The sequence below is a fragment of the Halopelagius fulvigenes genome (assembly GCF_055398025.1).
The window spans coordinates 2,314,159-2,368,765 of record NZ_AP043846.1 but is presented as its reverse complement, the minus strand read 5'-3'; the positions used below and the strand labels follow the sequence as shown (position 1 = coordinate 2,368,765).

At 67.7% G+C, this 54,607-nt stretch carries 58 protein-coding genes and 1 pseudogene (2 of these 59 running past the window's edge); 30 read left to right on the top strand and 29 right to left on the bottom strand.

Translation table 11 applies throughout. The annotated features are described in order from the left end of the window. A protein-coding gene (locus tag ACZ522_RS17025; RefSeq protein ID WP_379696915.1) for a protein sorting system archaetidylserine synthase crosses the window boundary here: on the top strand, nt 1-147 show its 3' end. The gene continues 531 nt to the left of window position 1, outside the view; only the last 147 of its 678 coding nucleotides appear in the window; its start codon lies off the left edge, out of view; it ends in the stop codon at nt 145-147. Between the two features lies 1 nt (nt 148). Here ACZ522_RS17025 and ACZ522_RS17020 read toward each other — a convergent pair whose 3' ends face one another. Beyond that, complete coding sequence (locus ACZ522_RS17020) at nt 149-424, bottom strand: DUF7111 family protein (RefSeq protein ID WP_379696917.1); 276 nt, start codon at nt 422-424, stop codon at nt 149-151. Between the two features lie 187 nt (nt 425-611). On the opposite strand from ACZ522_RS17020, the gene ACZ522_RS17015 reads away from it, so the two are divergent. Beyond that, nucleotides 612-908, top strand: coding sequence for a DNA-binding protein (locus tag ACZ522_RS17015; protein ID WP_379696919.1), 297 nt, complete (start codon nt 612-614; stop codon nt 906-908). Here the strand turns inward: ACZ522_RS17015 and ACZ522_RS17010 are convergent, their stop codons facing one another. Beyond that, on the bottom strand, nt 909-2,057 hold the full coding sequence (locus tag ACZ522_RS17010; protein ID WP_379696922.1) for an acyl-CoA dehydrogenase family protein: 1,149 nt from the start codon (nt 2,055-2,057) through the stop codon (nt 909-911). Between the two features lie 106 nt (nt 2,058-2,163). On the opposite strand from ACZ522_RS17010, the gene ACZ522_RS17005 reads away from it, so the two are divergent. The 3 genes from ACZ522_RS17005 (at nt 2,164) to ACZ522_RS16995 (ending at nt 4,930) form a co-directional block, all read left to right on the top strand. Next, complete coding sequence (locus ACZ522_RS17005; RefSeq protein ID WP_379696924.1) at nt 2,164-3,243, top strand: phytoene/squalene synthase family protein; 1,080 nt, start codon at nt 2,164-2,166, stop codon at nt 3,241-3,243. Between the two features lie 174 nt (nt 3,244-3,417). Continuing rightward, complete coding sequence (locus ACZ522_RS17000) at nt 3,418-4,272, top strand: cytochrome c oxidase subunit 3 (RefSeq protein WP_379696927.1); 855 nt, start codon at nt 3,418-3,420, stop codon at nt 4,270-4,272. A 64-nt stretch (nt 4,273-4,336) separates the two neighbouring features. Beyond that, nucleotides 4,337-4,930 carry a DUF998 domain-containing protein gene (locus ACZ522_RS16995; RefSeq protein WP_379696930.1) on the top strand — a complete coding sequence of 198 codons (594 nt, stop codon included), beginning with the start codon at nt 4,337-4,339 and terminating at the stop codon, nt 4,928-4,930. On the opposite strand, the gene ACZ522_RS16990 is transcribed toward ACZ522_RS16995, so the two are convergent. Then, nucleotides 4,921-6,573: a potassium channel family protein gene (locus tag ACZ522_RS16990; protein WP_379696932.1), complete on the bottom strand. Its 1,653-nt coding sequence runs from the start codon at nt 6,571-6,573 to the stop codon at nt 4,921-4,923. The two genes, ACZ522_RS16995 and ACZ522_RS16990, sit on opposite strands and share 10 nt — an antisense overlap. Before the next feature lie 51 nt (nt 6,574-6,624). Here ACZ522_RS16990 and ACZ522_RS16985 point away from each other — a divergent pair, with 51 nt between their 5' ends. Next, nucleotides 6,625-6,966: a hypothetical protein gene (locus ACZ522_RS16985; RefSeq protein ID WP_379696934.1), complete on the top strand. Its 342-nt coding sequence runs from the start codon at nt 6,625-6,627 to the stop codon at nt 6,964-6,966. A 5-nt stretch (nt 6,967-6,971) separates the two neighbouring features. Here ACZ522_RS16985 and ACZ522_RS16980 read toward each other — a convergent pair whose 3' ends face one another. Beyond that, a complete protein-coding gene (locus tag ACZ522_RS16980) occupies nt 6,972-7,865 on the bottom strand; it encodes a hypothetical protein (RefSeq protein WP_379696936.1) in 894 nt (297 codons plus the stop codon). A gap of 373 nt (nt 7,866-8,238) precedes the next feature. Between ACZ522_RS16980 and ACZ522_RS16975 the strand changes: the two genes are divergently transcribed. Then, complete coding sequence (locus ACZ522_RS16975) at nt 8,239-10,422, top strand: DUF7527 domain-containing protein (protein ID WP_379696938.1); 2,184 nt, start codon at nt 8,239-8,241, stop codon at nt 10,420-10,422. A 242-nt stretch (nt 10,423-10,664) separates the two neighbouring features. Here the strand turns inward: ACZ522_RS16975 and ACZ522_RS16970 are convergent, their stop codons facing one another. After that, nucleotides 10,665-10,970, bottom strand: coding sequence for a hypothetical protein (locus ACZ522_RS16970; RefSeq protein WP_092536257.1), 306 nt, complete (start codon nt 10,968-10,970; stop codon nt 10,665-10,667). 241 nt (nt 10,971-11,211) lie between these two features. Here ACZ522_RS16970 and ACZ522_RS16965 point away from each other — a divergent pair, with 241 nt between their 5' ends. Then, nucleotides 11,212-12,543 carry an adenylosuccinate synthase gene (locus tag ACZ522_RS16965; RefSeq protein ID WP_379696940.1) on the top strand — a complete coding sequence of 444 codons (1,332 nt, stop codon included), beginning with the start codon at nt 11,212-11,214 and terminating at the stop codon, nt 12,541-12,543. Nucleotides 12,544-12,561: 18 nt separating this feature from the next. On the opposite strand, the gene ACZ522_RS16960 is transcribed toward ACZ522_RS16965, so the two are convergent. Continuing rightward, a complete protein-coding gene (locus ACZ522_RS16960) occupies nt 12,562-13,755 on the bottom strand; it encodes a hypothetical protein (protein WP_379696942.1) in 1,194 nt (397 codons plus the stop codon). A 148-nt stretch (nt 13,756-13,903) separates the two neighbouring features. Here ACZ522_RS16960 and ACZ522_RS16955 point away from each other — a divergent pair, with 148 nt between their 5' ends. From ACZ522_RS16955 to ACZ522_RS16945, 3 genes are all read left to right on the top strand, one after another. Beyond that, the gene (locus tag ACZ522_RS16955) at nt 13,904-14,089 is read left to right on the top strand and encodes a methytransferase partner Trm112 (RefSeq protein WP_092536263.1); all 186 of its coding nucleotides are present in this window, start codon (nt 13,904-13,906) and stop codon (nt 14,087-14,089) included. 43 nt (nt 14,090-14,132) lie between these two features. Continuing rightward, the gene (locus ACZ522_RS16950; protein WP_379696945.1) at nt 14,133-14,711 is read left to right on the top strand and encodes a DUF7524 family protein; all 579 of its coding nucleotides are present in this window, start codon (nt 14,133-14,135) and stop codon (nt 14,709-14,711) included. 94 nt (nt 14,712-14,805) lie between these two features. Next, nucleotides 14,806-15,501, top strand: coding sequence for a helix-turn-helix domain-containing protein (locus tag ACZ522_RS16945; RefSeq protein WP_379696947.1), 696 nt, complete (start codon nt 14,806-14,808; stop codon nt 15,499-15,501). 28 nt (nt 15,502-15,529) lie between these two features. Here the strand turns inward: ACZ522_RS16945 and ACZ522_RS16940 are convergent, their stop codons facing one another. Further along, nucleotides 15,530-16,648, bottom strand: coding sequence for a DR2241 family protein (locus ACZ522_RS16940; protein ID WP_379696949.1), 1,119 nt, complete (start codon nt 16,646-16,648; stop codon nt 15,530-15,532). Then, nucleotides 16,645-17,520, bottom strand: a complete 876-nt coding sequence (locus ACZ522_RS16935; protein ID WP_379696951.1) for a CbiX/SirB N-terminal domain-containing protein — start codon at nt 17,518-17,520, stop codon at nt 16,645-16,647. Before ACZ522_RS16935 ends, ACZ522_RS16940 begins: the two co-directional genes overlap by 4 nt. 167 nt (nt 17,521-17,687) lie before the next feature. On the opposite strand from ACZ522_RS16935, the gene ACZ522_RS16930 reads away from it, so the two are divergent. Together ACZ522_RS16930 and cysS are read left to right on the top strand one after the other, a co-directional pair. Next, nucleotides 17,688-18,191 carry a DUF7523 family protein gene (locus tag ACZ522_RS16930; protein ID WP_379696954.1) on the top strand — a complete coding sequence of 168 codons (504 nt, stop codon included), beginning with the start codon at nt 17,688-17,690 and terminating at the stop codon, nt 18,189-18,191. A 152-nt stretch (nt 18,192-18,343) separates the two neighbouring features. Continuing rightward, a complete protein-coding gene (gene cysS, locus ACZ522_RS16925; RefSeq protein ID WP_379696956.1) occupies nt 18,344-19,831 on the top strand; it encodes a cysteine--tRNA ligase in 1,488 nt (495 codons plus the stop codon). Between the two features lie 4 nt (nt 19,832-19,835). On the opposite strand, the gene ACZ522_RS16920 is transcribed toward cysS, so the two are convergent. From ACZ522_RS16920 to ACZ522_RS16910, 3 genes are all read right to left on the bottom strand, one after another. After that, nucleotides 19,836-20,546 (bottom strand): SOUL family heme-binding protein, encoded by a 711-nt coding sequence (locus ACZ522_RS16920; RefSeq protein WP_379696958.1) that lies wholly within the window; start codon nt 20,544-20,546, stop codon nt 19,836-19,838. A gap of 55 nt (nt 20,547-20,601) precedes the next feature. Next, on the bottom strand, nt 20,602-21,336 hold the full coding sequence (locus tag ACZ522_RS16915) for an SOUL family heme-binding protein (protein ID WP_379696960.1): 735 nt from the start codon (nt 21,334-21,336) through the stop codon (nt 20,602-20,604). 142 nt (nt 21,337-21,478) lie between these two features. Next, nucleotides 21,479-21,763 carry a DUF357 domain-containing protein gene (locus ACZ522_RS16910; RefSeq protein ID WP_379696962.1) on the bottom strand — a complete coding sequence of 95 codons (285 nt, stop codon included), beginning with the start codon at nt 21,761-21,763 and terminating at the stop codon, nt 21,479-21,481. Nucleotides 21,764-21,861: 98 nt separating this feature from the next. Here ACZ522_RS16910 and ACZ522_RS16905 point away from each other — a divergent pair, with 98 nt between their 5' ends. The 10 genes and pseudogenes from ACZ522_RS16905 to ACZ522_RS16860 all read left to right on the top strand — a co-directional run bounded on the left by ACZ522_RS16905 (nt 21,862) and on the right by ACZ522_RS16860 (nt 30,349). Further along, nucleotides 21,862-22,287, top strand: a complete 426-nt coding sequence (locus ACZ522_RS16905; RefSeq protein WP_379696964.1) for a hypothetical protein — start codon at nt 21,862-21,864, stop codon at nt 22,285-22,287. Nucleotides 22,288-22,405: 118 nt separating this feature from the next. After that, on the top strand, nt 22,406-23,473 hold the full coding sequence (locus ACZ522_RS16900; protein WP_379696966.1) for an NAD(P)/FAD-dependent oxidoreductase: 1,068 nt from the start codon (nt 22,406-22,408) through the stop codon (nt 23,471-23,473). A 142-nt stretch (nt 23,474-23,615) separates the two neighbouring features. After that, nucleotides 23,616-23,954, top strand: coding sequence for a DsrE family protein (locus tag ACZ522_RS16895; RefSeq protein ID WP_379696968.1), 339 nt, complete (start codon nt 23,616-23,618; stop codon nt 23,952-23,954). A gap of 67 nt (nt 23,955-24,021) precedes the next feature. Further along, nucleotides 24,022-24,306, top strand: a complete 285-nt coding sequence (locus ACZ522_RS16890) for a DUF7545 family protein (protein ID WP_379696970.1) — start codon at nt 24,022-24,024, stop codon at nt 24,304-24,306. A 108-nt stretch (nt 24,307-24,414) separates the two neighbouring features. Continuing rightward, nucleotides 24,415-24,932, top strand: a pseudogene (locus ACZ522_RS16885) (YbaK/EbsC family protein). Between the two features lie 193 nt (nt 24,933-25,125). Beyond that, nucleotides 25,126-26,340 (top strand): putative manganese transporter, encoded by a 1,215-nt coding sequence (locus ACZ522_RS16880; RefSeq protein ID WP_379696973.1) that lies wholly within the window; start codon nt 25,126-25,128, stop codon nt 26,338-26,340. Between the two features lie 69 nt (nt 26,341-26,409). Next, nucleotides 26,410-26,700 carry a DUF7967 family protein gene (locus ACZ522_RS16875; RefSeq protein WP_379696975.1) on the top strand — a complete coding sequence of 97 codons (291 nt, stop codon included), beginning with the start codon at nt 26,410-26,412 and terminating at the stop codon, nt 26,698-26,700. A 158-nt stretch (nt 26,701-26,858) separates the two neighbouring features. Continuing rightward, nucleotides 26,859-28,952, top strand: coding sequence for an acetate--CoA ligase family protein (locus tag ACZ522_RS16870; protein WP_379696978.1), 2,094 nt, complete (start codon nt 26,859-26,861; stop codon nt 28,950-28,952). A gap of 4 nt (nt 28,953-28,956) precedes the next feature. Next, entirely contained in the window at nt 28,957-30,054 is a 1,098-nt protein-coding gene (locus ACZ522_RS16865) for a phosphotransacetylase family protein (RefSeq protein WP_379696980.1), read from the top strand. Nucleotides 30,055-30,172: 118 nt separating this feature from the next. Then, nucleotides 30,173-30,349 carry a zinc ribbon domain-containing protein gene (locus ACZ522_RS16860; protein WP_379696983.1) on the top strand — a complete coding sequence of 59 codons (177 nt, stop codon included), beginning with the start codon at nt 30,173-30,175 and terminating at the stop codon, nt 30,347-30,349. A gap of 25 nt (nt 30,350-30,374) precedes the next feature. Here ACZ522_RS16860 and ACZ522_RS16855 read toward each other — a convergent pair whose 3' ends face one another. Then, on the bottom strand, nt 30,375-31,538 hold the full coding sequence (locus ACZ522_RS16855; RefSeq protein WP_379696986.1) for an aminopeptidase P family protein: 1,164 nt from the start codon (nt 31,536-31,538) through the stop codon (nt 30,375-30,377). 108 nt (nt 31,539-31,646) lie between these two features. On the opposite strand from ACZ522_RS16855, the gene ACZ522_RS16850 reads away from it, so the two are divergent. The 3 genes from ACZ522_RS16850 to ACZ522_RS16840 all read left to right on the top strand — a co-directional run bounded on the left by ACZ522_RS16850 (nt 31,647) and on the right by ACZ522_RS16840 (nt 33,290). Beyond that, a complete protein-coding gene (locus tag ACZ522_RS16850) occupies nt 31,647-32,723 on the top strand; it encodes a DUF7544 domain-containing protein (RefSeq protein WP_379696989.1) in 1,077 nt (358 codons plus the stop codon). 107 nt (nt 32,724-32,830) lie between these two features. Continuing rightward, on the top strand, nt 32,831-33,004 hold the full coding sequence (locus ACZ522_RS16845) for a hypothetical protein (protein ID WP_379696991.1): 174 nt from the start codon (nt 32,831-32,833) through the stop codon (nt 33,002-33,004). 55 nt (nt 33,005-33,059) lie between these two features. Then, nucleotides 33,060-33,290, top strand: a complete 231-nt coding sequence (locus ACZ522_RS16840) for a DUF7543 family protein (RefSeq protein WP_379696994.1) — start codon at nt 33,060-33,062, stop codon at nt 33,288-33,290. Here the strand turns inward: ACZ522_RS16840 and ACZ522_RS16835 are convergent, their stop codons facing one another. Both ACZ522_RS16835 and ACZ522_RS16830 read right to left on the bottom strand, forming a co-directional pair. Then, the gene (locus ACZ522_RS16835) at nt 33,291-34,079 is read right to left on the bottom strand and encodes a CBS pair associated ParBc domain-containing protein (protein ID WP_379696998.1); all 789 of its coding nucleotides are present in this window, start codon (nt 34,077-34,079) and stop codon (nt 33,291-33,293) included. 69 nt (nt 34,080-34,148) lie between these two features. Continuing rightward, entirely contained in the window at nt 34,149-35,618 is a 1,470-nt protein-coding gene (locus ACZ522_RS16830) for a DHH family phosphoesterase (RefSeq protein WP_379697001.1), read from the bottom strand. 130 nt (nt 35,619-35,748) lie between these two features. Between ACZ522_RS16830 and ACZ522_RS16825 the strand changes: the two genes are divergently transcribed. Continuing rightward, entirely contained in the window at nt 35,749-36,150 is a 402-nt protein-coding gene (locus ACZ522_RS16825) for a DUF7522 family protein (protein ID WP_379697004.1), read from the top strand. A gap of 112 nt (nt 36,151-36,262) precedes the next feature. On the opposite strand, the gene ACZ522_RS16820 is transcribed toward ACZ522_RS16825, so the two are convergent. From ACZ522_RS16820 to ACZ522_RS16755, 14 genes are all read right to left on the bottom strand, one after another. Then, nucleotides 36,263-37,783 carry an NADH-quinone oxidoreductase subunit N gene (locus ACZ522_RS16820; protein WP_379697007.1) on the bottom strand — a complete coding sequence of 507 codons (1,521 nt, stop codon included), beginning with the start codon at nt 37,781-37,783 and terminating at the stop codon, nt 36,263-36,265. Next, nucleotides 37,783-39,312 carry a complex I subunit 4 family protein gene (locus tag ACZ522_RS16815; protein WP_379697010.1) on the bottom strand — a complete coding sequence of 510 codons (1,530 nt, stop codon included), beginning with the start codon at nt 39,310-39,312 and terminating at the stop codon, nt 37,783-37,785. Before ACZ522_RS16815 ends, ACZ522_RS16820 begins: the two co-directional genes overlap by 1 nt. Beyond that, the gene (gene nuoL / locus ACZ522_RS16810) at nt 39,309-41,348 is read right to left on the bottom strand and encodes an NADH-quinone oxidoreductase subunit L (protein WP_379697013.1); all 2,040 of its coding nucleotides are present in this window, start codon (nt 41,346-41,348) and stop codon (nt 39,309-39,311) included. Before nuoL ends, ACZ522_RS16815 begins: the two co-directional genes overlap by 4 nt. Nucleotide 41,349: 1 nt before the next feature. Continuing rightward, nucleotides 41,350-41,652, bottom strand: a complete 303-nt coding sequence (gene nuoK / locus ACZ522_RS16805; protein WP_092536361.1) for an NADH-quinone oxidoreductase subunit NuoK — start codon at nt 41,650-41,652, stop codon at nt 41,350-41,352. After that, on the bottom strand, nt 41,652-42,020 hold the full coding sequence (locus ACZ522_RS16800; RefSeq protein ID WP_379697016.1) for a proton-conducting membrane transporter: 369 nt from the start codon (nt 42,018-42,020) through the stop codon (nt 41,652-41,654). Before ACZ522_RS16800 ends, nuoK begins: the two co-directional genes overlap by 1 nt. Further along, nucleotides 42,017-42,277: an NADH-quinone oxidoreductase subunit J gene (locus ACZ522_RS16795; protein WP_092536367.1), complete on the bottom strand. Its 261-nt coding sequence runs from the start codon at nt 42,275-42,277 to the stop codon at nt 42,017-42,019. Before ACZ522_RS16795 ends, ACZ522_RS16800 begins: the two co-directional genes overlap by 4 nt. 112 nt (nt 42,278-42,389) lie before the next feature. Next, on the bottom strand, nt 42,390-42,851 hold the full coding sequence (locus tag ACZ522_RS16790) for a NuoI/complex I 23 kDa subunit family protein (RefSeq protein ID WP_092536370.1): 462 nt from the start codon (nt 42,849-42,851) through the stop codon (nt 42,390-42,392). Beyond that, nucleotides 42,848-43,942 carry a complex I subunit 1/NuoH family protein gene (locus tag ACZ522_RS16785; protein WP_379697021.1) on the bottom strand — a complete coding sequence of 365 codons (1,095 nt, stop codon included), beginning with the start codon at nt 43,940-43,942 and terminating at the stop codon, nt 42,848-42,850. Before ACZ522_RS16785 ends, ACZ522_RS16790 begins: the two co-directional genes overlap by 4 nt. Further along, nucleotides 43,942-45,609 (bottom strand): NADH-quinone oxidoreductase subunit D, encoded by a 1,668-nt coding sequence (locus tag ACZ522_RS16780; protein ID WP_464391785.1) that lies wholly within the window; start codon nt 45,607-45,609, stop codon nt 43,942-43,944. The genes ACZ522_RS16785 and ACZ522_RS16780 overlap by 1 nt, the downstream gene beginning before the upstream one ends. Further along, complete coding sequence (locus ACZ522_RS16775) at nt 45,606-46,310, bottom strand: NADH-quinone oxidoreductase subunit B (protein ID WP_379697026.1); 705 nt, start codon at nt 46,308-46,310, stop codon at nt 45,606-45,608. The genes ACZ522_RS16780 and ACZ522_RS16775 overlap by 4 nt, the downstream gene beginning before the upstream one ends. Continuing rightward, nucleotides 46,307-46,720 (bottom strand): NADH-quinone oxidoreductase subunit A, encoded by a 414-nt coding sequence (locus ACZ522_RS16770; protein ID WP_379697029.1) that lies wholly within the window; start codon nt 46,718-46,720, stop codon nt 46,307-46,309. The genes ACZ522_RS16775 and ACZ522_RS16770 overlap by 4 nt, the downstream gene beginning before the upstream one ends. Nucleotides 46,721-46,861: 141 nt before the next feature. Beyond that, nucleotides 46,862-47,497, bottom strand: coding sequence for a 5-(carboxyamino)imidazole ribonucleotide mutase (purE, locus tag ACZ522_RS16765; RefSeq protein WP_379697032.1), 636 nt, complete (start codon nt 47,495-47,497; stop codon nt 46,862-46,864). Nucleotides 47,498-47,501: 4 nt separating this feature from the next. Continuing rightward, the gene (locus ACZ522_RS16760) at nt 47,502-48,653 is read right to left on the bottom strand and encodes a 5-(carboxyamino)imidazole ribonucleotide synthase (RefSeq protein ID WP_379697035.1); all 1,152 of its coding nucleotides are present in this window, start codon (nt 48,651-48,653) and stop codon (nt 47,502-47,504) included. A gap of 91 nt (nt 48,654-48,744) precedes the next feature. Then, on the bottom strand, nt 48,745-50,664 hold the full coding sequence (locus ACZ522_RS16755; protein WP_379697038.1) for a flippase activity-associated protein Agl23: 1,920 nt from the start codon (nt 50,662-50,664) through the stop codon (nt 48,745-48,747). 173 nt (nt 50,665-50,837) lie between these two features. Here ACZ522_RS16755 and ribH point away from each other — a divergent pair, with 173 nt between their 5' ends. From ribH to ACZ522_RS16740, 3 genes are all read left to right on the top strand, one after another. Next, nucleotides 50,838-51,242 (top strand): 6,7-dimethyl-8-ribityllumazine synthase, encoded by a 405-nt coding sequence (gene ribH / locus ACZ522_RS16750; protein ID WP_379697041.1) that lies wholly within the window; start codon nt 50,838-50,840, stop codon nt 51,240-51,242. After that, entirely contained in the window at nt 51,239-52,390 is a 1,152-nt protein-coding gene (locus ACZ522_RS16745; protein ID WP_379697044.1) for a pyridoxal phosphate-dependent aminotransferase, read from the top strand. Before ribH ends, ACZ522_RS16745 begins: the two co-directional genes overlap by 4 nt. A gap of 132 nt (nt 52,391-52,522) precedes the next feature. Further along, nucleotides 52,523-53,581, top strand: a complete 1,059-nt coding sequence (locus ACZ522_RS16740) for a zinc-dependent alcohol dehydrogenase family protein (RefSeq protein ID WP_379699869.1) — start codon at nt 52,523-52,525, stop codon at nt 53,579-53,581. A gap of 47 nt (nt 53,582-53,628) precedes the next feature. Here ACZ522_RS16740 and ACZ522_RS16735 read toward each other — a convergent pair whose 3' ends face one another. Then, a protein-coding gene (locus tag ACZ522_RS16735; RefSeq protein ID WP_379697046.1) for an ABC transporter permease crosses the window boundary here: on the bottom strand, nt 53,629-54,607 show its 3' portion. It continues 170 nt past the right edge of the window; only the last 979 of its 1,149 coding nucleotides appear in the window; its start codon lies off the right edge, out of view; its stop codon occupies nt 53,629-53,631.

Sequence of the window (54,607 nt, the reverse complement as noted above, 5' to 3'; positions counted from 1 at the left end):
GCCCAAGACGCGATTATCATGGGCGTCGTGCAGGCGTTGGCGGTCCTCCTGACCGGCCAACCCGGCGAGGTGTTCGCGTTCGGACTGCTGTTCTTGGCGCTGGCGTACCTGTTCTTCGGGCCGGTGTTCTACTGGCGGCGGGACTGACCTACATCCCCATGTCCGCCGCCGGGTCGGGGACGGGCAGGTCCGACGGCGACACGCCGAGGAGTTCGGCGGCGTGGTCGAGTGCCATGTCGAACCCGTAGTAGCGTTCGAGTTCGTCGCCGTCGGGCGTCGGGCGGACCTTCAGCATGGCGTAGCCCTCGATGTTCTGCGCCACCGCCGCCGTCCCGCGTTCGCCGGTGAACTCCAAGACGCGTTCGGCGTCCGTCTCGTAGTAGCGGGCGGTGATACCGTTCGCCGTCGCCTCGCGTTCGCTCATGGGCGGGCGTAGGGTGGGCCGGTAATCGAAACTACCGGTTCTCGGCGAGTCCGCTCGCTTCCGTCCGTCACTTCGCACCGTCAGTCGTTCGTTTCCTCGCCGCTGTCCCACTCGCTCGGTTCACTCGCTCGCGGGACCGTCGGCCGGGAACGAAACTGACGTGTTCTCGGTGGCCGACCGTCCGCCCATGTGGTTCCAGAGCGGTCGCCGCCGCGACCTCTGCGCCGTCCTCTACGACGCGGGCGAACTCCGCGGACAGCAGTTGAAGCGACGGTTGGAGGCGCACTACGGGACGCGCATCGACCCCCAATCGTTCTACGGGACGCTCGACGCCCTCGTCTCCAAGGGCCACCTCGCGCGACGGACGGAGGACATCCACGAGGTGTACGATCTCACCGAACGCGGCGAGGACGGCGTCGAGTCGTACTACGAGTGGTTGACGGACCGGGTCGAGGCAGGCGAGGAGGCGCGTCCGGCGGAGTAGTTACCGTTCGCTCCGCACCCTGTCGCCGATGGTGTTGCGGAGCACCTCGCTCGTCCCCTCGTAGATTTCGTTCAGCTTCGCGTCGCGGTAGTAGCGTTCGACGGGGAAGTCCGTCGTGTAGCCGTACCCGCCGTGGATCTGAATCGCCTCGTCGGCCACCTCCCTGCTCGCCTCGCTGGCGTACAGTTTCGCCTGCGCGGCCTCCTTGACGTACGACTCGCCGCGCATCTTCAGGTCCGCGGCCCTGTGCATCAGCAGTTTCGCCGCCTGCACCTTCGTGTCCATGTCGGCGAGTTTGTGCTTCACCGCCTGTATCTCGCCGATGGGTTCGCCGAACTGCTCTCTGTCCTCGGCGTAGGCGACGGCGTCGTCGAGTGCGGCGCGGGCGATGCCGACGCCCCGCGCGGCGATGGTGATTCGGCCGCCGTTGAGCGTCTTCAACGCCTGCAGGAACCCCTCGCCCTCCTCGCCGAGTCGGCGGTCCGCGGGGATGCGCATCCCGTCGAACCGCAGTTCGGCGGTCGGACACCCCTTGTCGCCGAGTTTGTGTTCCGTCCCCTCGACGACGAACCCCTCGTCCTCCTCGGGGCGGACGACGAACGAGGAGATGCCCTTCCGCCCGGCGTCGGGGTCGGTCTTCGCGAAGACGACGACCGTATCGGCCTCCGACCCGTTCGAGGTCCAGAGTTTCCCGCCGTCAAGCACGTACTCGTCTCCCTCCTGCGTCGCCGTCGTCCCCATCGCCGGAACGTCGCTCCCCGCCTGCGGTTCCGAGAGGGCGAACGCGCCCAACTCCTCGCCCGCGTTCAACGGCGTCAGAAACCGCTCCCGTTGGTCGTCGTCGCCGAACTCGTACAGCATGTTCCCGGCGAGGGAGGTGTGGGCGGCGACGATGGTGCCGAGTCCGCCGCTTCCGCGGCTTATCTCTTCGAGGCCGATGGCGTAGGAGTGGTAGTCGAGTCCCGCGCCGCCGTACTCCTCGGGGAACGGCATCCCCATCAGGTCGAGGTCGGCCATCTCCGAAATCAGGTCGGCGGGGTACTCGTCCGTCTCGTCTATCTCGGCGGCCCGCGGCCGAACCTCCCTGTCTACGAACTCCGAGACCACGTCTCGTATCTGTCGCTGTTCGGGGGAGAGCGCGAAGTCCATGCGCGTATCTCTCATGGTCGATACTTCAGGTTTCGCCTCGCTCTCGCTCGCTCCGACCGCGCCCACGAACTTTTTATGTCTCACGTCATAGATTGACCTACTTCGAATGTCTCAGCAGGATGACCGCCCCCACGTCGATCGGGCCGACCTCGAGTGGTGCCACGAGTCGGTCCAAGGGGTCTCTCGCACCTTCGCGCTGACGGTGGACGTTCTCGACGAGCCGATGGCTTCGCACATCTGTATCGGGTACCTCCTCTGCCGCGTCGCGGACACCGTAGAGGACGCATCGGACATACCACCGGACGCGCAGGCGGATATCCTGCGGGCGTACGACGCGGCGTTGGACCCCGACGACGGGACGGAGATCGAGGCGTTCACGGACGCCGTCGAACCGTACCTCCCGCCCGACGGGGAGATGAACGAGGACTGGCGCGTCGTCGAAGAGGCCCCCCGCGTCGTCCGCACGTTCGAGGCGCTTCCGGACGACGTCCGCGAGGCGGTTCGGCCGCCGGTCCGGGAACTCGTTCAGGGGATGGCGATGTTCGTCGAACGCTACGCCGACGAGGGCGGTCTGCGAATCCAGTCGCCCGAGGAGTTAGAGGAGTACTGCTACTACGCCGCCGGCACCGTCGGCAACCTCATCACCAACCTCGTCACGCGCGACGACCTGACCGCCGAGCGCCGGTCGCGCCTGTACGACACCGCCGAGGAGTTCGGCCTCCTCCTCCAACTGGTGAACATCTCCAAGGACGTGCACGACGATTACACCGCCGAGAACAACGTCTACCTCCCCGAGGAGTGGTTGGCCGAGGAGGGCGTCTCCCAAGAGGAGATACTCGCCGAAGAGAACGAGAGCGCCGTCTCGTCGGTCGTCCGCCGGACCGCCGAACACGCCGCGTCGTTCCTCGACGACGCCGAGACGTACCTGGAGACGGTTCCGCTCCGGAACGGGAACACGCTGGCCGCGTGGGCGATCCCATTCTTACTCTCGGTCGGGACGCTCCGCGAACTGCTCTCGAACCCGGAGGACGCCATCTCCGCGAAGGGCGTGAAGGTGTCCCGAAAGGAGGTGTTCGCCGTCGTCGCCGCGATGACCGGCGGCCCCGTCGAACGCGACGCCCTCGCCGACCTGCGGACGGAGATCTTCGCCCGCCCGTACCACCAGGCGGCGTCCACCGCCGACTGACGCCGGTCGAAGACGGTCGACGCCGACCGACAACCGACGAACGGCCGACGGACGGCGCGGCCGCCTCGCATCCGAGGCGGCGACGCTCCGCGTTCGGAACGAGGCGTCCACTCGCCGCCTCGTTGCGGGGGAAACTTGGGAGGATTTTTAGTAGTCGAAAAGCAACCTCCGTCCATGGGTACCGAAGAAACACACGACGACCACGGCCACCACTTACCGGCCGTCGAGGACTGGCCTCGCGGCTTCGGAGAGGCCAGTTGGTGGCCCTTCGTCACCGCGGTGGGCGGCGCAGGCATCTACGTGGCCGCCGCACTCTACATCCTCGGGCGCGGCGAGAACGCGATCGTCGGCCCCATAGTGGGTCCGGCGGTGTTCGTCGGCAGCGTCGCGCTGTTCCTCGTGGGGATATACGGGTGGCTCTACCACGCGTTCGTGAGCCACTTCTGGTCGCGGAGTGCGAGCGAGAAAGGCGAGAGTAAACTGAGGTGGGGCATGCTTGCCTTCCTCGGGTCCGAACTCGGCACGTTCGGCGCGCTGTTCGGATACTACTTCTACATCCGTGCAGGCACGTGGCCGCCGCAGGAGCTACCGCACCTCCTCGGGTCGCTTGTGCTCATCAACACGGCGCTCCTTATCGCCTCGTCGATTACGCTCCACTGGGCGCACGTCGGCATCCGCAAGAACAACCGCACGCAGTTCGTGGGCGGACTCGCCGTCACCCTGCTCTTGGGTATCATCTTCATCGGCGGGCAGGTGTACGAGTACTACGAGTTCATCGTCCACTCGAACTTCACCCTCGAAACCGGCATCTTCGGGTCGGCGTTCTACGGGCTGACGGGGCTCCACGGACTCCACGTGAGTCTCGGAGCGGTCCTCCTCGGCATCGTCTTCGTCCGCGCCCTGATGGGACAGTACTCCGCGGAACGGCACGTCTCCGTCAGCACGGCGTCGATGTACTGGCACTTCGTGGACGTCGTCTGGATCTTCCTCGTCGTCGTCCTGTACGCCGGCGCGGAAATCGGCGTCTGACGCGCCGACGCTCGCCGACCCCGCCCCCGGCGGGGTTCCGAACCGTTCTCCTCGAACCGTCCCCGTGATACGACTCTCTCCCCGTTCTCGCCGCGTCGCCCGCGCGCTCGGAGCGCTCGGTTCGCTCGTCGCCCTCGTGGGCGTGACGCTCGCGACGGTCGTCTCGCCGACGTTCTCGTGGGCCGGGAGCGCGCTCTCGGACTTGGGCGTTCGGCCGCCGACGGCGCTCCTGTTCAACGCCAGCCTCGCCCTCGGCGGTGCAGTCGCACTCGGATACGCCCTCGTCCTCCGGCGACACTCCGGCGTCGTCGCCGCCTGCTACGCCGTCGCCGTCGCGTCGATGGGACTCGTCGGCGTCTTCCCCGCCGGCGCGGCGCTTCACTTCCCCGTCGCCGTCTCCTTCTTCCTCTCGCTGACGGCGGCGATGGCCGCGGACGGGCTTCTCCGACTGGACACCGCGTCGGGGAGACTCGCGCTGACGCTCTCGGCGGCGCACGTCGCCTCGTGGGGGCTCTGGCTCCGCGGCGTGCGACTCGGCCCGGGGCTGGCCGTCCCCGAGTTCGCGGGCGCAGTCGCGTTCGCGGCGTGGGTGGTCGGCCTCTCGCCGCCCGCACCGCTTCGCTCGCTCTGGAACTCGGACACCTCGCCTCAGGTGTAACGCTCGTAGAACGAGTTGATGTCCGAGTCGGTGCCGGCCACGACCAGCGTGTCCTCCGACCGGACGATGAGGTCCGGTCCCACCTCGGTGATGAGTTCGCCGTCCCGTTCGACGGCGACGACCGTGCAGTTCGTCCGGGCGCGCACGTCCGCCTCGGCGAGCGATTTCCCGGCGATTTCCGGCGCTCTCGTCCGGACGAGCTCCACCTGCGACTCGGGCGCGATGACCGTCTCCTCGGTGAGGTTCGACGCGAGGATGCGACCGCTCACCGTCGAGAGGGCGAGGACGTACTCCGCGCCCGCGCGGTAGAGCTTCGCCACGTTCTCGGTCTCGTTCGCGCGGGCGATGACCTCCGTCTCCGGCGAGAGGTGCTTTATGACGAGCGTCGCGAAGATGGCCTTCGTGTCGGTGTCGAGTGAGAGGACGACGCTCTGGGCCTCCTCGATGTTCGCCGCCCGGAGGCTCTGTTTGTCCCGCACGTCGCCGACGACGTCCACGCCGGGCAGTTCCTCCACGTCGAGGACGACGCTCGGCACGCCCGCGCCGCCGAGAGCGTCGGCCACCGTCGTCCCCACCTCGCCGTACCCGGCGACGATGACCTTCCCGTTTCGGTGTCTGCGCGTCTGCGACCGGGTGAGTCGTTTCACCTGCTCCAGTTGGGACTCGCGGCCGGTCACGAGGAGGATGGTGTGCTCGTCGATGACGTCCGTCGGCGCGGGCGGACTGACGAACTCGCCTCTGAACCACGCGCCGATGATGTTCACGCCGGTGCGCCGGCCGATGGCGCTCTCGGCGATGGTCTCGCCTTCGAGTTCGCTCCCCCGCTTGACCAACACCTCGGCTATCTCGAAGTCGTCGCCGATTTCGATGGCGTCGCTCATCGAGGCGGAGATGGGCGTCGCCGCCTTCCGAGCAAGGCTCTCGCCGACGAGGCGGCGCGGCGAGACGACGCTGTCCGCGCCGGCGTACTCGTGGTAGTCGGCGGCGGCGCTCTCTTCGATGATGCTGACCACGCGGAGGTCGGGCGCGGCCTGCTTCGCCGAGAGGATGATGCTCGCGTTCGTCTCGTCGTCGTCGTCGGCGACGAGTGCGACGGCCTCCTCGGCGTTGGCGTCCTCCAACGCCTCGACCGTCTCGGGGTCGCCGTGAATCACGTCGTACCCCTCGGAGTGCAACTCCTCGGCCCGTTCGCGGTCCTCCTCGACGACGACGTACGGGACGTCCATCGAGTCGAGTTCGTCCACGAGAACGTCGCCGCGGGGGGTGAACGTGCAGACGACGACGTGCTCCGAGTGGTCCACGGAGGACGGCGGCGACGTTCGAAGCGCCTCCTCGACGAGGGGGACCAAAAAGAGCGGGAGGGTGAGGAAGATGACCGCCACGCCGGTCATCTGCATGAGGATCATCAGACCCAGCATCGGCGTCGTGGACCACAGTCCCGCTTGCTCGCCGTATCCGGTGGTGGAGAACGTCTCGACGACGACCTGAAGCGCCTGCACGTAGGAGACGGAGGCTCCCTCGAAGGTACCGAGCGCCCACTGGTACACCGCCGCGTAGGCCAGCATCAACACCGCGGACCCGATAGCGAACAGCACGAACCGGCGGCGGGCGTCGGGAACCCTCGACTCCAACCCGTTTGGCATACTCCGCCGTGAACCCTCCGCGGCTAAAAGTCCCCCGAGAGTAGGCTACCCATGGGCCGTCGCCGCGACGCACTCCTGGCCGTCCTCGTCTCGATTCCCCTCGTCGGCGCGGGCGTCCTCCTCGACGCCCCCGCGGACCCTCTCGCCGCGACCCTCGGCGCGGCGGGAGCGCTCGTACTCGAGGGCCTCCTGTCGTTCGACGCCCCGCGCGTCCGCCGCGCGTGGGACCGGCCGGCCGTCCAGATCGGTGCCGTCCTCGCGGCGTTCGTCGCCGCCGCCGTCGGCGTCGCCCGGGTCGGCCCGGTCGCCGTGACGGTCGTAGTCGCCGGCCTCGCGACGTACCTGCTCGTCCTCGGGGGCGTCTCGCTCCGAGACGCGCTTCGAGACGCGTGACCTCCTCAGGCGACGCGGAAGAGCACGTCCACGTTCTGTGCGAGGTAGGTCAGTTCCTCCTCCGCGATCGCCCTATGCTTCCCGCCGACCCACCGCCGCACCGCGTCGTCGTTCACGTCGTCGCCCACCGCCCGTTCGACGCGGCGGAGGAGGTAGTGGAGGAAGTACGCCTGTTCGCCCTCGTACGGCGGGGAGACGACCCGGTCGGACCCGCCGGCGGAGAGCAGTTCCGCGTCCGCCTCGACGACGGCGTCGAGGAGGGCCCCGCCGAACTGAGCCGACCCGCCGTCGAGGCTCATCGACGCGTGGTACGCGTCGAGTATCGCCCGCGTCGCGTCGTCGTCGCCGGACGGCCGGAAGGCGGTCTGGCCGTCGAACGTCATCGGGAAGTAGCAGACGCCGCCGGACTCGACGCCGTCGAGAAGCGCCGAGAGGCCGTCCGGGAGGTCGATGGTGCCGGCGAAGGCGTGGCCGACCAGAACGTCGTACGTCCGCGCGTCGAGGTGGCGGAAGGCGTCGTCGGCGACGAACCGCACCGTCGTCGAAGACGCCGGCAGGTAGAGTCGGTCCTCGGACTCCCACGTCGCCTCTCGGTCGCTCTCTCCGACCCACCGGCGCACCGTCTCGCAGCCGATGCGGACGGTTTCGGGGTCGGCGTCGAGGACGACGTACGTCACGTTCTCCGGGAGGACGCCCCACTGGAGGAGGCGGCGGCACATCGACCCGATGCCGCCGCCGGCGTCGACGATTCGGAGCGGGTTCGCCGACTGCTCGGCGAGTCGGTCAAGTTCGGCGCGGAACCGGTCGAGCGTCGGCCGGTGAAGCGCGGCGTCGTCGATGGACTCCTGCGCGCGGAGATACCGCGTGTACGAGTACGTCTGGGGTAGCGTGGGAGGCACGGACGAAAATAATTTGGGCTTGACAAAAATCCTCGTGTCTCGGGTCGCGTCGTCGCTCCGACACGTCCTCCCCAGATGCAACCCGAGGACGCCGTACCCCTCGCCGCGCACTCCGGCGCGCGGCGGTCTGTCGCGCGCGGTTCGGCGGTCGTTCGCGGCGGGGGAACACCTCTCAGATCTTCGTCACGTATTCCTCCGAAATGCGTCCGACGGCGGAGGAGTCGTGCGGTTTTCCGGACGAGCGACCAGCTGCGGCTGTGCGCCCCCGACGCATCACCATCGCCCGATATGACGCTCGTCCGACGTGAATCGCGGGTTCGGAGGCGAAATCCTCCGGAAAGTATTTGATTCACATTCTGTGATATACCGACAAATGGATAGCCAAATCATCGACTCGGTGACCGAGTGGGACGCGGTCTCCGTAGACGGCGGGTACGAGGGACTTCACCGCCTCGCCGACGGCGATTTCACCGGGGCCGTTTCGACGGGGATGACGTGGGCGTTCGTGCTGAACGGACGCGTCATCGGCGTCTTCGACGGGAGTATCGAGGACTTCGAGGACGCCGACCTGACGGCGTACCGCGCGCCGGACACGTCGCTTCCGCTCCTCTTCCCCATGATGGAGACAGGCGGCGAGACGCGAGCGAAGTACTACACGAACGAGACGCCCCTCAAGGACGCCGACTCGACGCTCTCGGCGGGCGGGTTCACGGGGTACATCGAACTGAGCGAGAACGTCCTCTCGGGGGACTACTACGTCGTCTACCACGGCGGCAAGTCGATGAGCGCGGCGTTCGTCGGCAGCAGTCGCCGCCTCGTCACCGGCGACGAGGCGTTCGAGAAGGCGAACGACGAGGTGGGCATCTACGAGGTGAAGGAGGCCGACGTCGATATCGTCGAACTCCCGGAGATCGAGGCGGACGTCTCCGCCGACGACGAACCGGAGAGCGACGACGCCGCGACGCCCGCGCCCGACGTGTCCGACGTCGCGGACGAGGAGTCGCCCGACGAACCGACGCCCGGCGACGTTACCGACGCCGACGCGGCGGCGGACGACTCGCCCGCGGAGGCCGACCCGACGCCGGCGGAGTCGCCGACGGCCGCCGACCCCGCGTCGCCGACGGAGACTGTGGACGCGGCGGATGCGGCGGACACGGCGGCCGATGCGGACGCGGGAACGACCGCCGACGCGGACGCTCGGACGCCCCCGAGTTCGGGGAGCGAGTCCGGCGGAGCCCCCGGTTCGGCCGACGAGAGCGGCGACCGACGGCGGCGCGCCGCCGAACGGACGCAACGACGGCGTTCGTCGTCCGACGAGAGCGCCGACGGTTCGTCGGGGTCGGACAGAGACCCCTTCTCCGCGGAGGAGAAGTGGCGCGAAGCGCGCTCTATCCCCTCGCTCGACCCCTCCGAGTCGAGCACGCAGAACGGGTCCGAGGCGGCGACGAAGTCGCGCGCGCGGTCGAAGGGCGGCGGCCAACAGGCGGCGCAGAAGCGCCGGCGTCAGAACAAGCAGTCGGTGTCGCGCTCCCGCAGTTCGTCGTCTTCGGCGCCCGCGTCGAAGCGCGAGGGGCCGTCCGAGAGCGTCTCAAAGTCGTCGTCGGCTGAGAGCGGGGGCGAGTCGTCGGACTCCTCGTCCGCCGAAGCGCTGACGCAGAAACTCGAAGCGGCGCAGGCGCGGCGCGAGGTGCTCGAAGCAGAGCGGGACAGCCTGAAGGAGGAACGCGACGAACAGCGACGCCGGGCCGAAGAACTGGAGGCGCGGGTCGAAGAGCTCGAAGCCGAAGTCGAGCGTCTGACGGAGCGACTCGAAGCCCAATCCGGCGGCTTCGTCGCCGAGGAGTCGATGTCGCCGAAGCAGGCGCTCTCGGGGACGAACCTGTTCGTCCGCTACAACCGGAAGGGCGAGGCGACGCTGGAACGCGCCCACCGGGGCGAGGTGACGCGCGAGGAGGTCAACGACAACCTCCGCCTCGAACACCACACGACGTTCGACACCGAGGGACTCGGCGTCGAGGGCGAACCGTACGCGGAGTTCCTCCACGAGAGCACCGAGTACGGCTTCGCGAAGTGGGTCGTCACCGACCTCCTGTACGAAATCGGCGAGACGGGCAACCGAAACCCGCTGCGCGAACTGTTCGACGCCATCCCGAGGATAGACCGCGTCGAACTCCGCGGCACCGTCGGCGTCGAAACCGAGGAGGGCGTCGAGGAACGGGACTTCGACGTCATCTTCCGCGACCAGATGGGCGACCCCCTGTTCGTCGCAGACATGAACACGTCGCGGAACGCGACGACGCAGGCGATGGTCGGCTCTCTCGTCAAGAACGCCCGCACCGTCGCCGAGGGCGACGACGCCTTCTCGACGGCGTTCTACGTCACCGAGTCGTTCTTCGACCCCGAAGCGCTCGAAGCCGTCTCCGAGGAGACGGGCGGCGGGTTCCTCTCGCGGTCGAAGCGCAAGTCGTTCGTGAAGCTCTCGCGCAAGCAGGGCTTTCACCTCTGTCTCGTCGAGGCGCGGAACAACGAGTTCCACGTGAACGTCCCCGACCTCTGAGTCGGCGAGACGGCCCTTTTTCGCGGTCTGTCGGGTCGCGTAGCGCGGCCGCTACTCTCGGTGAAGTGTTGTCGCGTAGAGCCACGGAGCGGTCGCTCTCGTCCGCGGCTTCGGTCGTCGGCGGTTAGTCCTACGCGGCGTGCGAGGTGCCGGCGTCGCCGAAAAGAGAGAGGAGCGGCGACGGCGGCGCAGTCGCTGTACGGAGGCGTCGCACGGCGCACTCCGTTCGGCAGAAGTTCGCGTTAGCCCTCTATCTCGGCCGCTTCCTCGATTTTCATCGAGTCCAGCTTGTCGACTATCTCGTCGAGCTTCTCGTCGAGTTCGTCGACGAACTCGGCCGTACGCTCCGTCGTGATGGCGCCTTGGCTCGACGGTTCGATAAGGTTCTCCTCTTCGAGGACGCGGAGGGAGTAGCGAACCTTGTGGTGCGGGTAGCCCGTCTCGTTGGACATCTTCACGATACCGATCGGTTCGCTTTCGATGACCATCTTCAGAACCTGCAGGTGCCGCTCCAACATGTCCACTTCCTTCTCAAGTCGGTCTATCATGGCATTTGTTAACTTGTCTTTGCAGGTTTTAAAAGTTGCCCTCTCCAGTTACTCGATACGACCGCAGGCGATGACTCTCGTTTCGGGTGAGATGTAGATAACGGTTTGGGTACGTCTCTCGCGGGGATAATGCACAAGAGTGCGTAGCGTCGCCGTTCGGTTCCGATTGCGTTACGTGTTCGTGCATATCTCTCGGTGGAGGACCGTAATCGGTTTAATCGGGGGGGATGAACCGCCGACTATGACCGTCACAATCGTCGGCTCCCAACTCGGCGACGAGGGCAAGGGCGCGCTCGTCGACCTCTGGGGTGGAGACGCCGACGTCGTCGTCCGCTATCAGGGCGGGGACAACGCCGGCCACACCGTCGTCGAAGACGGAAACGAGTACAAACTGTCGCTCGTCCCGAGCGGTGCGGTTCGGGGGAAGGTCGGCGTCCTCGGCAACGGGTGCGTCATCAACCCGCGGACGCTCTTCTCGGAGATAGATTCGCTTCGCGACCGCGGACTCGACCCCGACGTCCGCCTCGCGCGCCGCGCGCACGTCATCATGCCGTACCACCGCCGCCTCGACGGTATCGAAGAGGAGGCGAAGGCCGACTCGGACATGACCGTCGGGACGACCGGTCGAGGCATCGGTCCGACGTACGAAGACAAGGTGGGACGCCGCGGCATCCGCGTCGGCGACCTCCTCGACCCCGACGTGCTCCGGCAGCGATTGGAGTACGTCGTCCCGCAGAAACGCGCTCTCATCGAGGACGTGTACGGCCTCGAAGCGGGCGAGGAGTGCGACGTCGAGGCCCTCTTCGAGGAGTTCGTCGAAGTCGGCGAACGCCTCGAAGACGAGAACATGACCGTCAACTGCGGCGACTTCCTCGCCGAACGCCGCGAGGCCGGCGAGCGGGTGATGTTCGAGGGCGCACAGGGGACGCTCATCGACATCGACCACGGAAGCTACCCGTACGTGACGTCCTCGAACCCGACCGCCGGCGGCGCGTCCACGGGCACCGGCGTCGGTCCGACCGTCGTCGGGCGGGGCGAAGTCGTCGGCATCGTCAAGGCGTACCTCTCGCGGGTCGGCGAAGGGCCCATGCCCACCGAACTGAAAGACGACGAACGCGAGGAGGAACTCGCCGACGACATCCGCGAGAAGGGCGGCGAGTTCGGCACCGTCACCGGCCGCCCGCGCCGCATCGGGTGGCTCGACATGCCGATGCTCCGCCACGCCGCGCGCGTCAGCGGGTTCACCGGCATCGCCGTCAACCACCTCGACGTCCTCGCGGGACTGGACGAGGTGAAGGTGGGCCACTCCTACGAGCTAGACGGCGAGGAACTGCTGACGATGCCCGCGACGACCGAACGGTGGGCGGAGTGCGAACCGACCCTCCGCGAGTTCGAACCGTGGCCGGAAGTCGACTGGACCGCCGTCGCGGAGGAGGGCTACGACGCCATCCCCGAGAACGCTCGGACGTACCTCAACTACCTCACCGAGGAGATGGGAGTGCCCGTCTACGCCGTCGGCGTCGGCCCGGACCGCGCCGAAACCGTCGAACTCGTCAACCCCTTCGAGCGGTAAGCCGGTCCGTTCGACCGCTCACTCCGCTTCGATTTTCACGAGAACCGCGTCGGTGAGACCGTAGTCTCCGAGCGATCCGACGTTCTTCGTTCCGAGGAGTGCCGCGCCGCCGTCGGCGGTGAGTGCGGCGTCTCTGAGGAGGTCGAACTCGACCGAAACCCGCCGACGCCGCCGTTCCTCGCCGCGTTCGTCCCGTTCGACGAGGACGACGCCGCCGTCTTCGCTCGTCGCGGTGACGGAACCGCCCTCGTCGTCGGCCATCACCCGCGTACGGTACCGGTCCGCGTCGGTCGCCTTCCACACGGTGTCCCCGGACGAATCCAGTTTCCGCGCCCACGCTCTCGACGTCCGCCGGGCGAAGAACACCGTCCCCCCGGAGACGAGGACGCCGCCGTCGGCCGCGGATTCGACCGCGTGCACGCTCTGGTTCCCGTCGTCGGTTCGGAACGATCTCGTCCACCCCACGTCCCCGTCGGCGTCGAGTTTCTTCGCCCACGCGTAGGCCGTCTCCGACGACGTCCGGGTCGTCCCGACCAGCACGTAGCCGCCGTCGGCCGTCTGCACCGCCGAGGCGACGTCGCTCCCCGAGTACTTGTAGCGTCTGTGCCACTCCGCGGTTCCCGAATCGTCCGTTTTGACCACCCACGCACCGTCCGGGTCGGTTCCCGTGCGTCCCCCGAGGAGGAACCCGCCGTCGTCCGTTCGGAGGAGCGCGCTCGGGTAGTCGTACCGTTCGCCGCCGTAGGTGTTCGACCGCCGTTCGTCGCCGTTCGAATCGACCGAGACGAGCCAGAAGTCGCTCTCTCCGGCGCCGAAACTGCTCGTCCACCCGAGGAGGGCGAAGCCGTCCCCGTCGGCGACGATGTCGATGCCCTCCTCGATACCGTCGCCCCCGAGAGCACGGTTCGCCCGTTCCTCCCCCGCGGGCGACGTCGCGACGAACCACGCGTCGCTCTGTTCGGCCGTCTCCTCCGTCTCGAACGTCGTCGTCTCGCCGTAGAAGGCGAACCCCGACGGCGTTTCGACGAGCGAACGGCCGATGTCGGAGTGGGCGTTCTCGTACGTCCGCGTCCACTCGACGGGCGTGGCCCCGAATCCGTTCGCGGGTGATTCGAACGCCGAGGATGCGGTGCCTCCGACGCACCCCGCGAGTGCGCCGGCGAACGACGTCCCCGCGAGTTGGAGGGCGGTTCGGCGCGGGAGACCGGTCATGTTTCCGACTCCGAACGCGAGTGTAAATGCTTTCTCCGTCGGTTCGTCGCGTCCGGCCGGGGGTCCGCCGCCGGGAGGGAGTTCCCCTGCCTCCCGCCGAATCGAAGAATCCGTACCCTTTTGTTTCACCCCGTCCATCCGTCGCACGATGAAGGAATCCCTGATGGACATCCTCTGTGACCCCCTCGACAAGAGCGACCTCGAACTGGAGGTCGACGAACGCGACGGCGACGAGATACTCGAAGGGCGTCTCGTCGGGACGGTCACCGGAGAGGTCTACCCCATCGAGGACGGCATCCCGAATCTGCTGCCGCCGGATATGCGAGACGACTAGTCGGACCTGAACGTTTTTCACTACACGCCGAGAGGGACACACCGTGTCGGAGTCGCTGAGAGTCGAACTGAACGGAGAGGGCATCCACACCATCACCGCGCCGGCCGCGTTCGAGGCCGACGGCCCGTTCGTGGTCGTCCTCGACAACGCGGGCGCGGCGGTCCACGTACACGTCCATCTCGACGATACGCTCTCCGCCGCGGCGCGACTCGAAAGCGGCAACCACTACGTCGAGGAGGGCGGGACGCAACGCGTCCGAGTCGGCGTCTCCGCGCCCGAGGAACCGATAACGGGGACGCTCCGGGTCGTCACCGGGTACGGCGCGGAGGAAGCGCACGTCCGCGTGACTATCGACCCCGAGGCGGCGGCGAACTCCGAAGTCGAGGTGGACGAGGAGTTCTCCCGACCGCCGCGGAGAGAACCGGAGCCCTCCACCCTCGACGAACTCCGGGAGGCGGTCTCCGTCCCCTCGCGGACCACCGTCCCGTTCCTCGGCCTCGTCGGCGTCTCCCTCCTCGTCGCTGCCGTCGTCGTCACCACCGTCGAGAGCACGGCACTCGTCCTCGGCGTCGGCGTCGTCCTCGGGGCGATGCTCGTCGCGACGGCGTTTCTCATCCGCTGACCGGTCGATTCGGCCGCCGTTAGATAGGTTAGTCTATGAGATTGTATCTATTTTATGAATAGCGTTCATACGTCGTCGGGCCGTTTCCAGCCCAGTGAGTTTCGTCGCGACGGTTACGATCAGTGACCCCCCGCTGTTTCAGGCGACGTTCGACGCGGTTCCGGACGCGCACAGCACGCTCGAAAACTACCACTACGTCGAAGACGAGCCCGGGGACCGGCGCTACGTGTTCTTCTGCTGGATGTCGGGCTGCGACCTCGACGAGCACGAACTCGCGTTGGCGAACGACCCGACGGTCGGCGAGTTCAAGACGCTGGCCGACGCGGGGGACCGCCGCCTCTACCGAATCGTCACCGAACCGGTGCCGGACGAGTGGATGATGCTGTTCCCGTTCTTCCGCGACAACGACATCACCGTGCTGAAATCGACGCGGACGGTGCACGGCATCCACATCGAGGCGCGCTTCCCGTCGTACGATGCGCTGCAGGCGCTGAAGTCGACGGTGTGCGAGGCCGGTTCCGACGTCGAGATAGACCGCATCCGCTCCGCGGTGTCGCCGTCGCTCGGCGAGAACCGACTCACGGAGAAGCAACGCGAGGCGGTTGCGCTGGCCGCCCGCCGGGGGTACTTCGAGACGCCCAGTCGGGTGTCGCTCGGCGAACTCGCGGAGGAACTGGGCGTCAGTCCGCAGGCCGTCTCGAAACGCGTCCGCGCCGGCGTCGAGAAACTCGTCGAGACGACGCTGTGTCGGTCCGAGTCGGCGGAGACCCTCTCGAACGTCCGGCGGTGACCGCCTCGGGGGAATCGACCTCCCCGCTTCAGTCGTCGCCGTGGGCGGGGTCGGCCTCGCCGTCCTCGTCGGGGTGCGTGGGCGTGCCCGAGAGGTTACCTTCCTCGTCGAACCGCTTGGCGCGCAGGTAGCGCGCGCGGTACCGGTTCGCCCCCTCGTACACGTCGGCTTCCCGAATCTCCTCGGTGCGGCCGTCGGCGACGGCGTCCACGACGTCCTCGAGTTGCTCCTTCTCGGAGGGCGTGAGCTCGAACTCGTACGTCCGCGTCTCCTCTCGCTCCAACTTCGTCCACTGCCGCGCAGCGGCGACGACGAGCGAACAGGGCTCGCGGCACGGGAACGGTCCGTCACCCCCGTCGGCGTCGAGTTCGTCGCCCTCCTCGTACTCCCACTCGCGCCGCCTGAGACACTGCGAGTCGACGCAGCACGTCTCGGCGACCCACTCGACGGCCTCCCGGGGGAGTTCGTCGATGATATCGTAGATGCCCGTCTGGCGTTCGGCGGTCTCCCGCCAGTGGTTCACGTCGAGTTCGCCCTCGCGTTCGAGGTTCCAGTTGGCCACCGTCGCCGGGTAGACGGTATCGACGGCTTCGACGGCGTCACGCCCGTCTACGTCCGGAAGCGCCCACCCGGAGACGAGCGTGGGTGCCGTCTTCAGCGGTCGGTACCGGCCGCGTTCGTCGTACGTCGTCACCCCGCGGAGGTCCAACGGGTCCTCGTAGACGTCGAGTTCCGAGAGGGGCGCGCCGACGTCCTCGACGTGGCGGACGTCGTACCGCCGTTCGCCGTCGGAGCCGAGTTCGACGGAGACGGCGAGTTGCCCCCACTCGACGGCGACGCCGCCTTCGAGGGCGTCGTACCGTTCGGGGACCGAGTGGTCGCCCGCGCCCTCCGACCACCGGAGGAACGCGCGGCGGTGCCGCCCCGCGCCGACCGTTCGCTCCCAGTAGTACCAGTTCGTCACGTACGCCGCGGCGTCCGCGGCCGCCTCGCGGAGTTCGGACTCCGAAAGGCCGTGATAGGACGACTCCGGCGTTTCGAGGTCGTACTCGCCGTCGCTCTCGGCGACGGAGAGGCCGTCGAACTCGACGGGGCCGGACTCGACGGCGTCCAGTAGCGCCTCGAACTGCGAGTCGCGCACGGTCAATCCCCCGCCGTCCGCGTCTCGCGGGTGCGTTCGCGCACTGCATCGATGGCGGCGCCAACGTCCGCGCCGGCGTCCGCGGCGCGTTCGAGGATGACGTCGGCCATCAGGCCCTCGGTCCCCACCGCGCCGGCGTACCAGATGCGGTGGCCGTCCACCTCGGCGGGCACGTCGTACCCGGTGCGGTAGTCGTCGGTGAGGCCCATGTCCTCGGGGATGTCCTCCTGCGTGTGGAACCCGTCGGCGACGAACAGGGGGACGACCACCACGTCCTCGGAGTCGAAGTAGTCCGTCACGTCGTCCACCTCCGGTTCCTCATCCATGTAGAGGGCCTGCACCTCGTCGAAGCGGTCCATCTCGCGGACGCGGCGGGCGTGGTACTCGATGGCCTTCGCGGAGTTCTCGTTGCGTTCGGTGCCGTGGCCGACGACGGCCAGACCGAAGCCCTCGCCCACGTCCGGGTCGCCCGTCACCGTCTCGGCGCGGCGGACGAGAACGTCCGTCATCGCCTCGTGCGTGCCGACGGGGCCGCAGTAGTGGACCGTCTGCCCGGTGTCCTCGGCTTCCAACGTCGCCGTGTCGGCGTTCAAGCCGTCGGACTCCCACTGGGAGACGTCCCACCCGTCGAGGCGGAGTTCCCGCGGGATGACCTGTTCGGTGAAGTACCCCTCGCTGATGAACAGGGGGACGACGTACACCTCGTCGGACTCGACCGTCCGGAGGACCTCCCGCAGGTGGGGTTCCTCCTTCCAGAATCCGGTCTTCACCTCGTCGAACGCTCCCGCCGCGCGGATGGTGTCGGCGTGATTCTCGGTCGGCGCGCGCGAGTCCGGGTTGAGATGCGACCCGTGCGCCACGATGACCAGCGCTTGCATACGAGTAAATTACGACACCGTCCCCTTAGGGACTTCGCATCTCCGAAAGGAATTTTGTCGAAACGGAAGCCGAAGTTCGGTGTCCCTTCATCATTGACCAAGGATTCGCCGCCCGCCGGCCGACGGCCGCCACGGGATTTTTCATCCCGTCTCGCCACCTCCCTCCTATGTCACTCGCCGCCGAGACGCGCGACGCCGTGCGAGAGCGTCCCTACCTCCTTTCGGCCCTCCGCGCGGGCGTCGTCAACTACACCGCCGCCGCCGAATCGCTCGACGTGGAGGGCGACACGGACTCCGTGGCGACGGCCCTGCGACGGTTCGCCGACGACCTGCCCGACCTGACGACGGAGGACCGCGACGCGACGGTGCGCATGCGAAGCGGCGTCGGCCTCGCGGGCGAGGACGTGGAGGCCTCGCCGGACGACGACCGGGTGGTGACCGTCGGCGGCGTCGAGATGGTCGCCGCGGAGGGGCCGATGACCGCTCTCATCGCCACGGGCGACGTGGACGCGCGCGCCCTCTCCGCGGCCGTGGACCGCCTCGCGGCCGAAGACGTTCTCGTGGACGCCGCGGGCGTCGCCGACGGCGAACTCGTCGTGGTCGTCCCGCGCCGGCAGGGCGCGACTGCGCTCCGACTCGTCGAGGAGTCGCTTCACGAAGTCGTTCGGTAGCGGGCGTCTCTCTTCGGTCTTACTCTCCGCATTCTCCCTTCGGTCTCGCTCGCTCACGGGTCGCTTCGCTCCCCGTTCGCTTCTTCGTCGCCTCCTTTCAGTCGGCGACGCTTCCGACGGATTCAACACCGAACGCAGACAAATCCGCCACGATGACGCTGTCCGTGACCAACACCCTGACGGGCGAACGCGAGGAGTTCGAGCCACGAACAGACGACGATGTGTTGCTCTACGTCTGCGGGCTTACGGTCTCGGACGACGCGCACCTCGGGCACGCCCGCCTGTGGATGCACGCCGACGTGATGCACCGATGGCTGGAACACGAGGGGTACGACGTCCACCACGTCGAGAACTTCACCGACGTGAACGAGAAGATTGCCGCCCGGATCGGCGACGACGAACTGGGCGACTCCGAGGCCGACGTGGCGGAGCACTTCACCGGGAACGTCATCCGCGACATGCGCGGCCTGAATCTCAAGCGCGCGGAGGTGTACCCCCGCGTCTCCGAACACGTCCCCCAGATCATCGACCTCATCGAGACGCTGATAGAGAAGGGCTACGCCTACGAGTCCAACGGATCGGTGTACTTCGACGTCTCCGCCTTCGACGACTACGGCAAGCTCTCGAACCAGCGAATCGAGGAGATGGAGTCCCAAGGCCCCGAGGACGAACGCGCCGAGAAGCGCAACCCCTCGGACTTCGCCCTCTGGAAGGCGGGGGCCGTCTCCCCCGACGACGTGGCGGAACACCGCCCCGACGAACTCGGACCGGTCCGCGAACCGTGCGGCGAGACGTGGGCGTCGCCGTGGGGCGAGGGCCGCCCGGGGTGGCACATCGAGTGCTCCGCGATGTCGATGACGCACTTGGACGAGACCATCGACATCCACGTCGGCGGCCGCGACCTCGTCTTCCCGCACCACGAGAACGAGGTGGCCCAGAGCGAGGCGGCGACGGGGCGGACGTTCGCGCGCTACTGGCTCCACGTCGGCCTGTTGCAGACGGAGGGCGACAAGATGTCCTCCTCTTTGGGTAACTTCTTCTACGTGAACGACGCCCTCGAGGAGTTCGGCGCGGACGTGATCCGGACGTTCTACCTCTCGACCGCCTACGGGTCCGAGCAGACGTTCAGCGAGGACGCGATGGCCGAGGCCGAGGAGCGGTGGGACCGACTCGAACGAGCCTACGACGCCGCTCTCGGCGCCCTCGACGGCGTGGACGCCTACGCGACGGTCGCGGACGAGGAGTTCCGCGAGTCCGTCGGCGAGGTGAGAGCCGACTTCCGCGCGGCGATGAACGACGACTTCAACGTGCGCGAGGCGATGGCCGCCCTCCTCGAACTCGCGGGCGCGGTGAACCGCCACCTCGACGGCCGAGGGCGGTACGACTACCGCGCGCTACGCGAGGCCGTCGAGGCGTTCGAGGACCTCGGCGGCGACGTGTTCGGCCTCTCCTTCGGCGACGCCGGCGAGGGCGGCGACGTCTCCGTCGCGGAGGACCTCGTGGAACTCGTCCTCGACGTCCGCGAGGCCGAACGCGAGGCCGGGAACTACGGCCGGGCCGACGAACTCCGCGACGAACTCGCGGCACTCGGCGTCGAGGTGCAAGACTCCGACGACGGCCCGGCATTCCGGTTCGAGTGAGGCCTTACCGGGACTCCGACGAGACTCGCCTGACTTCGACGGCGACTTCGTTCCTGCGGAGGAACGGCGGCGTCCCGGGCGCGTCGTAGCGGAGGAGGAAGGGGTCGCCGACGACCCGAACGCCGGAGTCGTCGCCGCGGAGGTCCGAGCGTAACTCGTCGGTCTGCCGTTCGACCCGACGGTCCGTCGCCCACCACGAGAAGCGCTTCACCGCGAGCGTTCGCGCCGGCAGTTCGACCACGCGGACGTTCGGGTCTACCGGGCGGGGTGCAGACTCGTAGTCGTACGATTCCGGCAGATAGAACGCCATCCGGACGCCGTCCGCGCCGCGACTCGTCTCTACGGGCGCGGTCATCGAGACTTCTTCGCCCGCGCTATCGGCGGCCAGTTCCCCGCCGTCACGGTCCGGCGCGCGCGCGGTGCGCGTCGCGTCTCCGGTTGCGACGGGGGACGTCATCGAGAGTTCCGCGTCGGAGCGGTTGTTCCCGGAGATGTACCGGAAGAGGCGACCGAACGCCTGACGCTCCGAGGGGGCGGCAGTTTCGGCGACCACCGCCGTCGGGTAGCGTCGCACCTCCACGTCGTCGAGCGTACCCACCGTCTCGTAGGACACGTTCGCCGCGGAGCGACTCTCGTAGAGCGACCGCGCGGCGACGCCGGCGGCGAGGGAGGCGACGGCGACGCCGCCCCACTTCAGCGCACGTTTTTGAACCATACGATAGAGAAGCCCCCGGGACGGTAGGCTCTTACGAGGGTTCAGGGCGGACAAGTCACCGGTCCGCCGCGCCCGTCGAGGCGACGCGCCGCACTTCGACGGCGACTTCGTTCGGCGGGAGGAACGACGACGCGCCCGGGCCGTCGTAGCGCAGGACGAACGGGTCGCCGACGGCCTGAACGTCCTCGTTCTCGTCTCGAAGCGTCGCGAGGAGGTTCTCGCCCTCGCGTTCGGCGCGGTTCCCGACGCTCCACCGCGGGAGGGACGTCACCGCGAGCGTTCGCTCCGGGAGTTCGACCACGCGGACCTTCGGGTCCGAGGGGCGCGGGGCCGACTCGAAGTCGTACGACTCCGGCAGGTAGAACGCCATCCGAACGCCGTCGTCGTCGGACTCCTCCCCGCCGGGCGCAGTCACCGAGACGGGGCCGCCCGAGGAGTCGGAGGCGGTCACGGAGACGGCGTCCGACGCCGACTTCGACTCCGAGGGGGGCGCGCGGCGCGTCTCGCCGTCGCTCACGACGGTCGGAAACGGGGTGAGTTCGGCTTCGGCGTCGTTGTTCCCCGAGACGTAGCGGACGAGTCTGCCGAACGCCTGGTGCTCGGAGGGGGCGACCGTCTCTACGACCGTCGTCGTCGGGTAGCGTCGCAACTCCGCGCCGTCGATAGTTCCGACCGACTCGTAGGAGACGGCGGGCGTCGAACGCCTCTCGTGGACGACTCGCGCGGCGACACCGGCGAGGAGTGAGGTGGCGGCGAGGCCGCCGTAGGCGAGGGTGCGCTTTCGGGCCATACCGTCAGAGGCGTCGCGCGGGCCATAGTCTCTTGTGGGCGTTCGCGGGTCGAACGAAGCGAGGCCACGGAAAGCGAGCGCGGAGGGACGACCTGCGTGCGGATGCGACGGCTCGGTCGCACGCCACGGCCCGCCCCGTTGCTCACATCGTAAAGAGGTGCGAGTCGTCGGGCACGTCGAACAGGCCCATCCGGACGCCCGCGTCGAGCCACCCGTAGCCGTACGAGAACGACGCCAAGGCGTTCACCCAGTCGTCGTCCGCGCGGAAGTGCCGCCCGTCTTCGAGGTACGACAGCGCCATCTCGCGGCACTCCTCGGCGGCGTCGCCGAGGGGCGTCCCCGCCGGGACGGCGGGTTCCGCCTCCGCGAGTGCGTCGGCCAACATCCCCTCGTAGCGGTCGGTTTTCTCGTGGAGGTCCGCGGGCATACCTCCCCGTGGACGGCGGCGGACCAAGAAGCCGTCCGTTCGCGCCGTCCGCGCGACGCACACGGAACGACTTTAGGACGCGACGAGAACCGGGCCGTATGCGCCCTCCACTACACGCCCTCCTCCTCGGTCGGGAACGCGGCACGTCGCGACGCGCCGTCGGCCTCGCCGCCGTCCTCAGCGCCGTCGTCTTCGCCGCGTACGAACTGGTCCTCCACTCCGCCCTCGGCGGGGCCGTCTGGTATCCCTACCCCGTGGCGGGACTCGCCGTCGCCGCCGCGGCGGCGCACGCTTACCGCAACGACGGCCTCCTCGTCTCCGTCGTCGTCGGCCTCTGCCCGGCGGTGGGGTACGACCTGTACCACTTCGGCGGCCTCCACTCGGCGGCCCCGAACAGTCTCCTCCTCGCGGCGACGAGTCCGTCGCTCCTCGTCGGCCTCGCGTACGCGTCGCTCGGATTCGTCGCGGGCGCGACGCTCTCGCGCCTCGCGGGGGCGGTCGGACCCGCCACCGACGCGGTCTGACCGGAGTGCGGGTACGCGCGCGGCGTGCGGCCCCGCGCGATACGTTGACGAACCGGTTGCGCCGCGGCGCGCGCACGACAGCGGAACCTAAAAGGGAGGCAGTCTCGAATTCTGAGACATGAGCGACGACGCGGACGATTTCGTTGAACACCGGAAACTGATAATCGCGGGGTCGGGCATATCGGGCCTCTCGGCGGCCATCTACGCCGGGCGGTCCAACAACGACCCGCTGGTGCTGGAGGGGGACGAACCCGGCGGGCAGTTGACGCTCACCACCGAGGTGGACAACTATCCGGGCTTCCCCGAGGGCATCTCCGGGCCGGAACTCATCCAGAACATGCGCGAGCAAGCCGAACGATTCGGCGCGGAGATTCGCCACGGCATCGTCGAATCGGTGGACGCCGACGAGCGCCCCTTCACGGTGACGCTGAGCAACGGCGACGTGTACACCGCCGACGCCGTCATCGCCGCCTCCGGCGCGTCCGCCCGGACGCTGGGCGTCCCCGGCGAGGACGAACTCATGGGCTACGGCCTCTCGACGTGCGCCACCTGCGACGGCGCGTTCTTCCGCGGCGAGAAGATACTGGTCGTCGGCGGCGGCGACGCCGCGATGGAGGAGGCGAGTTTCCTCACCAAGTTCGCCTCGACGGTGTACCTCGTCCACCGCCGCGAGGAGTTCCGCGCGGAGGACTACTGGATCGACCGCGTCCGAGAGCAGGTGGACGACGGCGAGATAGAACTGATGCTCAACACCGAGGTGACCGAACTCCACGGGTCGGCCGAGGAGGGCGTCGAGAGCGTCACCCTCGTTCGCAACCCCGAGGGGCACCCCACCGACAAACTGGACGACCCCGAGACCGAGGAGTTCGACTTCGACGTGGGTGCGGTGTTCTACGCCATCGGCCACACGCCGAACGCCGACTACCTCGAAGGGACGGGCGTCGAACGCGACGAGGAGGGGTACGTCAAGACGAAGGGCGGCACCGACGGCGGACAGACGACGACTGACGTCCCCGGCATCTTCGGCGCGGGCGACGTGGTGGACTACCACTACCAGCAGGCCGCGACTGCGGGCGGCATGGGCGTGAAAGCCGCACTCGACGCCGACGACTACCTCGAAGAACTCGAACGCGACGGACGCGCCGAGGAAGAAGAGGCACCCGCGGCCGTCGAATCCGGCGACTGAGGCGCTTTCCCGCCGAACGTCCGTTTTACGCGCCGCCCGTTCCGTTCCGCCTCTGAGCGCAGACGCCGGCTGACCGTCCGAACACGTTCGCGGAGTCTGCAAGCACGACAACTTCCTCGCGTCCGGACGACGAACGATTAGCATGAAGACAGTAGTCCACCTCGTCTCCGCGGACGAAGCCGAACAGCAGACAGCGCTGAACATCGTTCGAAACCTCGTCGAGGACGAGTCGGGAACCATCGACCAGGTGGCCGTCGTCGCGCAGGCGGACGGGATAGAGCGAGTGACGACGGAGGAGGACGAGGGCGAGGAAGTCGAGAACCTCCTCGCCGACGGCGTCGAGTTCAAGGCCTGCAGCAACACCCTCCAGATGAAGGGCTTAGAGGAGTCCGACCTCGTCGGCGGCATCGAGACGGTGCCGGAGGGCGCAGTCGAGGTGACGCGCCTGCAGACCGAGGGGTACGCGTACATCCGCCCGTAGTTCACGCCGCCGGACCGGTCACCTCCGATTCCCACACATCCTTAAGTCGAGAGGCCCCACGGAGCGTATGGTCGATACCGAAATCTACACCATCGAAGGCCCGAACGGCGACGTCGAATCCATCGAACTCCCCGAGGGTCTCGTGGACGTGTTCGCCGAACAGGGAGAGGAACCGACGAACGTCGTCGGCGACCTCGTAGTGCAGGCGTTCGCACAACAGGCCCACGTCGTCGTCCACCACAGCGAGGGCGAGACGGCGGCCGACCTCTCGGAACTCAACGAGGAGATGGAGACCATCTTCGAGGAGCGCTTCGGCGTCCCCCTCTCGGAAGCGATGGGCCACAGCCACTAACGACGGCTTCTCGTGCGACTCTCGCGGTGCGGTCTCTCACCCCCGGCGGCCGGAGTCGGCCGCCGGGAAGCGAACCACTTTTCGTCCCGGTCCGTGCGACACGGTAGTGTGCACCAGGGAGCGAGGACGTTCGCCCCCGAGGCGGCCGAACGGCACGACTTCGAGGTGACCGTCGAGGAGTTCCCCGAGGGGACGAAGACGGCGGCCGACGTTGACGGGCGGAGCCCGTCAGCCCGCCGGACGTAGCCCGGTGACGCCGCCGACGCCGTCGGGTGCGACGTCGGGCAGATAGCCAGCAGCCCCGTCTTCGACTGCGACGGCGAGTTCGTCGTCGTCCCCAGCGGTGCGAATCGGGTGAGCGAGGCGAAGCTCGCGGCCCACCTCGGACTCCACGAGGGCGACGTGTCGATGGGCGACCCCGAGGAGACACGCGAGGTGGTCTGGTGGTCCATCGGCGGCGTCCCGCCGTTCTGCCACGAAACCGACCTCCGCGCCCCGTTCGACGAGTCCCTCTCTGAGTACGACACCGTCGGGGCGCGGCGGGGACGCCGAGCGCGATGTTCCCCGTCGCCCCCGAGGAACTGCGCCGACTCGCCGACGCCGCACCCACGGACGTGACGGAGTAACCCGTCCGTCCTCTCTTCTCGTTCTCCGCCGAGGAGCGCTGACGACCCCGTCTCGGACGTATTCTTCCGAAATCAATCCGCCCCCGTTCGAACGCACAGATTTATTTTTAGAGGCGTCTAAACATCTGGTAAGACATGAAAAACATTGCTCTACGCTGGGCTCGAACGCCACGGCGCGCCGTAGGTGGGTCGCGTGGCTGAACTGTTCGACCTGTTCGCGGCGTCCGTCCGCGACGGCTTCGTGCAGGTGAGCGCGTTCGTCGCCGTGACGGTTCTGCTCTTCAGTTACGTGCAGTACCGCACGGACGGCCGACTCGTCCGTCGGTTGGAGGAGAACCGCCGCGCCGGACCGCTGGTCGGCGCGCTGATGGGACTGACGCCGGGGTGCGGCGGCGCTATCGTGATGATGCCGCTGTACGTCCGCGGCACCGTCTCGTTCGGCACCGTCGTGGCGACGCTCGTCGCCACCGCGGGCGACTCGGCGTTCGTCCTGTTGGCTCTCGCCCCGAAGGCGGCGCTGTACGCCTACGGCATCGCCTTCGTCGCCGCCGTCGCCTTCGGGTACGGCATCGACCGGTTCGGACTCGGCGTCTCGCGCGTCGACGCCGCGGTGGCGAGTCTCCGCCCCGCCGTCTCGGACGGGGGTGTGGCGGCACCCGCGGTCGGGAGTCAAGTCCACCACTACGCCGAAGCCGAAGGGTGCGCCGTCGATGGACCAACGCGCGACTCGTCGCTCGGACGGCGCGCGTCCCGACTCGCACTCGGCACGTGGTGGGTCGCCGCCGCCGTCGCCCTCGTCGTCGGCGTCCTCTACTTGCTCCGCGGCGCGCCGGAGGTTCCGCTGGCGCTCGGCCTCTCGTACGCCGGCGTCTTCACGCTCGTCGGCGTCGTCGGAACCGCGCTGTCGGCGTTCCTCTACTTCGTCGGCCGGCGCTACGTCGGCCACGGGCGCGTCGGCGAGGGCGAGAACTCATTCGAGAGCGCCGCCGAGACGCTCACGCACGCGGCGATGGAGACGTCGTTCGTCACCGTCTGGGTCGTCGCCGCCTACCTCGTCTACGAGTACGCCGTCCTCTTCTCGGGCGTCGATATCGCCGCCGTCGCCGCCGCCGCGGGGGTTCTCGCCCCGGTGGCGGGCGCGGCCCTCGGACTCATCCCCGGGTGCGGCCCGCAGATCGTCCTCTCGGCGGCCTACGCGGAGGGTGCGATTCCGTTCTCGGCGCTGGCGGCGAACGCCATCAGTCAGGACGGCGACGCCCTCTTTCCCCTCATCGCCATCAACAAGACGGCCGCCGTCGTCGCGAGTATCTACACCACGATTCCCGCCGTCGCCGTCGGCGTCGCCCTCCACCTGACGTGGACGGCCGTGTTCGGACTCCCGCAGTTCGGCTTCGGCGTCCTCGGGTGACGGCTCGCGGCCCCCGCCCGCGGACGACTTATCTGTCCCCGGGTCGTCAGTTCCGTCAAGTGATGTCCCGTGAGTGAGAGCGACGAATCCGTCGAAACCGAGCGCGTGTGGCTCGTCGAGCGGACGTACTCCGACGACGAACAGAACATCATCATCCTCGTGTACGCGACGCCCGACGGGTCGAAGTACCTCCGGAAGGAGCGGTCGCTGACGAGTTTCGGCGACGTGCGCGACACGACGGCGGCGCTTGAGGCGAAGCCCGGAAGCCTCGGGACGGTGGACGACCCGGAGCAACGCGAGCAGTACGCCGCGGAAGTCGAGCGAACGCGCGAACAGTACGCGCCGGACGACCTTATCTGACGCCCCTCCGACCCCGCCCGACCCGCGCCGTTCGAATCGTACATTTGAACAATAATCCGTGGACAATTATCAAAGACCGTGAGCGAGAACTGCCCTCACAGTCCATGTGATAGGGAACATGCCCGGATTTATGCGGAGAGGGCGAGTACCGTCGGGCGATGGGAGAGTTATCTGAGTTGTTCGTGCCCGAGCGAATCGCCGTGGTGGGTGCGACAGAGCGCGAAGGCTCCGTCGGTCGCGCCATCATGGAGAACCTCGTCGAGGACTTCGACGGGGAAGTCGTCCCCGTCAACCCGAAGTACGACGAGGTGTTCGACCTCCCGGCGGTCGGGAGCGTCGGCGACGCCGACGCCGACCTCGCCGTCGTCGTCGTCCCGCCGCACGTCGCGGTGGACGTCGTCGAGAACGCCGGCGAGGCGGGCGTCTCGAACGTCGTCGTCATCACCGCCGGATTCGGCGAGACCGGAACCGAGGGTGCGACGCGGGAGCAGGAACTGACCGCCGTCGCCGAGGAGTACGACATGAACCTCGTCGGCCCCAACAGCCTCGGCATCATGTCCACGCCGAACGGGATGAACGCCACGTTCGGCCCCGAGAACGCGACGGAGGGGTCGATGTCGTTCATGAGCCAATCGGGCGCGTTCATCACCGCGGTGCTCGACTGGGCGAACGACCAGGGCATCGGCTTCAAAGACGTCGTCTCCTTGGGTAACAAGGCAGTCTTGGACGAGGCGGACTTCGTCGATACGTGGGGCGACGACGAGGACACCGACGTCATCATCGGCTACCTCGAAGGCATCGACGCCGGGCGCGAGTTCATCGACACCGCGCGCGAAGTCACGAGCGACACGCCGATCGTCCTCGTGAAGTCCGGCCGGACGGACGCCGGCGCGCAGGCCGCCTCCAGCCACACGGGCACTATCGCGGGGTCCGACGAAGCGTACGAGGCGGGCCTCGAACAGGCGGGCGTCATCCGCGCGGAGTCCGTCCAGGAACTGTTCGACGCCGCGCGCGTCCTCGAGAACCAACCGCTCCCCGAGAACGACGACATCGCCGTTATCACGAACGCGGGCGGCCCCGGCGTGATGACCACCGACGCCGTCGGCGACTCCCGCCTCTCGATGGCGGAGTTCACCGATGAGACGCTCGATACGTTCTCGGAGACGCTCCCTGAGGAGGGGAACATCTTCAACCCCGTGGACATCGTCGGCGACGCCGACAACGAGCGGTTCCGCGAGGCGCTCGACGCGGCCCTCGCCGACGAGAACGTCGGGGCGGCCCTCGTCCTCAGTTGTCCGACGGCCGTCCTCGACTACGGCGAACTCGCCGAGGACACCGTCGAACTACAGGAGAAACACGACAAGCCCGTCGCGGCCTGCTTCATGGGCGGCGAACGCGTCACGTCCGCCGAGGAGGTCCTCACCGACGCGGGCATCCCCAACTACTTCGACCCGGCCCGCGCCGTCGGCGGACTCGACGCCCTCGCGCGCTTCCGCGACATCAGCCGACGCGAGTACGACGACCCCGTCGAGTTCGACGTGGACCGAGAGCGCGCCCGCGAGATCCTGTCGAGCGTGAAGGGCCGCGACGACACCCGCCTCGGCGTCGAGGCGATGGACCTGCTGGACGCCTACGGCATCGAGACGCCGCAGGGCGACATCGTGGACGCGCCCGCTGACGCCCTCGAAGTCGCAGAGGGGATAGAGAGCGACGTAGTGATGAAGATCGTCAGCCCGGACATCCTGCACAAGTCCGACATCGGCGGCGTCAAAGTCGGCGTCCCGAACGAGGAGGTGTACGACGCCTACGAGGACCTCGTCACGCGGGCGCGGAACTACCAGCCCGACGCCAACATCATCGGCGTGCAGGTCCAAGAGATGGTGGACTTAGACGCGGGCGTCGAGACCATCGTCGGCATGAACAAGGACCCGCAGTTCGGACCGTTACTCATGTTCGGTCTCGGCGGCATCTTCGTCGAAGTGCTGGAGGACACGACGTTCCGCGTCGCGCCCGTCTCCGAGTCCGAAGCCGCAGAGATGACCGAGGAGATAGACTCCGCGCCGCTTCTGCGCGGCGCGCGCGGCCGCGACCCCGTGGACGTGGAGGGCGTCTCCGAGACCATCCAGCGCCTCTCGCAGCTCGTCACGGACTTCCCGGCCATCCTCGAACTGGACATCAACCCCCTCGTCGCCGCGCCCGACGGCGTGAAAGCCGTGGACGTGCGACTCACCGTGGACCCCGACCAACTGTAGACCCATGAACACGCTACTCGTCACCTCGACCCACGAAAGTACCGGCAAGACGGCCGTCACCCTCGCCCTCGGCCAACTCGCGAAAGAACGCGGCCTCGACGTGGGCTACATGAAGCCCAAGGGCACGCGCCTGCAGTCGAACGTCGGCAAGACGCTCGATCAGGACCCGATGCTGGCGCGCGAAGTGCTCGAACTCGACGCCGAGATGCACCAGATGGAACCCGTCGTCTACTCGCCGACGTTCATCGACGGCGCGATTCGCGGGCAGGAGGACGGCGAGGAACTCGCCGAGATAATCGAGGAGTACTTCGGTCAACTCTCGGAGGGGAAGGACCTCATGCTCGTCGAGGGCGGCGGCGTCTGGTCCACCGGCGGCATCGTGGACCTGACGGACGTGGACGTGGCGGACCGCCTCGACGCGGGCGTCCTCCTCGTCGCGGACTACCGGAAGACGGCCGACTTGGACGACGTCGTCGCCGCCGCCGAACAGTTCGGCGACCGACTGACGGGCGTCCTCTTCAACGGCGTCACCGACAGCGCCTTCGACGAACTCGAACAGGAGGTCGTTCCCTTCCTCGAAGGCCGCGACATCCCCGTCCTCGGCGTCGTCCCGCGCGAGAAGGAACTGGCGGGCGTCACCGTCGAGGGACTCGCCGACGAACTCGGCGCGAACCTCGTCACCGGCGGCGAGACGGACGCCTACGTCGAACGCTTCCTCGTCGGCGCGATGGGCGGCGACGCCGCCCTGCGGTACTTCCGGCGCACGAAGGACGCCGCGGTCATCACCGGCGGCGACCGCTCCGAGATAATCACCGCCGCCCTCGAAGCGCCCGGCGTGAAGACCATCATCCTCACCGGCGGCCACCGGCCCTCGGGGGCCGTCCTCGGCAAGGCCGAATCGAAGGGCGTGCCCGTCATGACCGTCAACGGCGACACCCTCACCGTCGTCGACCGCGCGGAGGACGTCATCCGGTCGGGTCGCACCCGCGACGAACGGACGGTCGACCTGATGCGCGACCTCCTCTTCGAACACACCGACGTGGACGCACTCGTCGGCAAAGTCGCGCCCGGCGAGGACGAGGACGGGGACGGAGACTCGTAAGCCCCCGTCCCCCGTCCGGCACGTCCCGTAGCGAGACGTTCGAGAACCGCCGCACGGCCGTTCGCTCCCGGGAGACGCCGACCCAACGCTTATTCGGGCTCCTCCCGTCCGTTCACAGATGAGCCTGTTCGAGAAAGCCGGGCGGAAGTTCGAGGAGACGAAGCGGTCGTTCACCGGCGGAGACGACGCCGAGGGCGACCCCGAGTACGTCTGTCGCTCCTGCGAGAAGCCGGTGAGCGAGGACTACGACCACTGCCCCCACTGCGGCGACGCGGCCGTCGAACCGGTCGAGTAACCCCGTCGAGCGACGCCCCCTCGCCTCAGCACTCCCACCCGCGGTCGGTGCGGTTCAACCGCTCGCACCCCTCGTCGGTGACGACCACGAGGTCCTCTATCCTGACGCCGAACTCCTCGGGCAGATAGATTCCGGGTTCGACGCTGAACACCATCCCGGGTTCGAGTTTGCGGTCGTTCCCTTCGACGATGTACGGTTCCTCGTGGACGTCGAGTCCGACGCCGTGGCCGGTTCGGTGGACGAACCGGTCGCCATACCCCGCCTCCTCTATGACCTCGCGGGCGGCGCGGTCCACCGACTCGGCGGCCACGCCCGGTTCGACCGCTTCGACTCCCGCCGCCAACGCCGCTTCGACGACGGCGTGAGCCTCCGCGAACGTCTCCGAAGGGTCGCCGTCGAAGACGACGGTGCGCGTCTGGTCGCTGGGATAGCCGTCCACGCGCGTCCCGAAGTCGAGGACCACCGGGTCGCCCGCGCGTATCTCCCTGTCGCCGTGGTGGTGGTGCGGCATCGCGCCGTTCGGCCCCGACCCGACGATGGTCTCGAAGGAGACGCCCTCCCCGCCCGCCTCGGCCAGCAGTCGCTCTATCTCGCGGGCGAGTTCGCTCTCGGTCAGTCCGACGGCGTCGGACCCCATCGCGCGGACCGACTCCATCGCCTCGTCCGCCGCCGCGGCGGCCCTCCGCATCGCGTCGAGTTCCGCCTCGTCCTTCCGCATCCGGAGGTCCGACAGCACTTCGCTCGCCAGTCCGAACGTCGCATCCGACAGCACCGCCCGCAGGTCGTGGGTGAAGCGCGCCCACATCGTGTCGTTGAGGAGGACGCGCGGTTCGGGGGGCAGATCGAGGTCCGAAACGACTGACTCGACGGCGGCGAGTGGGTCGTCGTCGTCCGCCCACGTTCGCACGTCCTCGACCCACGACGCCGCGCGGACCTGTTCGCCGTACAGTTCGGGCACGAGGAACGTCGGGTCGCCCTCCGCGGGCAGGAAAAAGAGGAGGTGTCGCTCGCCGGGGTCCTCCGCGAACCCCGAGAGGTAAAACAGGTTCCGACTGGGGAAGCAGACGAGCGCGTCCGCATCGGCGTAGTCAGACGTGGTCTGACCGCCTGCCGACGCTCCTTCGGCACCGTCAGCGTCCGACAGGGCCGCCTGCGCGTCGCGCGTCCGTCGTTCGAAGGCGGTTGGCATAGCACCGCTTCCGCGCCGCGGGACAAATACCTGCGGGGGACGGGGTGCGTCGGAGCGACGCCGCCCCGACAGGAGATTTTATCCGGGTCGGACGTTCAACTCACCCGCATGTCGTGGAACGCAGTCGACGCCCTCTCGGACGCCCGCGCGGCGACCCAGTCCCTCCTCCTCCCGTTCGACCCCCGGACGTGGGCGAAGTTGGCGCTCGTCGTCTTCTTCGTCGGAACCGGAACGAACGCCTCCCTGACGACGAACGGGTCCGGAACCTCCGGGGCGAACGTCGGCCCGACGCTCGACTTCGACCCCGGAACGTTCTCGCCCGGCGGGGCGGTTCCGACGTTCGACACCGCCTCGCTGTTCACGCTCGTCGTCGGTCTCCTCGCCGTCCTCCTCGCCCTGTTCCTCCTCCACTCGTTTCTCGCCTCGGTCTTCGAGTTCGTCTTCGTGGACAACGTGACGTCCCCCCGCGTGCGCCTCCGCACCCCGTTCCGAACCCACCTCGGCGACGGGACGCGACTGTTCGCGTTCAAACTGATTCTCGGCGCCGCCGTCCTCTCACTCTTCGCGGTCCCCGTCGCGGCGATCGTCTTCGGCGGCATCGCCCTCGGTCCGGGGGCGTTACTCGCCGTCGTCCCGGTCCTCCTCGTCGGCGTCCTCGCCGCCTTCGTCGTCGCCCTCGTCCTCGGGTTGACCCGCGACTTCGTCGTTCCGGCGATGCTCGTCGAGGACTGCGGCGTCCTCGCGGGGTGGCGGCGCGTCCTCCCGTCGATGCGCGCCGAGTGGAAGGAGTTCGCGCTGTACGTCGTCATCCGTATCGCGCTCAACGTCCTCTCGGGCGCGCTTCTCGCCGTCGCACTCGCCCTCGTCGGCCTCGTCGTCGCCGTACCGTTCGTCCTCCTCGGCGCCGTCGTCTGGGCGGCGTTCTCCCCGTTCGCCGCCGCTCTGACGACGGGGACGGTCCTCGTCGGCGCTCTCGTCGCCCTGTACGTCGTCTGCCTCGCGGCGGCGGGCCTGTTCGTCACCGTTCCGGTCGCCGCGTACTTCCGGTACTACTCGCTTTACTTCCTCGCGCGCGTCGATTCCGACCTCGCACTCGTGGCGCGACCCGACGCGCCGGAGCGACCGGCGGAGAGGGGGCCGGAATCGGGGGCCGCCGACGCCGATTCGGACGCCGCCGGGGTCTGAGTAAGCCGGGCTTACTCCGTTCTCCGCTTCGACCTCGACTCGCCGAGACGGCCGAAATCGCCGGTAAGCGCCGATTAACTATGTTATATACACCGAATTGTGAATGTATGTCGTTCGAATGGGTCTCGTACTTCGAGTGTGCGACGTGCGGCGAACTCGCCAGAGCCGACGCGGTCGAATACGACTCGCTCGGCTACTCCGTGTGCCCCCTCTGCGGGGAGCGCGGGGGGCCGCTGGCGTCCGTCGAGGCCGACGCTCGGTCGGTCGAAGCCGCCGAGTGACGGCGGACCGGAGTCGAGAGGAGGAGACTTGTACCGGGCGCGCCCACGGAGGCGTATGGGCTGGCGTGAGGTCAGAGCGGACGGGCGAATCAGAGAGTGGGAACGCGACGACGGGTACGTGACGGTACGGGTCCGCAGGCGACCCGACGAGACGTGGGCCGTCCGCCTCGACCAGTTGTATCAGGACTCCGAGGAGCGACGGTACCGACGGGAACGGACCGACTCCGAGGCGGCGGCGCGGGAACTCGCCGAGGAGTGGATGGCGGAGTTCGGCGGTGAGGAGTAGTCAGGACTGCTGGAGGCGGTGGGTCGTCTCCACCAACGGGTGGCGCGCGTAGTCCACCACCTCGATGTCGGTGATGGACTCTAACCCCTCCTTCTCGGCGGTTCGCTGCATGCCGAGTTCGACGGGGTCGTCGAGGACGATGACGTAGGCGTCCATCTCCTCGACGCCCACCCTGTCCGCGGCCATCACGCGGTGGTGGCCGTCCGCGAGCAGTATCGTCCCCTGATTGTCGATGACGACGAGGGGTTCGGCCAGTCCGCGTTCGAGTTCATACTTCCGCCCCTCCAGTTCGTCGGCGTACACCCGCCCCTGCGTCGGGATGAGGTTCGACAGCCCGACCGTCTGCCGTTCCTCGTGGACGTGTATCTCGTGTATCTGTTCGAGCGTCCGCATCAGTTTCCCGACCTTCTCGGGCGTCGCGCGCTCTATCTGCGAGCGGATGACGTCCGTGTTCGAGATGATGCCGACGAGGTTGCTCGCGTCGTCCACGACGGGGAGTTTCTGGATGCCCGACCGGAGGATGACGCGCGCGGCGTCGGTCACTTTCATCTCCGGGTGCGCGACGATGATGTTCTCCGTCATGACGGTGAAGATGGGCGCGTCGTCGTCCTCCAAGAGGAGGTCGCGGGCGGTGACGAACCCCTCGACGCGCCGCCCCTCGCAGACCGGGAAGCCGTTGTGGCCGTCGCTCTCGACGATGCGACGGGCGACGTCGGCGACCGAATCCGTCGGTGACACGGTCTGTACCTCGCGCGTCATGTACTCCTCGACGGTCGCCTTACCAATCATCGTCGGAGGTACGGGGGTGCGAACCAAAAGGGTGTCTCCGGGGCGTCCCGCGTCGCCGTCGGTCCGGCCTCACCACTCGTCCATCGGGAACTCGAAGGTGAGGTCCGTGCCGTCGTCGTCGGACGTGAGCATCATCGTCGCGTCCTTCAACGTCTCGAAGAACCGCCCGGCGATGACCTCCGCGACGACGCGTTCGAGCGACTCGCGGGAGTCCTCGCCCACGTCCGCGAGGATGCCCAGCGGAATCTGCGCGCCCGCCATGTCGGCGTGCCCGCCGGCGCTCCCGATGGGGCTGAGCGCGTCTCTGAGCGTTTCCCCGAGGTCGACCTCCGTGCCCCGGGCGCGCCCCGAGACGTGCACCGTGTCGTCCACGAAGCCGTACACGATGGCTATCCTCACGCCGTCCATGCCGAGCAGGCGGTCGGCCGCCTGCGCGAGGGCGTCTCGGTCGCGTATCTCGCCGACGTTCGTCGCCAACGCCTCCCCGCGCACGTCGCGGTTGCGGACGGCGCGGGCGATGGTCTCTAACACCTCCGAACTCATGCTCGGCGACTCGACGCGTTGGAGCAACGAGAGGTCCGCGGCGGGGAGGCAGAACGCCGCCGCCTCGAAGTCCGCGGGCGACACCTCCCGCGTGAAGTCCCTCGTGTCCACGCGGATGCCGAAGAGAAGCGCCGTCGCCACCGTCTCGCCGGGGTCGATGTTCAACCGCCGGAGGTAGTCCACCAAGAGCGTGCTCGTCGAACCCATGTCGCGGCGCAGGTCGAGGAACCGCCCCTCGACCGGGGCGCGCGGCGGGTGGTGGTCGATGACGATATCGACGTTCACGTCCGGCGAGAGGCCGTCGTTGACCCCCGGCCGGGAGTGGTCCACGAGGGCGACGCCGTCGTAGGCCGCGACGGTCGTCTCGGGGTCGAGCTCCAACAGGTCGAGGTCGAGCAGGTTGACGAACGCCCGGTTCTGCTGGTGGGATATCTCCCCGAAGTAGCAGGGGTCGGCGGACACGCCCACCGAGTCCGCGATGCGGCAGAGCGCGAGCGCGCTCGCTATCGCGTCCGGGTCGGGGTTGTCGTGCATCACGACCGCGAGGCGACCGTCGATGCTCCGGAGGACGCGGTACAGTCGGTGAAGTCGGTCGGCGGACTGCCCGCCGGCGAGGTCGATAATTCGGTTGTACAGCACCGCCCGTCCGTCTATCGTGCGGTCCGCGAGCGACGTGAGCGTCTCTCGGTCGTCGTGGTCGGCGTCCTGTCCGAGGTAGCCGACGACGTAGGCGTCGGGGAACTTCTCGCGGACGAGGCGCACGGCGTCCACGTTCGTCGCGGCGTCGTCGCTGGCGACGAACACCACGTCGGCGTGGTCGGGGTACGCCTCCGCGTCGTCGGGCGCGCGCCTGTCGGCGTCGACGCCCTCCTCGCGGAAGGAGTCCACCACTCCCCCGCGCCGCGAGAGGACGGTGAGTTCTCCCGGCCACTCGGCCATCCGCTCTATGGACCGGCGCGCGGCCGTCCCGCACCCGAGGACCAACCGCCGTGTCATGGCCGAAACGTCGGTCCCCGGCGGGAAAACCCTACCGTCACGGCGGCGGCCGACCCCGATTTCGACCGGACGGCGGCGCCTCCGACCGGGCGATGGAGTTATGTCTCGCCCACCTGTGGTAGGAGGTGCCATGGACGCCGACCCTGACCTCGTCGGGACGGAGTTCGAAGAGTCGCTCGAAGCAGCCTGTCGGACGGCAGTCGGCGACAGTCTCCGCAGCATCACGTACTTCGCCTCCGAGTCGTTCGCGCAGGTGTACCTCCGGTCCGACCTCGACTCGGACGCCGACTTGGCCGGCTTCGTCGAGCACGAAACCGACGGCTTTCGAGCGAAGCGAGCGTACAGAGGCTCCGAACTCGGCGACTACGAGTTCACCATCCGGGCGTTCGAGAACGGCTACCTCACCCGCGTCACCGCCGGCGGACACGGCGTGTTCGTCACGACGGACGGACTGACGATGCGTCGGTCCGAAGAGGTGGCGACGGCGCTACAGGAGGTTCTCGATGAGCGAGAGGTAGCGTCTACCGCGTAACGGCCCTCCGACTCGACGCGAACTCGAACGACAGCGACGGCTCTCCGGCGTTTTCGCGTCCGGAGAGGAAGAAGACGGAGGTAAGTCGCCGGAGTCGCCGAACCCGGCCCCCTCAGAAGAGGGCCGCGGCGACCGTCTGCGCCGTCTCGATGACGGGCGCGAACGCCGGCAGCAACAGGATCGTGCCGACGGCCGCGAAGATGACGGCCGTGTAGAGGCCGACCGGACTCGTGTCCAGTTCGAGCCCCTCCTTTGGGTCCTCTATCCACATCGCCTTGACGACGCGACTGTAGTAGAACAGCGACAGCGCGCTGTTCACCGCGCCGAAGGCGGCGAGCCACCAGAACCCGGCCTCGATGGCCGAGTAAAAGAGGAAGTACTTCGAGAGGAAGCCGCCGAACGGCGGGAGGCCCGCGAGGCTGAACATGAACACGGTCATGGCGACGCAGGCCATCGGCGCGCGCGTCGCGAGGCCGTTGTAGTCCTCGAACGTGCGGCCGACGCCCCAGCGTTCCACCATCGCGATGAACAGGAACGCGCCGGTGTTCATGAAGCCGTAGACCATCAGGTGCGCCATCGACGCGCCGAGGACGTCCGCGTTCGGCCCGCCGACGGAGAGCGCCGCGAGACCGATGAGCGCGTAGCCCGCGTGCCCGATGGAGGAGTACGCGAGCATCCGCTTTACGTTCTCCTGAGTCGCCGCGGCGAAGTTACCGAGCGTCATCGTGACGACGGCGAGGATCTGGAAGACGAGCACCCAATCGAGGCCCGCGGGCAGTTGCCCGAGGGGGAACGCGACCAGGAGGACGCGGAAGGCGACGGCGAAACCGGCCGCCTTCGACGCCGACGAGAGGAACGCCGAGATGGGCGCGGGCGCTCCCTCGTACGCCTCGGGCGCCCAGAAGTGGAAGGGCACGGAGGCCGTCTTGTACGCGAACCCGCCGATGAGCATCATCACGCCGATGCCGAGGACGCCGACCATCTGCGTCTGGCCGACGGCCGAGGCGATTTCGACGAGCAGCAGCGACCCCGTCGCCGCGTAGACGAGGCTGATGCCGAAGACGAACACCGCAGAGGAGAGCGCGCCGATGAGGAAGTACTTCAGACCCGCCTCGATGCTCCCGCGGTCCGTCTTCAGGAACGCCACGAGGGCGAAGGAAGGGAGCGAGGCGAGTTCGAGGCTGACGAACACCGTCGCCAGCGAGTTCGCCATCGACATGAGCGTCATGCCGGTGGCGGCGAACATCACGAGCGAGTAGTACTCGCCGCGGGTCGTCTGCGCCTCGAGGTAGTCGTAGCTCGCGATGGAGACCATCGCGGCGACGATGGTGAAGATGAGCGTGAAGAACAGGCTCATCCCGTCGACGACTATCACGTCGCCGTACAGCGATATCGCGCCGCCCGTGTCGGGCTGTCCCGTCCCGGCGACGAGGAACCAGCCGGCGACGGCGAACGCGAGCAGCGACCCCGCGGCCGAGACGCCGGCCAGCACGGCGTTGCTCACGCCCTCGCGGGCGGTGTGGATACTGTCGATGAGGAGCAGGACGAGCCCCGTCAGCGCCAAGATGAGCGCCGGAGCCGTCGCCGCCCAGTCCGGGAGCGTGCTCTGAAGCGCGAGTGCGCTCGCGGACATCAGGCACCACCTCCCGTCTCGAGGATCGGATTAACCGCTTGTTGAATCATCTCGAAGAAGATGTCCGGCGCCACGCCGAGCGCGATGACGAGGACGAGAAGCACCGCCAGCGGCGCGACGTCGTGGAACGCCGCCTCGGTCACCTCGTAGTCGCCGTCGAACCGGAACGGTCCGAACAGCGTCCGCTGCATGGCGAACAGCAGGTAGCCCGCCACGATGACGATGCCGAACATCGCCGCCGCCGTGAACAGCGGCATCGCGGAGTGAACCGTTGACTCGAACGCGCCCATGAAGATGAAGAACTCCGCGGCGAAGCCGGCCATCAGCGGCAGGCCCATGTAGCCGAACGCGCCGGCCACGAAGATGCCCGAGGTGACGGGCATCCGGTCGGCCATGCCGGACATGTCGCCCACCATGCGCGTGTGCGTGGTGTTGTAGATGACGCCGACGGCCATGAACATCAGACCGGAGATGAGGCCGTGAGCGACCATCTGGAACGTCGCGCCGCCGACGCCGTACGTCGTGTACGCGATGAGTCCGAGGATGACGTACCCCATCGACGACACCGACGAGTAGGCGACGATGCGCTTGAGGTCCTGCTGGGCCAGCGCCAGTATCGCGCCGTAGATGACGCTGACGACGGCGATGACCGCGATGGGCACGACGAGCGCCTGTGCCACGTCGGGCATCATCGTGAAGTTGAACCGGAGCAGGGCGTACGTCCCCATCTTCAGGAGGACGCCCGCCAGCATCACCGACACCGGCGTCGGCGCTTCGACGTGAGCGTCCGGGAGCCACGTGTGAAGCGGGGCGACGGGCACCTTCACCGCGAAGCCGAGGAACATCGCCACGAAGGCGACGAGCTTCAGCGTCGCGGCGTCGAGCGCGCCGTAGCCGCCGAGTTCGCCGGCCCGCAACGCCTGCGATATCTCGGGCAAGCCGAGCGAACTGACGGAGTCGCCCAGCCCGAACACGAGGGCGATGAAGCCGATGAACATCACGAGCGACGCGATGTTCGTGTACACGAAGAACTTGATAGCCGCGTACTTCCGGCGCGGGCCGCCCCAGACGCCGATGAGGAAGTACATCGGCACGAGGACGGCCTCCCAGAAGATGAACCAGACGAAGAAGTCGAGCGCGGTGAACACGCCGAGCAGGTTCGCCTCCATGAACAGCATGAGGCCGTAGAACTGGGACTGCCGGGACGTGATGGGCGTCCACGCGCTGATTATCGCCAGCGTCGTGAGCACCGTCGTGAGGACGACGAGCGGCAGGCTGATGCCGTCGACGCCGACGTACCAGTTCAGGTCGAGTCCGCCCAGCGTGAGCCAGGTGAACTGCGTCTCGAACGCGATGGAGCCGCCGAGCAGGGCGTTTCCGGTCGCGTCGAACTGTGACCACATGTAGAGACTCCCGACGACGGGGAGCAGACTGAGCACGGCCGCCAACTCGCCGGCGTGTTGCCGCGGCGCGACGAACACGACCAGCGCGGAGACGAACGTGACTGCGATGAGCGCTTCGATTATCATACGAACCACCCTCCGAGGATACCGAATCCGAGAAGTAACGCCGTCAGACCCAGGGTGAGGAGCGCAGCGTAGTTGCTCACGACCCCCGTCTGAATCCGACGGACGCGACTACCCGACAGCAGGCTGACGCTGGAGACGCCGTTGACGACGCCGTCGACGACGCCGTTGTCGAACTTGTCCGCGGCGCGCGACAGCGGTTGCACGACGCCGGTGGCCAGCCAGACCTGGTACTCGTCCTGGTAGTAGTTGTTGTACAGCACCGTCTTGATGCCGCCGAGCTTGTCGGTGTGCTCCGTCGGCTCGGGGTCGTTGTACAGCAGGAACGCCAGTCCCGCACCCGCGAGGGCGAGAGCCAGCGAGACGGCACCCGAGACGAGGGCGTCGAAGCCCGCCGCGTGGATGCCGGCGCCGAAGTCCGATTCGAGGACTTCGAGGTAGTGGTGGGCCGTCAGCCCGCTGATTCCGTGGTCGAGCCAGTCGTGGAGGAACGTGAGGTGCATGCCCGTCAGTTCCTCGACCGGCACCATGTTCACGAAGCCGATGACCGCGGCGAGGATTCCCAGCACCGCCAGCGGGAGCTTGACGTTCCAGCGGACGCCGTGGGGGTTCCGCGCCGTCTCGGACCGGGGCTCACCGTGGAAGGTGAGCATCACCATCCGGAACGTGTAGAACCCGGTGAAGAACACCGCGAGCAGGCCGAAGGCGTACGCGACGAGCAACACCGTCCCGAGGCCGCCCTCGGTGCCGAGTCCGTGGTTGAGCGCCTCGAACAGCACCTCGTCTTTCGACCAGAAGCCCGAGAACGGGAAGATGCCGGCGAGCGCGAGCGACCCCGAGAGGAACGTCCAGTAGGTCACGGGCATCTTGTCTTTGAGACCGCCCATGTCCCACATATTCTCGTTGTGGTGCATCGCGATGATGACCGACCCCGCGCCGAGGAACAGGAGCGCCTTGAAGAAGGCGTGGGTGAGCAGGTGGAACGTCGCCGCGACGTACCCGCCCGCGCCGAGTGCGAGCATCATGTACCCGTACTGCGAGATGGTCGAGTATGCCAGCACCTGCTTTATCTCCTGCTTGACGACGCCCATCGTCGCGGCGAAGAGGGCGGTGAAGCCCCCGATCAGCGCGATGATGGCGAGCGCCGTCGGCGACAGCGCGTAGAAGCCGTACATCCGCGCGACGAGGTACACCCCGGCGGCGACCATCGTCGCGGCGTGGATGAGCGCCGAGACGGGCGTCGGACCCTCCATGGCGTCCGGGAGCCACGTGTGGAGGGGGAACTGCGCGGACTTCCCGACGACGCCGCCGAGAACCAGCAGTCCCACGATGGTGAACCACGTCTGCGGCGCGAAGCCGAACGTGTTTATCTCGCCCGTGGCGCCGGACGCCAGCGCTTCCTCCGCGAGGACGGGGAACGCGTGTTCGCCTGCGAACTGCGCGGTGCCGAACGTGGCGAACACCGCGACGACGCCGACGAGGAAGAAGTAGTCACCGAAGCGGGTGACCAGGAACGCCTTCTTCGCTGCGCTCGGCGGTCCCTGCTCGCGGAACCAGAAGCCGATGAGGAGGAACGAACAGAGGCCCACAAGCTCGAAGAACATGAACGCCATGAGCAGGTTGTCGGCGACGACGAACCCGAGCATGGAGGCGGTGAACAGGCCGAGCCCGGCGTAGTAGCGCGGGAGGCCGACCTCGCCCTCGTCGTTCATGTACCCGAGGCTGAAGATGTGGACCAGGAAGGCGATGAGCGTCACGATGACGAGCATCATCGCCGACAGCGGGTCGATGAGGATGCCGAACGTGAGCGTCAGCGCGTCCTGCGCGCCGGTGGCCCACGTGTAGATGGTCGTGTCGATCGTCCGTCCCTGACTGACGGCGAAGAACGTCGCCAGCGACAGTACGAGCGAACCCGCAGTCGCGGCGATGCCCGCCAGCGCGCCGCCCTTGGGCAGACGCCCGCCCAAGAAGAGGGCGACGAGGAACGAGACGAACGGCAACAAGACGATCGCCGGAGTGAAGTCGAGTATTCCTGCCATGTTACCACCTCATCGTCGTGGCTTCGGTCACGTCGACGCCGTCGAAGTTGCGGTAGAGGACGAGGACGATGCCCAGCCCGATCGCGACTTCGGCGGCGGCGAGCGCCATCGTGAACAGCGCGAACGTCTGCCCCGTGACGTTCCCCCAGACGAAGGAGAACGCGACGAGGTTGATGTTCGCGGCGTTCAGCATCAGTTCGACCGACATCAACAGCAGCAGCGCGTTGCGCCGCGTGAGGATGCCGAACAGGCCGATACAGAACATCGCGGCCGACAGGAGGAGGTAGTACTGCGGCGGAACCATCAGTCGTCCCCCTCCCCGTCGTCGAAGAGCGCTCGTTTTATCTTTCGACCGCCGTCCGCCAGAAGCACCGTCTCGGCCTGCCCTTCGTCGCCCTCGTGCTTCGCGAGGTGGAGTGCGCCGTCGAGAGCCACGTCGAGCGTTATCGCCATGACGAGGAACGCGACGAGGAAGCTCTCGCCCGGCACCTGTCCGAAGCCGAGATTGAACATTGCGTAGCCGATGCTGGCGGTGATGTTCACGTCGCCGAACCCCTGCGGTTGGGGGAACGACGCCGTGAGGAACGCGGCGGCCATCACGACGAACAGTCCGACCGCGGCCAGACCGGGTATCAGGTGCGATCCGAGGTTCAGTTCCGGTTTGGTTGTCATGTGCTACTCACCTCCGCTTCTGTTCGCGTCAGCATCACGGCGAACGTGATGAGTATGAGGACCCCGCCCACGTAGACGAGAATCTGCATGGCTGCAAGGAACTCCGCTTGCAGCATCACGTAATGCACCGCGACGCTCAGGAGCGCGCCCCCCAGCAAGAGTGCGGAGTGCCAGATGTCCCGCACGAGGACGACGCCCAGGCTGCAGCCCACGGTGACGAGGGCGAACAGCGCGAACGCGATGGTTTCATAAACCATTGTTTGTGTCTCCTTGAGGAATCCTTTTGTAGATTTCGAGAACGTCCGAACGGGGAACCGAACCGGTTCGTCCGCGGACGTTTACGTTCGGTGAAGCGACCCCACGGTCACCTCACTGGTAGTCGACTTCGCCCTCTCCCTCGCCGATCCACGCGTCGCGGTCGGGGTTTCGGGAGTTGAGTGGGTCGATGTCCTTGTACCACGGTACGTTCTTCAGCTGCTCTTTGTTGTACACGAAGTCGTCCTTCGTGTCGGCGGTGAACTCGAAGTTCTGCGTGAGCAGGATGGCGTCCACGGGGCAGACCTCCTCGCACAGTCGGCAGTAGATGCACTGCCCGATGTGGAGGTTGTACTGCTCCCCGTTGCGCTGTTCGTCCTGAATGATCTGAATCGTGTCGTTCGGACAGACGTTCTCGCACTGGCGGCACCAGATACAGCGCTCTTGGCTGAACTTGTGCACGCCGCGGAACCGCGGGCTCACTTCGGGAGCGACGTCCGGGTACTCGACCGTGAACGTCTTCCCGTCCAATGCGTGCTTCATCGTCGTCGCCATTCCTTTCAGGATTCCAATCATGCGATCACCCCCACGATTATGGCCGTGAGAACCAGGTTGGCGAAGGAGAGCACGAGCATCCCCTTCCAACCGACTTCGATGAGTTGGTCGATGCGGAGGCGCGGAATCGCCGACCGCGCCCACTGCGTGAACAGGAAGAACGCCCATATCTTGATGATGAACCAGACGATGCCCGGCAGGACCGGTCCCGCGGGACCGCCGAGGAACAGCAGCGCGACGAGCGCGCCGCCGAGGAAGATGTGGATGAACTCCCCGAGGTAGATGAGGACGAAGTAAACCGAGGAGTACTCCGTCTGGTACCCGGCGACGATTTCGGTCGGCGCCTCCGGGATGTCGAACGGGTTCCGTCCGATTTCGGCGAGGTTCGCCAGCATGAACAGCGCGAACGCGAACGGATTGACGAACGCGAACCACTGCGGAATCGTCACGCCGGCGACGGTGAGAAGCGGTTCGGCCTGCACCGCGACGACTTCGCTCGGTCGGAGCGTGCCGGTGAAGATGATCACCGACGCCGCCGTGACGATGAGCGGAATCTCGTACGCGATGTTCTGCGCGACGGCGCGGAGGCCGCCGAGAAGCGAGTACTTGTTGTTCGAGGCGTATCCGCACATCACGAGGCCGAGCGACGCGATGGAGGATGCGGCGAACGCGAACACGACGCCCGTCTCCGGGTCGGCCAGTTGGATGCCGCTCCCCATCGGGATGACCGCGAAGCCCAAGAGCGCGGAGAACGGGACGATGATCGGTCCGAGGTCCCACGCCGGACGGTCGACTCCCTCGGGGACGATGAGCTCCTTCGACAGCAGACGGACGGCGTCCGCGACGATGATGAGCAGGCCGAACGGCCCGATGCGGTTGACCGCGATGCGGTCCGTGAACGCGGCGGTGATCTTCCGCTTCGCCCACGGGCCGGCCACGGCCGTCATCGCCAGCATGATGTTGGCGATGAGGAACGCCCCGAGGAGTCCGCCGACGATGTCGCCGACGATGCCGGAGAGTCCGAGCAGGTTCGCTATCGTCTCCGGCAGGAGAACGGGGTCGTTCCCCCCGCCCCCGCCCCCACCGCTCTGGAGGAGGACCGTCGCCGACATCAGCGGTCCACCTCGCCGAGGATGATGTCGAGGCTACCGAGGCTGGCGATCATGTCCGGGATGTACTCGCCGTTGGACATCTCCGGCAGCGTCTGGAGGTTCGAGAAGCACGGGCTGCGAATCTTGAACCGCGCCGGCTTCTCGGTGCCGTCCGCGCGGATGTAGATGCCGAGTTCGCCCTTCGCGCCCTCGACGGCGCGGTATATCTCCGTGTCGTCGTCCGGGCGGAGCGTCCGTGGGACGTTCGACTGGATGTCGCGCTCGTCTTCGGGCCAGTCTTCGAGCAGGTCGACGCACTGCTCGATTATCTTCGCGGACTCCTCGACTTCGCGCATGCGCACGAGGAGGCGCGAGTAGTTGTCGCACCCGTCCTCCGTGACGACGTCCCACTCGAGCTCCTCGTAGTAGCCGTAGGGGTCGTCGCGGCGCAGGTCGTAATCGACGCCCGACCCGCGGGCGACGGGGCCGGTCGCGCCGTAGGACTTCGCGACGTCCGGCGGCAGCACGCCCGTCCCGATGGTCCGGGTCTGCAGAATCTCGTTGGAGGTGATGAGGTCGTGGTACTCCTCCAGCGCCGGCGGCAGATCGTCGAGGAAGTCCCGAATCTTCCCGAAGAACTCCTCGCGGGGTTCGGGGAGGTCCCAGACGACGCCGCCGAGGCGGAAGTAGTTGAACATCATGCGCTGACCGGTGAGGTCCTCCAAGATGTTCTGGACCTTCTCGCGGTCGCGCATGGCGTACATGAAGATGGCGGTGAAGTCGCCGTAGATGTCCAGCGCGAACGTCCCCACCGCGAGCATGTGGGAGGCGATGCGGCACAGTTCCGCGCTCATCGTCCGGATGATCTGCGCGTACTCCGGCACGTCGATGTCCGCGAGGTCCTCCGCGACGCGCGCGTACGCCCACTCGTTGAGCAGGCCGGCCGAGGCGTAGTCCCACCGATCGGGGTACGGCATGATCTGGTGCCGGTAGGTCCCGTTCTGACAGAGCTGCTCCTCGCAGCGGTGGAGGTAGCCGATGTCGGGTTCGACGTCGGCGATCTGCTCGCCGTCGAGGGTCGTCTTGACGTGGAGGACGCCGTGCGTCGCCGGGTGGTGCGGCCCGATGTTGATGTACATCGTGTTGCCGTCCTCGCTGCGGTGGTCCTCCTGCAGCGGGTTCGCGTGCTCCGTGAGCGTGACGATCTGCGGCCGGTCCTGGTCGTAGTCCATCGACAGGGGGTGGCCCTGCCACGTCTCGGGGAGGAGGATGCGGCGCAGGTCCGGGTGCTCGTCGTACTCGATGCCGACGAGGTCGTACGCCTCACGTTCGTGCCAGTCGGCCGTCCGGAAGACGGGTGCGGCGGACTGACTCCGCGGGTCGTCCTTCGAGGTGGGCACGACGACGCTGACCTCTCGGGTCCGGTCGTCGTAGCTCGTGAGGTGGTAGATAGACTCGTAGCGGTCCTCGTACTCCTCGGCGGTGACGCAGGAGAGGTGGTCGAAGTCCGCCTCGTCGCGGAGCGTGAACAGCGCCTCCTGTACGTCGTCCGGGCGGACGACGAGTCCGGGCGCGTTCAGGTGTTCCTCGCGGCCGACGACGAGGTCGCCGAGAAGGTCGGCGAGCTCGTCCCCGGTCGTCGGAACGGCCGAGACGCTCTCGGGAGTCCGCTGTCGTTCCAGACTCATGGCGAATCAGCCCAGTTGTATCTCATTATGAGTTCGTCCTCGTCGATCTGTTCGGCGAGTTTGTCGACGATCTCGTCGCGCGAGAGGTCGCCGAACTCTTCGAGTTCGTACGGCTTCACCGTCACCGGCGCGGACTCGCCGTTGGCGACGCGCTCTTGCAGCTTGGCGACGCCGTAGACGAGCGCCTCGGGACGCGGCGGGCATCCGGGAACGTGGATGTCCACCGGGATGACCTCCTCAGCCCCCTTGATGACGTTGTAGCCCTCTTGGAACGGACCGCCCGAGATGGTGCACGACCCCATGCCGACGACGAACTTCGGTTCGGGCATCTGGTCGTACACGCGCTTCATCCGGGGGGCGAACTTCGAGACGATGGTCCCCGGGACGATGATGACGTCCGCCTGTCGCGGGGACGCGCGCGGGACGCCCGACCCGAAGCGGTCGAGGTCGTGTTTCACCGCGTACGTGTGCATCATCTCGATGCTGCAGCAGGCGATACCGAACTGCAGCATGAACATCGAGGACCCGCGGACCCAGTTCATGAACTGGTCGAACTTCGTGAGGATGAACGGCGAGGAGCCGAACGCCTCGCGAAGCTTCGAGTTGAACCGGTCGTCCGCACCCGTGATGCGGGCGTCCTGAGTCTCGGTCTGTACCCTACTGTTGTCCGTGACGAAAGGTCGGTTGTGTTCGCTACTCATGTTTGTCTCTCTGTCTTACGACGGTTCGCAAGCGGGCTTTTGACCCACCTGATAGCGCCGTTGCGCCACGCCCAAACCAAGCCGACGACGAGGATGCCGACGAATACCAGCATCGGCAGCAACACCTGCGTCAAACTGGCACCTTGGGCCAACGCGGAGCGGTAGATGACCGTCCACGGAAATAGGAGAACGGTTTCGATGTCGAACACGAGGAACAGCAGCGCGACCATGTAGTACTGGATGTTGAACTGGACGCGCGCCGTACCCGTGGGTACCTCACCGCTCTCGTAGGTGGCGCTCTTCCCTTGTTCCGGCACGGTTGGACGCAGAAGCGCCGACACCGCCATCATCCCCAGCGGGATGCCGACGCCGACGAGGCCCAACGCACCGATTGCGATCCAATCACTCATACCGTAGTCTCCTGACGTTCGTGGGTTAGAAGGCTCCCCCTATAAGCGTTGATTTTGGCGCCTCTCGCGGTTTCGGGGGGCTCATATGGCCGAGGCCCTAAAGACGAAGGGGTTACTTCTCGAACAGTCTCTCTTCTGATACTATCTCGAATCGCGGAACGACTCGACGCCCATGTCGTGGATGTCCCGAGACACCTCAGCGACGCCCGATACCAGCTTCTCGTGGTATTCGACGAGGCGTTCTTCGAGTTCCTCGTGCCGCCGCGCGAGTATCTGCGTCGCCGAGAGCGCCGCGTTGAACGACTTGCCCGCGTCCACGGCGACGATGGGCGCGCCCGTCGGCATCCCGATGACCGAATCGACGGACTTCTCTTGGACCGGCACGCCGACGACCGGAAGCGGGTACGCGATGGAGGCGGTCATGTTCGGCAGGTCGGCGGACTTCCCGCCCGCGCCGGCGATTATCACGTCGAGACCCCTCTCGGCCGCCGTCTCGCCGTACGCGTACATGAGTTCGGGCGTCCGGTGCGCGGAGACGACGTACGTCTCGTAGGTGAAGCGCGCGTCGGGCGCGTCGCGGAAGTCCGTCTGCTCCGCGAAGCCGAGTTCGTCGAGGGCGTCGTGCGCGCCGGACATCACGTCGAGGTCCGAGTCGGACCCCATGATGATGCCCATCTCGGGCGTCGTCTCGGGGTCCGCGTCCGCGTCGGCCTCCGCGCGAAGCCGGTCGATGAGGTCCTGTACGTCCACGCTGTCGGAGTCTGTGTCTTCGATCATGGGTTCACTCGAAGGTCAGTCCGTCCCGCAGGTCGCGGGCGCGCGCGAGTAGGTCGGTCACGTCGGCGTCCGCATCTCCGGTGAGGGTGAGGTGGCCCATCTTCCGGAGGGGGCGCACGTCGTCTTTCCCGTACCAGTGGAGCGACGCCTCCTCGGCCGAGAGGACGGACTCGACGTTGCCGAGGCGGGCCTCCCGCGTCTCCTCGACGGTGCCGAGGACGTTCGCCGAGACGGTGGGCGACCGCCGGACAGTAGAGCCGAGGGGCCACCCGAGGACCGCGCGGGCGTGCTGTTCGAACTGGGAGGTGCGCGCGCCCTCGATGGACCAGTGGCCGGAGTTGTGCGGGCGCGGGGCTATCTCGTTGACCAGAATCTCGCCCTCGCGCGTCTCGAACAGTTCGATTCCGAAGACGCCGCGGCCGTCGAGCATCGAGAGAACGTCGCGCGCCACCTCGTCCGCGCGTTCGCGCACCTCGTCGGTCGTCCGCGCGGGGACGACAGTCTCGCGGAGGATCTCCTCCTCGTGGACGTTCTCGCCGGCGGGGAACGTCCGCACCTCGCCGTCGCCCTGCACCGCGATGACGGACAGTTCCCGCTCGAAGTCCACGAACGCCTCGGCCATCGCCGGGCCGCCGAGTTCGTCGAGGGCCGCCTCGGCCTCGGACTCGTCGCGGACGGGGACGTTCCCGCGGCCGTCGTAGCCGCCGGTCCGGGCTTTCAGCATGACGCTGCCGAACTCCGAGAGGGCCTCGCGCAGGTCGTCCGCGTCGTCCACCTGACGGAACGGCGGGACGGGGACGCCGGCGTCTTCGAGGGCCCGCTTCTGGACGAGTTTGTCCTCGATGGTTCGGAGCGTGTCGGGCGAGGGGTGGACGGCGAGGCCGAACTCCTCGGACACCTCTTCGAGGAGGTCCGAGTCGGCGAGTTCTATCTCGAACGTCAGCGCGTCCACCCGGGAGGCGAGTTCGCGGAACGCCTCCGGGTCGTCGAAACCGCCGACGACTTGGTCTCGCGCCACGGGCGCGGCGGGACAGTCGGGCGTGGGGTCGAGGACGACCACGTCGACGCCGACGGGGGCCGCGGCCTCAGCGAGCATGCGCCCGAGTTGGCCGCCGCCCACGACGCCGAGGGTCGGGCCGGGTACGGTGACGGTCACAGTCGCTCGGTTGTGGAGAACACTGCATAAACGTTGCCGAAACGGACGAGGAAGTGAGCACGTTCGTGCCCAAAAATGAGCCGGCGAGTCGTCAGGCCGGGGCCGAGGCGTTCGCCGCGCCGTCGCCGTTCGCCGGGCGCAGGCTATCGGCCGAATCGACGCTCACGTCGGGGCCGTTCACGCCGTTGAGCGCCTCCCGGTCGATGAACACGACGACGCCGTCGTTCCAGAGGCGGAACTTGTGCTCGAACGCCTCGTAGCCGTCGAGGTGCGGTTCGACCTCGTCTCGGCTGAAGTCCTTCGCGATGACGACCGGCGGGGCGTCCCGCAACGCCTCCTCGGGCGCGGTGTCGGGCGAGGTGCTCGTCACCTCAGCGCCGTACATCTCGAGGTACCACGGGAGCGGCAGGCGGTCGTGCCACGCCGGGCCGCCCGGCGGCGGCGTCCGAAGCGAGGACTCGTCTTTCACGTAGAACAACTCGTCGCCGCTCCCGGGCGCGGTCGTCCCGTAGAACAGCACGTCGGTCCCCCCGTTTGCCCGCGCGACGGCCCCGACGGTCTCCATCGTCGGCTTCAGGTCATTCTCGGGTTGCGCCCACTGGAGGACCTGCTTGTCCTCCTCCGATGCGCTGTTGAAGTAGGTCGCGTTGGCGGCGGCGACGCCGCCGAGGGAGGCGAGGACGACGAGCGCGGCCAGCCCGACGCTCACCGCGTCGTCCGCCGAGAGCGCTTCCCGCCCGGACTCGAAGACGAAGGCGACGCCGACGGCCGCCGGGACGGCCAACGGGACGACGGCGTGGACGACGGCCCACGGCGCTTCGATGTCGGTGGCGATGGGGTAGCCGAAGATGGAGGCGATGCCCCAGTACGTCGCGAAGGCGACGAACTCGCGGTAGCGGCCGCCGCGGAAGCCGTACCGGTCCACGAAGACGCCGACGGTGGCGAAGATGATGACCGCGGGCGCGCCGTACACCATCGTCTCCAGGAAGTCGTGGAGGAAGGGGAGGTACGCGTGGTCCTGGTGGCCGCCGGACGCCCACGTGTCCGCGAACTTCTCGGCCGCGCCGATAGTCCCCGCTTCGACGACGCTCGTCAGCGACGCGGACCCGCCGAACGCCTGCCAGAGATCCGGCCGCGGCGCGTAGAAGAACGCGACGATGACGAGGAACAGGAGCGTCGAGGCGACGAGAGTGCCGCCGATGCGGAGGAGGCTCCGTCCCGTCGTCTCGCCGTGGCCGCGGAGTCGCGCGGCGACGGCGCGGGGCCACCGGCGGCCGAACACGTCGTGGGCGGACTCGCCGCGCGCCGTGGCCGCGAGCAACCGATGGTCGGCCAGCAGGGCGGCCGCGCCGACGAAACAGAGCACGTAGAGGAGGGCGTTCTCCTTCGTCGTGAACGCCAGCCCCATCGAGGCGGCGGCGGGGAAGGCGTACCGGAGTTTCCCGGTGTCGAAGCCGCGGACGACGAACCCGAGCGCGAACAGCGAGAACGCCGCCACGAGGACGTCGTTGCGCATGAACCGCGAGTAGTAGACCAAGAGCGGATTCAGCGCGAGGACGGCGGCGAACGCGACCACCTCGGTCCGTTCGAGGCGTTCGCGGAACAGCCACGCCGCGAGGGGGAGGAGGCCGCCGACGACGGCGACGGGGAGGCGAACGAGGAAGTCGGAGGGATCCGCGACGGCCAGCAACCAGTCGTTGACGATCTGGAGGAACGGGCCGTGGACGATGGGGCGGTAGACGAAGTAGTCCGTCTCGTGGTACCTGAGGATCCAGTAGCCGACGCGCCCCTCGTCCCAGTGCATAATGCGCCCGCCGAGGGCGACGAGGCGGAGAACGAGTGCGACGGCGGCGGCGGCGAGGACGCCGAGGAGGACGCGGGAGTGACCGTGGCGGTGGCGACGCTCCGACCGCGCCTCTGCGTCCGTCCGGTTCGCGGTCGATTCCTCGACCGTCGCGGACGAAGAGGCGGACGAAGAGGCGGACGGAGACGACACCTCGTCGGAACTCATAGACTCTCATCGCCCCTCCGAGACTACAACTCTTGTGTTTGCTCGTAGTTCGCGGGCGTCGGTTCGAATCGACGGGCGCGTCACCGCCGCGAGACGCCGCCTCTCCGCCCGTCACCGCGGCCGCTTCTGCGCGCTTCGGTAGTTCTTTTATCGCCGCACGGAACCGGACGCGTATGGTCGCACTCGGACTGGTGGTGGCCCGGTTCAACTCTTCGGTCACCGAGCAGATGGAACAGGCCGCGCTCGACGCGGCCGCGGAACGGGACGCGGACGTCGTCGAAGTCGTCCGCGTCCCCGGCGCGTACGACTCGCCGTTGGCCGCCGACAGACTCGCGCGGCGGACGGACGTCGAAGCCGTCGCCGTCGTCGGCGCGATAGTCACGGGCGACACGGACCACGACAGGGTCATCGCCGACGCGGCGGCGCAGGGACTCACCGACGTGAGCGTCGAACGGGACAAGCCGGTCACGTTCGGCGTCTCCGGCCCGGGACAGAGCGGTGCCGAGGCCAGAGAGCGCGTCGGGAAAGGTGCGGAAGCGGTAAACGCCGCGGTCGATATGGTGGAGGTGTTAGCATGAGCGACTTCGACTTCGCCGACCGCGTAGAACGCGTCGAACCGAGCGCCACGCTCGCGATAAGCAACCTCGCCAGCGAACTGGAGGCCGACGGCGTGGACGTCGTCGACCTCTCGGTCGGCGAACCCGACTTCCCCACGCCGCAGAACGTCGTCGAAGCCGGACAGGACGCGATGGGGTCCGGACACACGGGCTACACCTCCTCGAACGGCGTGCCCGAACTCCGCGAGGCCATCGCGGAGAAACTCCGCGGCGACGGCATCGACTGCACGTCGGACAACGTCATCGTCACGCCCGGCGGCAAGCAAGCCCTGTTCGAGACGTTCCAGTCGCTCATCGACGACGGCGACGAAGTCGTCCTCTTAGACCCCGCGTGGGTGTCCTACGAGGCGATGGCCAAACTCGCCGGCGGGTCGCTCAACCGCGTGGACCTCGCGCCGTACGACTTCCAACTGGAACCCGCCCTCGACGACCTGAGCGACGCCGTCTCCGACGAGACGGAACTGCTCGTCGTCAACTCGCCGTCGAACCCGACGGGTGCCGTCTACTCCGACGCCGCCCTCGAAGGCGTCCGCGACCTGGCGGTCGAACACGACATCACCGTCATCTCCGACGAGATCTACGAGCGGATAACGTACGGCGTCGAACCGACGAGTCTCGCCTCCCTGGAGGGGATGGGCGACCGGACGGTCACCATCAACGGCTTCTCGAAGGCGTACTCGATGACCGGGTGGCGTCTCGGCTACCTCTGCGCCCCCGAGGAACTCGTCTCGCAGGCGGCGAAACTCCACTCGCACTCGGTGTCGTGTGCGGTCAACTTCGTCCAACACGCCGGTATCGAAGCGCTGGCGAACACGGACGAAGCGGTCACCGAGATGCGCGACGCCTTCCGCGAACGCCGCGACATGCTTGTCGACCTCTTCGCGGACCACGACGTGGACGTGCCCGTCGGCGACGGCGCGTTCTACATGATGATTCCCGTGGACGACGACGACCAAGCGTGGTGCGAGGGCGCGATAGAGGACGCCCACGTCGCCACCGTCCCCGGAAGCGCGTTCGGGTCTCCCGGCTACGCCCGCATCTCCTACGCGGCCAGCGAGGAACGCCTCCGCGAGGCCGTGGACCGACTCGCCGAACACGACTACATCTAACCCGCGCGCGCCGCGACCCCCGTCTCTCCTCGCTTTTCGACTCGGTCTCTCCTCGCTTTTCGACTCGCGCCGTCTCGGCGGGCGCGTTCGACCCTCGAAATTATGCCGGGTGACACCGATTAGCGCGGTATGATGCGCGCAGCAGTGTTCACCGGCCACGGAGAACCGCTCGAAATCAGGGAGATAGCCGAACCGGAACCGGACGCGACGGGGGTCGTGGTCGAGACGGACGTCTGCGGCATCTGCCGAAGCGACTGGCACGCGTGGCAGGGCGACCCGGTCTGGCAGGCGCGGGGGTTCGACGAGGGGCACGTGTTCGGCCACGAACCCGCCGGCGTCGTCGTGGACGTCGGCGATGAGGTCGAACACGTTCGGGAGGGCGACCGGGTCACCGTCCCGTTCAACCTCGCCGACGGGAGTTGCCCCTCCTGTCGGAACGCGCACTCGAACCGCTGCGACAACCGGATTCCGCTCGGACTCGCCCCCGAGTCGAAGGGGGCCTTCGCCGAGCGATTTCACGTCCCGTGGGCCGACTTCAACGTCGTCCCCCTGCCGGACGGCGTCTCGCAGGTGGAGATGGCCGGGATGGGCTGTCGGTTCATGACCTCGTTCCACGGACTCGTCCACCGGGCCGACGTCACCGCCGGCGACTGGGTGGCGGTCCACGGGTGCGGCGGCGTCGGCCTGTCGGCCGTCCACATCGCAGACGCCCTCGGCGCGAACGTCGTCGCCGTCGACCTCTTCGACGAGAAACTGTCGTTCGCCGCGGAGTTGGGTGCCGTCGAGACGGTCAACGCGGAGGAGGTGGCGGACGTGCCGAAGGCGGTGGCCGCGATAACGGACGGGGGTGCCGACGTCTCCGTGGACGCCCTCGGCATCGCCGAGACGTGCCGCAACTCGGTACACAGCCTCCGGAAGGGCGGTCAACACGTCCAAATCGGCCTGACCTCCAGCGAGGAGGGCGGGGAGGTGTCGCTCCCGACTGACCTGATGGTCCTCAAGGAGATCGAGTTCGTCGGGGCCGTCGGCATGCCGCGACCCCGCTACGACGAGATTTTCCGGATGATAGCGCACGGGAAACTCGACCCCGAGGCGATAGTCTCCGAGACGGTACCGCTCGAACGGGTCCCCGAGAAACTCGACGCGATGACGGAGTTCGACACGACGGGCATCCCCGTGGTGGAGTTCTGAGGGCGAGTGGGGTCGGGCGGGGGTCCGGACGCGTCGCGGCGTCGAGGTTACTTCCGCAACGCCTCGACGGGCGTCTCGTTGGCCGCCTTCCACGCGGGGTACAGTCCGCTGAGGACGCTCGTCACGAGGGCGAACAGCATCGCGAGCGCGATGTAGAGGAGGTTCGCCGGGTCGAAGGTGAGCCACGGGTCCGAGATGACGACGGTGTTGAGGACGAGCCCTGCCCCGACGGAGAGGATCGCCCCGAGGATGCCGCCGACGACGCCGAGCAGGCCCGCCTCGGCGAGAATCATGCGGACCACGTCGAGCTTCTGGACGCCAACGGCGCGGAGGACGCCGATCTCCTGTCGCCGTTCGACGGTGCTCATGAGCATGACGTTGAGGATGCTCACGCCCGCGACGACCAGGGAGATGGAGCCGATGCCGATGAGGAAGGCGTTGAGGATGCCGAAGAACTGGTTGATGCCCTCGGTGATGCTCCGCAACTCGAAGACCGTGACCTTCTCCTCGCGTTCGTTCAGCGTCTCGCGGACGGCGGTGGCCGTCTCGTTGGCGGCGGCCCCCGAGGGGGACTTGATGACCACCTGCGAGTAGCCGGACTCGTTGAAGTCCTCCGCGGGGATGATCACGGCGTTGTTCGGGCTCATCAGCGAGATGCTGTTCTGCTCTTCGAGGACGGCGGCGACGCGGTACGTCCGGTTGTCCACGGTGATGCTGTTCCCGGCTTCGAGGCCGAACCGGTCGGCGAGCGACGACCCGACGAGCGCGCCCTGCCTGAGTCGGTCGGGGACGCGGCCGTCGGACGCCGCGTACAGCGCCCCCGGGTTTGAGACGCCGTAGGTCGTCACTATCGACTGCTCCCGCCCGCGGACGACCGTACTGCTCCGCTGTCGGACGGGGACCACCGCCGACTCGCTGTCGGCGACGCGACGTATCTCGGTCACGTCGCGGTCGGAGAGCGTCTCGTACCCCTCCGCGGCGTTCGGCGAGACGGATATCTCGTTGCCGATGTCGCCGAGTTGCTCG

Bases quoted from the DNA above. Each gene is read 5' to 3' on its own strand.
- ACZ522_RS16840 (WP_379696994.1), top strand. From the start codon at position 33,060: ATGGGCTGGCGTGAGGTCAGAGCGGACGGGCGAATCAGAGAGTGGGAA.
- ribH (WP_379697041.1), top strand. From the start codon at position 50,838: ATGGTCGCACTCGGACTGGTGGTGGCCCGGTTCAACTCTTCGGTCACC.
- ACZ522_RS16955 (WP_092536263.1), top strand. From the start codon at position 13,904: ATGAAGGAATCCCTGATGGACATCCTCTGTGACCCCCTCGACAAGAGC.
- ACZ522_RS16890 (WP_379696970.1), top strand. From the start codon at position 24,022: ATGGTCGATACCGAAATCTACACCATCGAAGGCCCGAACGGCGACGTC.
- ACZ522_RS17020 (WP_379696917.1), bottom strand. From the start codon at position 424: ATGAGCGAACGCGAGGCGACGGCGAACGGTATCACCGCCCGCTACTAC.
- ACZ522_RS16975 (WP_379696938.1), top strand. From the start codon at position 8,239: ATGGATAGCCAAATCATCGACTCGGTGACCGAGTGGGACGCGGTCTCC.
- ACZ522_RS16990 (WP_379696932.1), bottom strand. From the start codon at position 6,573: ATGCCAAACGGGTTGGAGTCGAGGGTTCCCGACGCCCGCCGCCGGTTC.
- ACZ522_RS16905 (WP_379696964.1), top strand. From the start codon at position 21,862: ATGCGCCCTCCACTACACGCCCTCCTCCTCGGTCGGGAACGCGGCACG.
- ACZ522_RS16825 (WP_379697004.1), top strand. From the start codon at position 35,749: ATGGACGCCGACCCTGACCTCGTCGGGACGGAGTTCGAAGAGTCGCTC.
- ACZ522_RS16895 (WP_379696968.1), top strand. From the start codon at position 23,616: ATGAAGACAGTAGTCCACCTCGTCTCCGCGGACGAAGCCGAACAGCAG.
- ACZ522_RS16900 (WP_379696966.1), top strand. From the start codon at position 22,406: ATGAGCGACGACGCGGACGATTTCGTTGAACACCGGAAACTGATAATC.
- ACZ522_RS16850 (WP_379696989.1), top strand. From the start codon at position 31,647: ATGTCGTGGAACGCAGTCGACGCCCTCTCGGACGCCCGCGCGGCGACC.
- ACZ522_RS16930 (WP_379696954.1), top strand. From the start codon at position 17,688: ATGTCACTCGCCGCCGAGACGCGCGACGCCGTGCGAGAGCGTCCCTAC.
- ACZ522_RS16835 (WP_379696998.1), bottom strand. From the start codon at position 34,079: ATGATTGGTAAGGCGACCGTCGAGGAGTACATGACGCGCGAGGTACAG.
- ACZ522_RS16920 (WP_379696958.1), bottom strand. From the start codon at position 20,546: ATGGTTCAAAAACGTGCGCTGAAGTGGGGCGGCGTCGCCGTCGCCTCC.
- ACZ522_RS16935 (WP_379696951.1), bottom strand. From the start codon at position 17,520: ATGCAAGCGCTGGTCATCGTGGCGCACGGGTCGCATCTCAACCCGGAC.
- nuoL (WP_379697013.1), bottom strand. From the start codon at position 41,348: ATGGCAGGAATACTCGACTTCACTCCGGCGATCGTCTTGTTGCCGTTC.
- ACZ522_RS16790 (WP_092536370.1), bottom strand. From the start codon at position 42,851: ATGATTGGAATCCTGAAAGGAATGGCGACGACGATGAAGCACGCATTG.
- ACZ522_RS16860 (WP_379696983.1), top strand. From the start codon at position 30,173: ATGAGCCTGTTCGAGAAAGCCGGGCGGAAGTTCGAGGAGACGAAGCGG.
- ACZ522_RS16820 (WP_379697007.1), bottom strand. From the start codon at position 37,783: ATGTCCGCGAGCGCACTCGCGCTTCAGAGCACGCTCCCGGACTGGGCG.
- ACZ522_RS16745 (WP_379697044.1), top strand. From the start codon at position 51,239: ATGAGCGACTTCGACTTCGCCGACCGCGTAGAACGCGTCGAACCGAGC.
- ACZ522_RS16785 (WP_379697021.1), bottom strand. From the start codon at position 43,942: ATGTCGGCGACGGTCCTCCTCCAGAGCGGTGGGGGCGGGGGCGGGGGG.
- ACZ522_RS17005 (WP_379696924.1), top strand. From the start codon at position 2,164: ATGTCTCAGCAGGATGACCGCCCCCACGTCGATCGGGCCGACCTCGAG.
- ACZ522_RS16740 (WP_379699869.1), top strand. From the start codon at position 52,523: ATGCGCGCAGCAGTGTTCACCGGCCACGGAGAACCGCTCGAAATCAGG.
- ACZ522_RS16780 (WP_464391785.1), bottom strand. From the start codon at position 45,609: ATGAGTCTGGAACGACAGCGGACTCCCGAGAGCGTCTCGGCCGTTCCG.
- ACZ522_RS16800 (WP_379697016.1), bottom strand. From the start codon at position 42,020: ATGACAACCAAACCGGAACTGAACCTCGGATCGCACCTGATACCCGGT.
- ACZ522_RS16795 (WP_092536367.1), bottom strand. From the start codon at position 42,277: ATGGTTTATGAAACCATCGCGTTCGCGCTGTTCGCCCTCGTCACCGTG.
- purE (WP_379697032.1), bottom strand. From the start codon at position 47,497: ATGATCGAAGACACAGACTCCGACAGCGTGGACGTACAGGACCTCATC.
- cysS (WP_379696956.1), top strand. From the start codon at position 18,344: ATGACGCTGTCCGTGACCAACACCCTGACGGGCGAACGCGAGGAGTTC.
- ACZ522_RS17010 (WP_379696922.1), bottom strand. From the start codon at position 2,057: ATGGACTTCGCGCTCTCCCCCGAACAGCGACAGATACGAGACGTGGTC.
- ACZ522_RS16910 (WP_379696962.1), bottom strand. From the start codon at position 21,763: ATGCCCGCGGACCTCCACGAGAAAACCGACCGCTACGAGGGGATGTTG.
- ACZ522_RS16845 (WP_379696991.1), top strand. From the start codon at position 32,831: ATGTCGTTCGAATGGGTCTCGTACTTCGAGTGTGCGACGTGCGGCGAA.
- ACZ522_RS16815 (WP_379697010.1), bottom strand. From the start codon at position 39,312: ATGATAATCGAAGCGCTCATCGCAGTCACGTTCGTCTCCGCGCTGGTC.
- ACZ522_RS16755 (WP_379697038.1), bottom strand. From the start codon at position 50,664: ATGAGTTCCGACGAGGTGTCGTCTCCGTCCGCCTCTTCGTCCGCCTCT.
- ACZ522_RS17000 (WP_379696927.1), top strand. From the start codon at position 3,418: ATGGGTACCGAAGAAACACACGACGACCACGGCCACCACTTACCGGCC.
- ACZ522_RS16865 (WP_379696980.1), top strand. From the start codon at position 28,957: ATGAACACGCTACTCGTCACCTCGACCCACGAAAGTACCGGCAAGACG.
- ACZ522_RS16985 (WP_379696934.1), top strand. From the start codon at position 6,625: ATGGGCCGTCGCCGCGACGCACTCCTGGCCGTCCTCGTCTCGATTCCC.
- ACZ522_RS16915 (WP_379696960.1), bottom strand. From the start codon at position 21,336: ATGGCCCGAAAGCGCACCCTCGCCTACGGCGGCCTCGCCGCCACCTCA.
- ACZ522_RS16855 (WP_379696986.1), bottom strand. From the start codon at position 31,538: ATGCCAACCGCCTTCGAACGACGGACGCGCGACGCGCAGGCGGCCCTG.
- nuoK (WP_092536361.1), bottom strand. From the start codon at position 41,652: ATGGTTCCGCCGCAGTACTACCTCCTCCTGTCGGCCGCGATGTTCTGT.
- ACZ522_RS16970 (WP_092536257.1), bottom strand. From the start codon at position 10,970: ATGATAGACCGACTTGAGAAGGAAGTGGACATGTTGGAGCGGCACCTG.
- ACZ522_RS16830 (WP_379697001.1), bottom strand. From the start codon at position 35,618: ATGACACGGCGGTTGGTCCTCGGGTGCGGGACGGCCGCGCGCCGGTCC.
- ACZ522_RS16770 (WP_379697029.1), bottom strand. From the start codon at position 46,720: ATGAGTGATTGGATCGCAATCGGTGCGTTGGGCCTCGTCGGCGTCGGC.
- ACZ522_RS16965 (WP_379696940.1), top strand. From the start codon at position 11,212: ATGACCGTCACAATCGTCGGCTCCCAACTCGGCGACGAGGGCAAGGGC.
- ACZ522_RS16775 (WP_379697026.1), bottom strand. From the start codon at position 46,310: ATGAGTAGCGAACACAACCGACCTTTCGTCACGGACAACAGTAGGGTA.
- ACZ522_RS16960 (WP_379696942.1), bottom strand. From the start codon at position 13,755: ATGACCGGTCTCCCGCGCCGAACCGCCCTCCAACTCGCGGGGACGTCG.
- ACZ522_RS17015 (WP_379696919.1), top strand. From the start codon at position 612: ATGTGGTTCCAGAGCGGTCGCCGCCGCGACCTCTGCGCCGTCCTCTAC.
- ACZ522_RS16870 (WP_379696978.1), top strand. From the start codon at position 26,859: ATGGGAGAGTTATCTGAGTTGTTCGTGCCCGAGCGAATCGCCGTGGTG.